This is a genomic window from Kosakonia sp. N21 (assembly GCF_050587465.1).
Classification (GTDB): Bacteria; Pseudomonadota; Gammaproteobacteria; order Enterobacterales; family Enterobacteriaceae.
In genome coordinates, this window is the sequence record NZ_JBOBHR010000012.1 from 1 (window position 1) to 56,918 (window position 56,918).

General features: G+C 55.1%; 55 protein-coding genes and 1 riboswitch (1 of these 56 running past the window's edge). Of the genes, 22 read left to right on the plus strand and 33 right to left on the minus strand.

The window, feature by feature from the left end; genetic code table 11:
- Positions 1-23 precede the first annotated feature (23 nt).
- Together murI and btuB are read right to left on the minus strand one after the other, a co-directional pair.
- Positions 24-875, minus strand: coding sequence for a glutamate racemase (gene murI, locus ACQ3G7_RS21975; RefSeq protein WP_430892126.1), 852 nt, complete (start codon positions 873-875; stop codon positions 24-26).
- Positions 820-2,676: a TonB-dependent vitamin B12 receptor BtuB gene (gene btuB, locus ACQ3G7_RS21980; protein ID WP_430892128.1), complete on the minus strand. Its 1,857-nt coding sequence runs from the start codon at positions 2,674-2,676 to the stop codon at positions 820-822. Before btuB ends, murI begins: the two co-directional genes overlap by 56 nt.
- A gap of 64 nt (positions 2,677-2,740) precedes the next feature.
- Positions 2,741-2,918: riboswitch (cobalamin riboswitch) on the minus strand.
- Positions 2,919-3,035: 117 nt separating this feature from the next.
- Between btuB and trmA the strand changes: the two genes are divergently transcribed.
- Complete coding sequence (gene trmA, locus ACQ3G7_RS21985; RefSeq protein ID WP_430892130.1) at positions 3,036-4,136, plus strand: tRNA (uridine(54)-C5)-methyltransferase TrmA; 1,101 nt, start codon at positions 3,036-3,038, stop codon at positions 4,134-4,136.
- A gap of 39 nt (positions 4,137-4,175) precedes the next feature.
- Here trmA and ACQ3G7_RS21990 read toward each other — a convergent pair whose 3' ends face one another.
- The gene (locus ACQ3G7_RS21990; protein WP_061499262.1) at positions 4,176-4,538 is read right to left on the minus strand and encodes a YijD family membrane protein; all 363 of its coding nucleotides are present in this window, start codon (positions 4,536-4,538) and stop codon (positions 4,176-4,178) included.
- A gap of 10 nt (positions 4,539-4,548) precedes the next feature.
- Positions 4,549-5,187: an HTH-type transcriptional repressor FabR gene (gene fabR, locus ACQ3G7_RS21995; protein ID WP_061499265.1), complete on the minus strand. Its 639-nt coding sequence runs from the start codon at positions 5,185-5,187 to the stop codon at positions 4,549-4,551.
- Positions 5,188-5,383: 196 nt separating this feature from the next.
- Between fabR and sthA the strand changes: the two genes are divergently transcribed.
- Positions 5,384-6,784 (plus strand): Si-specific NAD(P)(+) transhydrogenase, encoded by a 1,401-nt coding sequence (sthA, locus tag ACQ3G7_RS22000; RefSeq protein ID WP_430892133.1) that lies wholly within the window; start codon positions 5,384-5,386, stop codon positions 6,782-6,784.
- On the opposite strand, the gene oxyR is transcribed toward sthA, so the two are convergent.
- The 4 genes from oxyR to argC all read right to left on the minus strand — a co-directional run bounded on the left by oxyR (position 6,767) and on the right by argC (position 11,185).
- A complete protein-coding gene (oxyR, locus tag ACQ3G7_RS22005; protein WP_061499271.1) occupies positions 6,767-7,684 on the minus strand; it encodes a DNA-binding transcriptional regulator OxyR in 918 nt (305 codons plus the stop codon). The two genes, sthA and oxyR, sit on opposite strands and share 18 nt — an antisense overlap.
- Before the next feature lie 255 nt (positions 7,685-7,939).
- On the minus strand, positions 7,940-9,313 hold the full coding sequence (gene argH / locus ACQ3G7_RS22010) for an argininosuccinate lyase (protein ID WP_430892135.1): 1,374 nt from the start codon (positions 9,311-9,313) through the stop codon (positions 7,940-7,942).
- Between the two features lie 77 nt (positions 9,314-9,390).
- The gene (gene argB, locus ACQ3G7_RS22015) at positions 9,391-10,167 is read right to left on the minus strand and encodes an acetylglutamate kinase (RefSeq protein ID WP_263098572.1); all 777 of its coding nucleotides are present in this window, start codon (positions 10,165-10,167) and stop codon (positions 9,391-9,393) included.
- Between the two features lie 13 nt (positions 10,168-10,180).
- The gene (gene argC, locus ACQ3G7_RS22020; RefSeq protein ID WP_430892137.1) at positions 10,181-11,185 is read right to left on the minus strand and encodes an N-acetyl-gamma-glutamyl-phosphate reductase; all 1,005 of its coding nucleotides are present in this window, start codon (positions 11,183-11,185) and stop codon (positions 10,181-10,183) included.
- 169 nt (positions 11,186-11,354) lie between these two features.
- Between argC and argE the strand changes: the two genes are divergently transcribed.
- From argE to gldA, 5 genes are all read left to right on the plus strand, one after another.
- Positions 11,355-12,506, plus strand: coding sequence for an acetylornithine deacetylase (argE, locus tag ACQ3G7_RS22025; protein WP_430892139.1), 1,152 nt, complete (start codon positions 11,355-11,357; stop codon positions 12,504-12,506).
- A gap of 263 nt (positions 12,507-12,769) precedes the next feature.
- The gene (gene ppc / locus ACQ3G7_RS22030; RefSeq protein ID WP_263098575.1) at positions 12,770-15,421 is read left to right on the plus strand and encodes a phosphoenolpyruvate carboxylase; all 2,652 of its coding nucleotides are present in this window, start codon (positions 12,770-12,772) and stop codon (positions 15,419-15,421) included.
- Positions 15,422-15,515: 94 nt separating this feature from the next.
- Entirely contained in the window at positions 15,516-16,364 is an 849-nt protein-coding gene (locus tag ACQ3G7_RS22035) for an AraC family transcriptional regulator (protein ID WP_430892142.1), read from the plus strand.
- A gap of 225 nt (positions 16,365-16,589) precedes the next feature.
- Entirely contained in the window at positions 16,590-17,252 is a 663-nt protein-coding gene (gene fsa / locus ACQ3G7_RS22040) for a fructose-6-phosphate aldolase (RefSeq protein ID WP_430892144.1), read from the plus strand.
- Between the two features lie 11 nt (positions 17,253-17,263).
- Positions 17,264-18,367 (plus strand): bifunctional L-1,2-propanediol dehydrogenase/glycerol dehydrogenase, encoded by a 1,104-nt coding sequence (gene gldA / locus ACQ3G7_RS22045; protein ID WP_430892146.1) that lies wholly within the window; start codon positions 17,264-17,266, stop codon positions 18,365-18,367.
- 92 nt (positions 18,368-18,459) lie between these two features.
- Here the strand turns inward: gldA and metF are convergent, their stop codons facing one another.
- The 3 genes from metF to metB form a co-directional block, all read right to left on the minus strand.
- Positions 18,460-19,350, minus strand: coding sequence for a methylenetetrahydrofolate reductase (gene metF, locus ACQ3G7_RS22050; RefSeq protein WP_430892148.1), 891 nt, complete (start codon positions 19,348-19,350; stop codon positions 18,460-18,462).
- A 210-nt stretch (positions 19,351-19,560) separates the two neighbouring features.
- A complete protein-coding gene (locus ACQ3G7_RS22055; RefSeq protein WP_430892150.1) occupies positions 19,561-21,993 on the minus strand; it encodes a bifunctional aspartate kinase/homoserine dehydrogenase II in 2,433 nt (810 codons plus the stop codon).
- Between the two features lie 2 nt (positions 21,994-21,995).
- Entirely contained in the window at positions 21,996-23,156 is a 1,161-nt protein-coding gene (gene metB / locus ACQ3G7_RS22060; RefSeq protein ID WP_430892152.1) for a cystathionine gamma-synthase, read from the minus strand.
- Positions 23,157-23,424: 268 nt separating this feature from the next.
- On the opposite strand from metB, the gene metJ reads away from it, so the two are divergent.
- Positions 23,425-23,742: a met regulon transcriptional regulator MetJ gene (metJ, locus tag ACQ3G7_RS22065; RefSeq protein ID WP_007369220.1), complete on the plus strand. Its 318-nt coding sequence runs from the start codon at positions 23,425-23,427 to the stop codon at positions 23,740-23,742.
- A gap of 102 nt (positions 23,743-23,844) precedes the next feature.
- Here the strand turns inward: metJ and rpmE are convergent, their stop codons facing one another.
- Positions 23,845-24,057, minus strand: coding sequence for a 50S ribosomal protein L31 (gene rpmE / locus ACQ3G7_RS22070; protein WP_007369223.1), 213 nt, complete (start codon positions 24,055-24,057; stop codon positions 23,845-23,847).
- Between the two features lie 207 nt (positions 24,058-24,264).
- Here rpmE and priA point away from each other — a divergent pair, with 207 nt between their 5' ends.
- The 7 genes from priA (at position 24,265) to rraA (ending at position 32,261) form a co-directional block, all read left to right on the plus strand.
- Complete coding sequence (priA, locus tag ACQ3G7_RS22075; protein ID WP_430892154.1) at positions 24,265-26,457, plus strand: primosomal protein N'; 2,193 nt, start codon at positions 24,265-24,267, stop codon at positions 26,455-26,457.
- A 124-nt stretch (positions 26,458-26,581) separates the two neighbouring features.
- Positions 26,582-27,607 carry a DNA-binding transcriptional regulator CytR gene (gene cytR / locus ACQ3G7_RS22080; RefSeq protein WP_263098583.1) on the plus strand — a complete coding sequence of 342 codons (1,026 nt, stop codon included), beginning with the start codon at positions 26,582-26,584 and terminating at the stop codon, positions 27,605-27,607.
- 96 nt (positions 27,608-27,703) lie between these two features.
- Positions 27,704-28,723, plus strand: a complete 1,020-nt coding sequence (ftsN, locus tag ACQ3G7_RS22085; protein WP_430892156.1) for a cell division protein FtsN — start codon at positions 27,704-27,706, stop codon at positions 28,721-28,723.
- Positions 28,724-28,815: 92 nt separating this feature from the next.
- Positions 28,816-29,346, plus strand: coding sequence for an ATP-dependent protease subunit HslV (gene hslV / locus ACQ3G7_RS22090; RefSeq protein ID WP_061499322.1), 531 nt, complete (start codon positions 28,816-28,818; stop codon positions 29,344-29,346).
- A gap of 9 nt (positions 29,347-29,355) precedes the next feature.
- Entirely contained in the window at positions 29,356-30,687 is a 1,332-nt protein-coding gene (hslU, locus tag ACQ3G7_RS22095) for an ATP-dependent protease ATPase subunit HslU (RefSeq protein ID WP_263098585.1), read from the plus strand.
- Positions 30,688-30,753: 66 nt separating this feature from the next.
- A complete protein-coding gene (gene menA / locus ACQ3G7_RS22100) occupies positions 30,754-31,683 on the plus strand; it encodes a 1,4-dihydroxy-2-naphthoate polyprenyltransferase (RefSeq protein WP_263098586.1) in 930 nt (309 codons plus the stop codon).
- Between the two features lie 92 nt (positions 31,684-31,775).
- On the plus strand, positions 31,776-32,261 hold the full coding sequence (rraA, locus tag ACQ3G7_RS22105; protein WP_061499332.1) for a ribonuclease E activity regulator RraA: 486 nt from the start codon (positions 31,776-31,778) through the stop codon (positions 32,259-32,261).
- Positions 32,262-32,337: 76 nt separating this feature from the next.
- Here rraA and zapB read toward each other — a convergent pair whose 3' ends face one another.
- Complete coding sequence (gene zapB / locus ACQ3G7_RS22110; RefSeq protein ID WP_263098587.1) at positions 32,338-32,583, minus strand: septal ring assembly protein ZapB; 246 nt, start codon at positions 32,581-32,583, stop codon at positions 32,338-32,340.
- Between the two features lie 492 nt (positions 32,584-33,075).
- On the opposite strand from zapB, the gene ACQ3G7_RS22115 reads away from it, so the two are divergent.
- The 4 genes from ACQ3G7_RS22115 (at position 33,076) to fpr (ending at position 37,418) form a co-directional block, all read left to right on the plus strand.
- Positions 33,076-33,924 (plus strand): MIP/aquaporin family protein, encoded by an 849-nt coding sequence (locus ACQ3G7_RS22115; RefSeq protein WP_263098588.1) that lies wholly within the window; start codon positions 33,076-33,078, stop codon positions 33,922-33,924.
- A 21-nt stretch (positions 33,925-33,945) separates the two neighbouring features.
- Positions 33,946-35,454, plus strand: a complete 1,509-nt coding sequence (glpK, locus tag ACQ3G7_RS22120) for a glycerol kinase GlpK (protein ID WP_263098589.1) — start codon at positions 33,946-33,948, stop codon at positions 35,452-35,454.
- A gap of 110 nt (positions 35,455-35,564) precedes the next feature.
- Positions 35,565-36,575, plus strand: coding sequence for a class II fructose-bisphosphatase (gene glpX, locus ACQ3G7_RS22125; RefSeq protein WP_263098590.1), 1,011 nt, complete (start codon positions 35,565-35,567; stop codon positions 36,573-36,575).
- Between the two features lie 96 nt (positions 36,576-36,671).
- A complete protein-coding gene (gene fpr, locus ACQ3G7_RS22130; RefSeq protein ID WP_430892161.1) occupies positions 36,672-37,418 on the plus strand; it encodes a ferredoxin--NADP(+) reductase in 747 nt (248 codons plus the stop codon).
- Here fpr and ACQ3G7_RS22135 read toward each other — a convergent pair whose 3' ends face one another.
- Positions 37,419-37,838, minus strand: a complete 420-nt coding sequence (locus tag ACQ3G7_RS22135; RefSeq protein ID WP_263098592.1) for a DUF805 domain-containing protein — start codon at positions 37,836-37,838, stop codon at positions 37,419-37,421.
- Between the two features lie 176 nt (positions 37,839-38,014).
- Here ACQ3G7_RS22135 and ACQ3G7_RS22140 point away from each other — a divergent pair, with 176 nt between their 5' ends.
- Positions 38,015-38,545 (plus strand): DUF1454 family protein, encoded by a 531-nt coding sequence (locus tag ACQ3G7_RS22140; protein WP_263100997.1) that lies wholly within the window; start codon positions 38,015-38,017, stop codon positions 38,543-38,545.
- 107 nt (positions 38,546-38,652) lie between these two features.
- Positions 38,653-39,420: a triose-phosphate isomerase gene (gene tpiA, locus ACQ3G7_RS22145; RefSeq protein ID WP_263098593.1), complete on the plus strand. Its 768-nt coding sequence runs from the start codon at positions 38,653-38,655 to the stop codon at positions 39,418-39,420.
- A gap of 38 nt (positions 39,421-39,458) precedes the next feature.
- On the opposite strand, the gene ACQ3G7_RS22150 is transcribed toward tpiA, so the two are convergent.
- From ACQ3G7_RS22150 to ACQ3G7_RS22210, 13 genes are all read right to left on the minus strand, one after another.
- Positions 39,459-40,763, minus strand: a complete 1,305-nt coding sequence (locus ACQ3G7_RS22150; protein WP_430892164.1) for an SLC13 family permease — start codon at positions 40,761-40,763, stop codon at positions 39,459-39,461.
- Positions 40,764-40,836: 73 nt separating this feature from the next.
- Complete coding sequence (locus ACQ3G7_RS22155) at positions 40,837-41,595, minus strand: CDP-diacylglycerol diphosphatase (RefSeq protein ID WP_430892166.1); 759 nt, start codon at positions 41,593-41,595, stop codon at positions 40,837-40,839.
- A 125-nt stretch (positions 41,596-41,720) separates the two neighbouring features.
- Complete coding sequence (locus ACQ3G7_RS22160) at positions 41,721-42,710, minus strand: sulfate ABC transporter substrate-binding protein (protein WP_061499373.1); 990 nt, start codon at positions 42,708-42,710, stop codon at positions 41,721-41,723.
- Between the two features lie 149 nt (positions 42,711-42,859).
- Positions 42,860-43,822: a 6-phosphofructokinase gene (gene pfkA, locus ACQ3G7_RS22165; RefSeq protein ID WP_263098596.1), complete on the minus strand. Its 963-nt coding sequence runs from the start codon at positions 43,820-43,822 to the stop codon at positions 42,860-42,862.
- A 202-nt stretch (positions 43,823-44,024) separates the two neighbouring features.
- Entirely contained in the window at positions 44,025-44,909 is an 885-nt protein-coding gene (gene fieF / locus ACQ3G7_RS22170) for a CDF family cation-efflux transporter FieF (RefSeq protein WP_430892169.1), read from the minus strand.
- A 229-nt stretch (positions 44,910-45,138) separates the two neighbouring features.
- Entirely contained in the window at positions 45,139-45,357 is a 219-nt protein-coding gene (locus ACQ3G7_RS22175; RefSeq protein ID WP_088237039.1) for a DNA-binding transcriptional regulator, read from the minus strand.
- 80 nt (positions 45,358-45,437) lie between these two features.
- Complete coding sequence (locus ACQ3G7_RS22180; protein WP_430892171.1) at positions 45,438-46,589, minus strand: phage late control D family protein; 1,152 nt, start codon at positions 46,587-46,589, stop codon at positions 45,438-45,440.
- Positions 46,589-47,065, minus strand: a complete 477-nt coding sequence (locus ACQ3G7_RS22185; RefSeq protein WP_430892173.1) for a phage tail protein — start codon at positions 47,063-47,065, stop codon at positions 46,589-46,591. Before ACQ3G7_RS22185 ends, ACQ3G7_RS22180 begins: the two co-directional genes overlap by 1 nt.
- Positions 47,066-47,078: 13 nt before the next feature.
- The gene (locus ACQ3G7_RS22190) at positions 47,079-49,553 is read right to left on the minus strand and encodes a phage tail tape measure protein (protein ID WP_430892175.1); all 2,475 of its coding nucleotides are present in this window, start codon (positions 49,551-49,553) and stop codon (positions 47,079-47,081) included.
- Positions 49,546-49,665, minus strand: coding sequence for a GpE family phage tail protein (locus ACQ3G7_RS22195; RefSeq protein ID WP_071845836.1), 120 nt, complete (start codon positions 49,663-49,665; stop codon positions 49,546-49,548). Before ACQ3G7_RS22195 ends, ACQ3G7_RS22190 begins: the two co-directional genes overlap by 8 nt.
- 32 nt (positions 49,666-49,697) lie before the next feature.
- Positions 49,698-49,973 (minus strand): phage tail assembly protein, encoded by a 276-nt coding sequence (locus ACQ3G7_RS22200; protein WP_430892177.1) that lies wholly within the window; start codon positions 49,971-49,973, stop codon positions 49,698-49,700.
- Between the two features lie 60 nt (positions 49,974-50,033).
- Positions 50,034-50,552 carry a phage major tail tube protein gene (locus ACQ3G7_RS22205; RefSeq protein WP_430892179.1) on the minus strand — a complete coding sequence of 173 codons (519 nt, stop codon included), beginning with the start codon at positions 50,550-50,552 and terminating at the stop codon, positions 50,034-50,036.
- A gap of 12 nt (positions 50,553-50,564) precedes the next feature.
- Entirely contained in the window at positions 50,565-51,755 is a 1,191-nt protein-coding gene (locus tag ACQ3G7_RS22210) for a phage tail sheath protein (protein WP_430892181.1), read from the minus strand.
- A 303-nt stretch (positions 51,756-52,058) separates the two neighbouring features.
- Between ACQ3G7_RS22210 and ACQ3G7_RS22215 the strand changes: the two genes are divergently transcribed.
- Positions 52,059-52,826, plus strand: coding sequence for a putative phage abortive infection protein (locus tag ACQ3G7_RS22215; RefSeq protein WP_430892183.1), 768 nt, complete (start codon positions 52,059-52,061; stop codon positions 52,824-52,826).
- A gap of 164 nt (positions 52,827-52,990) precedes the next feature.
- On the opposite strand, the gene ACQ3G7_RS22220 is transcribed toward ACQ3G7_RS22215, so the two are convergent.
- The 6 genes in view from ACQ3G7_RS22220 to ACQ3G7_RS22245 are tightly spaced (at most 4 nt apart) and all read right to left on the minus strand, a layout consistent with a single transcriptional unit that may run on beyond the window.
- Complete coding sequence (locus ACQ3G7_RS22220) at positions 52,991-53,179, minus strand: hypothetical protein (RefSeq protein ID WP_430892185.1); 189 nt, start codon at positions 53,177-53,179, stop codon at positions 52,991-52,993.
- On the minus strand, positions 53,176-54,555 hold the full coding sequence (locus ACQ3G7_RS22225; protein ID WP_430892187.1) for a phage tail protein: 1,380 nt from the start codon (positions 54,553-54,555) through the stop codon (positions 53,176-53,178). Before ACQ3G7_RS22225 ends, ACQ3G7_RS22220 begins: the two co-directional genes overlap by 4 nt.
- Complete coding sequence (locus tag ACQ3G7_RS22230; RefSeq protein ID WP_430892189.1) at positions 54,552-55,163, minus strand: phage tail protein I; 612 nt, start codon at positions 55,161-55,163, stop codon at positions 54,552-54,554. Before ACQ3G7_RS22230 ends, ACQ3G7_RS22225 begins: the two co-directional genes overlap by 4 nt.
- On the minus strand, positions 55,156-56,064 hold the full coding sequence (locus tag ACQ3G7_RS22235) for a baseplate assembly protein (protein ID WP_430892191.1): 909 nt from the start codon (positions 56,062-56,064) through the stop codon (positions 55,156-55,158). Before ACQ3G7_RS22235 ends, ACQ3G7_RS22230 begins: the two co-directional genes overlap by 8 nt.
- Before the next feature lie 4 nt (positions 56,065-56,068).
- The gene (locus ACQ3G7_RS22240; protein ID WP_430892193.1) at positions 56,069-56,416 is read right to left on the minus strand and encodes a GPW/gp25 family protein; all 348 of its coding nucleotides are present in this window, start codon (positions 56,414-56,416) and stop codon (positions 56,069-56,071) included.
- On the minus strand, positions 56,413-56,918 hold the 3' portion of the coding sequence (locus ACQ3G7_RS22245) for a phage baseplate assembly protein V (RefSeq protein ID WP_430892195.1). The gene runs 130 nt beyond the window's last position; 506 of the gene's 636 nt are visible here — the last part of the coding sequence; its start codon lies beyond the right edge, outside the window — the gene reads right to left on this strand; the stop codon is at positions 56,413-56,415. The genes ACQ3G7_RS22240 and ACQ3G7_RS22245 overlap by 4 nt, the downstream gene beginning before the upstream one ends.

Here is a 56,918-nt window from a genome sequence, read left to right on the forward strand (position 1 = left end):
TCTCTTTTTTGTTCAAACCCGCCCTAAACCGCCAGTTTTTCGAGCGATTTAAAGCCATAGCGTTGCAGAACGGGCAATAATTGCGCAGTCTCAGGCGTTAATGCCATGCAATAAGCAATATTGTCATCAGACGATTTTGCATCCGGGGCTTCATGATCGAGCAGCCAGGCCGTACGACGCGCAATAGCCGAGCCAGAATCCACCAGACGCGTACCCTCCGGTAATACCTGCAACAGCTCTTCCTGCAATAACGGGAAATGCGTGCACCCCAGCACAACCGTATCTGGCGGTTCGGCCATCCGCAGCCACGGGCGCAAAATACGACGCAGCTCTTCCTGCGGAACAGGTTCGCCGTGCAATTTTGCTTCCGCCAGTTCGACCAGCTCCGCTGAGCCCAGCATTTCAATTTTGCACTCATTAGCGAAACGCGAGATGAGTTCGTGCGTATAAGGACGCTTCACCGTTCCCCGCGTTGCCAACAGCCCTACCACGCCGTTCGCCGTTAAGCGCGCAGCGGGTTTTATGGCCGGAACAACGCCAACAACCGGGAAACTGAATTTTTCGCGCAGCGCAGGCAACGAAACGGTGCTTGCGGTGTTACAGGCGACAACGGCGAGAGCGAGCGGATATTGCGCCTGAACGGCCGTAACAATTTCAACAACGCGCTCAACGATGAACGCTTCGCTTTTTTCCCCATACGGAAAAGCAACGTTGTCAAATGCGTAGATGTAATGCAGATCCGGCAGGAGATGCCGGATCTCATCATAAACGGATAGCCCACCGACGCCGGAGTCAAACACCAGGACGGTAGGACGTGCGTCAGAAGGTGTAGCTGCCAGACAAGGTGTATTCCCGTCCTGCAGTGTGGTAGCCATAAACTGTCTCGTAATCTTTATCGAACAGGTTGGCGATTTTACCACGAACTGTGAGGTTTGAGGTCACTGGATATGAAGCAGAAAGATCAACCAGGCTGTAAGACGGCATACGACGCTGCGTATCGGCAAACTGATTGGTGTTGTTATCGTAGCTCTTACCGAAGTACTGCCACGCAGCATCCATATCCAGGCCGAACATCGTCCAGTCCAGTTGATACTTGAATTGCTGCCGCGAGCGATGGGCAAGCACTTCATTATCACTGTCACGGCGCGGATCAAGATAACCGAGCGTAATACGATGACTGACCACACCGGTGTCAAAGCTACCCGTTAACTCAACCCCTCTGATGGTCGCGGATTGAATATTGTAATAGGTGCCCAAAAAGGTGTCGTAATCGTAGTAGTAATCGATCAGGTTCTTGATTTTGTTCTGATAAGCAGACAGACGCCAGTTAACCGGCCCGGTCAGCCCTTCCAGCCCCACTTCAACCTGGCGGGATTTCTCCGCGCTCAAATCCGGGTTAGAGAGAATAAAGAGACGCTCTTGCCCGTAGAGTTGCCCCAACGTCGGTGCCTGGAAGCCGGTGCCATAAGACACGGTAAAACGGTAATCCGGCACAAACTCCCAGCCTGCCGCAGTCTGCCAGGTACCATTCCAGCCAAACTGATCGTTATCATCACCACGAACGGAGCCTTCCAGCGTCACAGTGTCGAGTTTCTGCTGCGTCGTCAGGTAATAACCGGTGTTATCCCGCTTATATTTGTTGCTGTAGTCGTTATCCGCTGAGGTTAACTTCTGCTGCTGCCAGTCAATACCGGCGCTGACCGTCCCCGCACCCAACGCCAGGCTATTGCCCCACTGCAGGTTGCGCTGCGTCATATCATCCAGCGAGGTACCGTCGTTGTATAACCCTAACGGCCCGGCATAGTTATAGTCTTTATAGCGCTGATAACTGCCGGTCAGTTGTGAAGAGAAAACATCGCCGCTGTAAGTCAGCCCCGTTTCATAGGTATGGTTATAGACTTGGCGCTCATCACCACCATCGGTATAGCCCGCGTCATAGCCCGTCTTGTTGCTATACCCGTAGCCACGCACAAACCCTGAAATCTCCTGATTGAACTGATGATTCAGACCCGCCCAGAAGGTTTTATTACGGAAACCGTCGCGATCGCTATCCACGGAGTAAGTGGATTGCGGGCGAATGTTATAACCGCGCGTATCAGTAAAGGAACCCGCTACGGTTGCCAGCGTATCCTCACCCAGTTTCTGGCGAACTGTCGCATCGTATTTCTGATAATGATTAGAACCGATGCCAGCCTCAACTTTGCCGCCCGGCGTGTCGTTCTGGGTGATGATGTTGATCACGCCGCCAATCGCATCTGCGCCATAAACCGCAGAGCGCGGCCCGCGGATCATCTCGATACGTTCAATGAGAGAAACGGGGATTTGGCTGAAATCAGCGATACCGGTAATGCCGGACTTCGCCAACGGGATACCATCAATCAATACCAGCGTATGGCGCGCTTCCGCACCGCGGATATAGATATAACTGGTTTGCCCCATGCCACCGTTTTCAGCCACATCGACACCCGGCAAACGGCGCATCACATCCGTTAAGGTTCTGGCCCCCCAGCGATCAATATCCTCACGGGTCACGACTTCTGTCGGCGCCAGTACGGTATTGACGGGTTGTTGAAAACGATTTGCTGTCACCACCAAATTGTCTGAGCCGCTATCCTGCGCCCAGCCGGAAAAAGCTGTGACGGAGAGCGCCGTCAGCAGCGAAGCTTTTTTAATCATTGTGAGAGCATCCACAAAGTAAAAGGATGCCGCAGGTTCCATCAATAGCACGCGATGATGTCACCAAATGCGACGTATTCCGGCAGGTCTTCGGGCTTGGAGGTATAACGAGACGGCGACTTCCCACCTATGGCAGTGTCTGCTTGCGCGACCATCTCACCTGATCCTTACCGCTGCGCGTCAGCCCCAGATTTACACTGGGTTCCCTTTTAACTCACAGGACCGGAACATGGATGCTACATTCGGTTACATATGGATGTCCAGACTGCTAAGAGAGTATTTAGAAAACATCCGGGGCTGGACATCCCGTACGCAACACCTACAATCCCCGCGTTATTCTTAATCTCTCAGGAAACATCATGACTCCCGAACACCTGCCGACAGAACAGTACGAAGCCCAGCTGGCCGAGAAAGTCGTGCGTCTGCAATCAATGATGACGCCATTTTCAGCGCCGCTGCCGGAGGTGTTCCGCTCACCCGTCAGTCATTACCGTATGCGCGCCGAGTTCCGTATCTGGCATGACGGCGACGATCTTTACCACATCATCTTCGATCAGCAGACAAAGTCCCGGATCCACGTTGACAGCTTCCCGGCAGCCAGCGAGCTGATCAACCAGCTCATGGCAGTGATGATCGACGCGCTGCGCGGCAACAAAACGCTGCGCCATAAGCTGTTCCAGATTGATTACCTGACCACCCTCAGCAACCAGGCCGTCGTTACGCTGCTGTATCACAAAAAACTGGATGAGGAGTGGCAGGCAGAAGCGACGCGTTTACGCGATGCGCTACGGGCGCAAAACCTGAACGTCCAGCTGATTGGCCGCGCCACCAAGACCAAAATCGAACTGGATCGGGATTATATCGACGAGCGGTTGCCGGTCGGCGGCAGAGAGATGATCTACCGTCAGGTAGAAAACAGCTTTACCCAGCCAAACGCGGCAATGAACATCCAGATGCTGGAATGGGCGCTGGACGTGACCCGCAATTCAACGGGCGATCTGCTGGAACTGTACTGCGGCAACGGTAACTTTTCGCTGGCGCTGGCGCGTAATTTCGATCGCGTACTGGCCACTGAAATCGCGAAACCCTCAGTGGCCGCAGCGCAATACAACATTGCGGCAAACCATATTGATAACGTGCAAATTATCCGCATGTCGGCAGAAGAGTTCACCCAGGCGATGAATGGCGTCCGCGCCTTTAACCGTCTGCAAGGTATTGATCTGAAGAGTTATCAGTGCGAAACGATTTTCGTTGATCCGCCGCGCAGTGGGCTGGATGCAGAAACCGAGAAGATGGTGCAGGCATACCCACACATTCTGTACATTTCCTGCAATCCGGAAACGCTGTGTAAGAACCTGGAAACATTAAGCCAGACGCATGAGATTTCGCGTCTGGCGCTGTTCGATCAGTTCCCGTACACGCACCACATGGAGTGCGGTGTACTGCTCACCCGGAAATAACGCTCCACGTTGTCCCCCTCATCGCCAGAGGGGGCTGCGTCATTCTGACGCTTCGTCGCGTTTACGGTTACGCAGGCGGTAACCTATCCAGAACACCAGAATCACCGACAACACTGCGGGCAGGAAATTGGAGCCAATGGCGGGATATTCCGCACGCACCACGGTGCTGTACAGCAACACGCCGAGGATAAAACAGGCCGCGGCAAGCCCCGGCAGGCCAACAGGCATCGTGCGGTTTTGATAGCGCTGATGCAGGCAATAGACCGTCAGCACCAGTGAAATCAGTGGAAAGACGGAAAACGGCACAATCGAACTGAAGATCGCCGAAAATGCGCCATTAATTGACAAGCCAGCGATCAGCGCCAGCAGCAACGTACCTTTATCTTGACCTGACTGTTTCATCACTCATCCTTCACTCATCGGTTTGATGCGCTATTTTTTCTTGTTCACGGCGATACCAGTAATACGCGCCTTTGGAAATCATCCGCAGTTGCAGCACCAGTCGCTCTTCCAGTTGCCGACGCTGCTCCGCGCCCACATCCAGCGCTTCTGCGCCGGCACTAAAAACAATGGTCACCATCGCCTCTGCCTGTGCTTCGGTGAACGCGCGCGGCATATGGTTTTCGAGTTCAAGATAATCAGCAAGTTCCGCAATAAAATGCTGGATCTCACGCGCCACCGCGGCGCGAAATGCAGAGGATGTACCGGAGCGCTCCCGAAGCAACAATCGGAATGCGTTAGGGTTATTGCCGATAAACTCCATAAAGGTCGATACGGAAGTACGGATCACGCTGCCGCCTTTGGCAATACGCTGGCGCGCCTGGCGCATCAACTGGCGGAGCATCAGCCCGCTTTCGTCCACCATGGTCAGGCCGAGTTCGTCCACGTCGCGGAAATGGCGATAAAAAGAAGTCGGTGCGATGCCCGCCTCACGGGCAACCTCTCGCAGGCTCAGGCTGGCAAAGCTACGTTCAGCGCTCAATTGGCTGAATGCCGCTTCCACCAGCGAACGTCGGGTTTTTTCTTTTTGCTGCGCTCTTACACCCATCACGATGTTTGAATCCTTCCAATGGCCTGCTGGCACTATACCAGAGAATAAATCTAATCCGATTGTACTGGATTGTGACTGATTGTTTACGGGCTGTTTCTTCTATTACCCCTGAAAAAAGCACAACGATAATTGGGTTATCACCGCTTTGATGTTAGTATTATGTTGTTTTTATGTATAAGAACAGGTAAGCCTTACCATGCCACATTCCTACGATTATGATGCAATAGTAATAGGCTCCGGACCCGGCGGCGAAGGCGCAGCTATGGGCCTGGTTAAACAGGGGGCGCGGGTCGCGGTCATTGAGCGCTACCATAATGTTGGCGGCGGCTGCACGCACTGGGGCACCATCCCATCGAAAGCGCTACGCCACGCGGTCAGCCGTATTATCGAATTTAACCAAAATCCGCTCTACAGTGACCATTCCCGCCTTCTCCGCTCCTCTTTCGCCGATATCCTGAACCATGCTGAAAGCGTGATTAACCAGCAAACACGCATGCGTCAGGGTTTTTATGAGCGTAACCGCTGTGAAATCCTGCAAGGTGATGCTCATTTTGTTGACGATCACACACTGGCGCTGGAGTGTCACGACGGTACCGTCGAAACGCTCACCGCCGAAAAATTTGTTATTGCCTGCGGTTCGCGTCCCTACCATCCGGCGGACGTCGACTTTGCCCATCCGCGCGTTTATGACAGCGACTCCATTCTGGATATGCACCATGAACCCCGCCATGTCATCATCTATGGCGCCGGGGTGATCGGCTGCGAATATGCATCGATCTTCCGGGGAATGAACGTCAAAGTCGACTTGATCAATACGCGCGATCGCTTGCTGGCGTTCCTCGACCAGGAGATGTCGGATTCGCTCTCCTATCACTTCTGGAACAGCGGTGTGGTGATTCGCCACAACGAAGAGTACGAGCGCATTGAGCCGCTGGACGATGGCGTGATCATGCATCTGAAATCCGGCAAAAAACTGAAAGCGGACTGCCTTCTCTACGCCAACGGGCGCACCGGCAACACCGACAGTTTGCAACTGGGCAATATCGGTCTTGAAGCAGACGGGCGCGGTCAGTTGAAAGTCAACAGCATGTACCAGACGGCCCTGCCGCACGTGTATGCCGTGGGGGATGTGATTGGTTACCCAAGCCTCGCATCAGCGGCCTATGATCAAGGGCGTATTGCCGCACAAGCGATGATCAAAGGTGAAGCAACCGCGCATCTGATTGAGGATATCCCGACCGGGATTTATACCATTCCGGAAATCAGTTCGGTGGGTAAAACCGAACAGCAGCTTACCGCAATGAAAGTGCCGTACGAAGTGGGTCGCGCGCAGTTTAAACACCTCGCGCGGGCGCAAATCGTCGGGATGAACGTGGGAACGCTGAAGATTTTGTTCCACCGGGAAACCAAAGAGATCCTCGGTATTCACTGCTTTGGCGAGCGCGCGGCCGAAATTATTCATATCGGCCAGGCGATTATGGAGCAGAAAGGTGGCGGTAACACCATCGAGTACTTTGTTAACACCACCTTTAACTACCCAACCATGGCGGAAGCCTATCGGGTAGCGGCGCTAAATGGCTTAAACCGCCTGTTTTAACGCGTTATCAAAGTGGCCATTCATCGAACTACGAATGGCCTCTGCTAACTGCTCATAGCGGCTGCGCAGCGGCGACCCCGGACGATAGACCAGGCCAACGGTACGTTGCGGTTCCGGTTTGATGCACGGCAGGTAAACCACACCATCACGTTTGCGTTCGCGCGGTACCGACAGGGCTGGCAACAGCGTAATCCCGCTGCCCGCCGCCACCATATTACGCAGTGTTTCCAGGCTGGTTGCGCGGAAGTGTGTATCTTCATCCGCACCGGCCTCAAAGCAGAAACCCATCGCCTGATCGCGCAGACAGTGCCCATCTTCCAGCATCAGCAATTTTTCACCGGCCAGATCAGACATTGGCACGCACTCGCGGTTCGCCCACGGATGATCTTCATAAATCGCCAGCATCATCGGCTCATCGAACAGCGGTACTTCGATAAAGGCTTCACTCTCCTTCACCAGCGCCAGGATGGCGCAATCAAGCTTGCCGCTGTCTAACTGCGCCAGCAGTTGATGCGTCTGCGCTTCATGCAGATACATTTCCAGCTTCGGGAAGGTCTGGTGCAACATCGGAATAATATGCGGCAACAGGTAAGGTCCAACGGTTGGGATCAGACCAATATGCAGCGGGCCGGACATCGTCTCCCCCTGCTGGCTTGCCATTTCCTTCAGCACTTTGACCTCGCGCAGTACAGTGCGCGCCTGATCCACCAGCAACAACCCGGCCTGGGTAAACAGCACTTTGCGGCTGGTACGCTCCAGCAGCATTACGCCAAGTTCATCTTCCAGTTTACGGATCTGCCCGCTCAGTGTGGGCTGGCTGACGTGGCAGGAGTCGGCTGCACGGCGAAAATGGCGGTGCTCAGCTAACGCCACCAGGTACTCAAGATCACGAATATTCATTATTCATCCTCCGTCGCCACGATAGTTCATGGCGATAGATAGCATAGCAACGAACGATTATCCCTATCAAGCATTCTGTTTAATAATTGACGCCAGAAACGAAGCGGAACCTCAACTGACCCTTGATAAGACTGCTTACCCTCAAGTTTCTCTGAACAACTAAAGCCAACGTGAACTTTTGCGGACCCCGTGTCCGCTTTTTTTTTGCATAAAAAAGCCCGGCGTATCGCCAGGCTCTCAATTCATCCACCCACTTCAGACAAGCCGCGCTTTCGCGTCGGTAATTGCCTGCGCCACCTGCGTGGGAGAAACGCCACCTTTTGCGGCACGTTTATCAAGGCATGACTGCAACGACAGAATCGGATAGACATCGTCACCGATCACCGCACTGAATTTTTGCAGATCGGCTAACGCCAGCTCTTCCAGCGGTTTGCCCTGACCAATGGCTTCCACCACCGCTTCACCCACAATATGGTGCGCTTCACGGAACGGTACGCCTTTGGCAACCAAATAGTCAGCAAGCTCAGTGGCGTTCGCATAACCCTGCTGTGCGGCTTCCTGGCAACGCGGGCGTTTCACCTGGATGCCATCCAGCACCAGTGCCGCCATATGCAGGCAGTCAAGCCAGGTATCCAGCGCGTCGAACAGCCCTTCTTTGTCTTCCTGCATATCTTTGTTGTACGCCAGCGGCAGGCCTTTCAGCGTCATCATCATACCGGTCAGCGCGCCCTGTACACGGCCGCATTTACCGCGGATCAGCTCCAGCGCATCCGGGTTTTTCTTCTGCGGCATTAATGAAGACCCCGAGGTAACACGGTCTGACAGCTCAACAAAGCCCGCTTCACCGGAGTTAAAGAAGATCAGATCTTCGGCGAAACGAGACAGGTGCACCATGCCGATAGAAGCATCAGAGAGCAGTTCCAGCACATGATCGCGGTCAGAAACGCTGTCCAGGCTGTTGCGCGTCGCAGAAGCAAAACCCAGCCAGCCAGCCAGTTGCTCACGATCGATTTCATACGCCGTGCCCGCCAGCGCGCCGCAGCCCAGCGGGCTCACATCCAGGCGTTTCAGCGTGTCCTGCAAACGGCTTTCATCGCGCGCCAGCATCTCCACGTAAGCTAACGCCCAGTGCGCAAAGGTCACCGGTTGGGCGCGTTGCAGGTGCGTATAGCCCGGCATCACGGCGTCCTGATTATTCTCTGCGGTCACCACCAGCGCGCTCTGTAACTGGCGGTTCGCCACCAGCAGCTCGCTGACCGTGTCTTTGCACCACAGTTTCAAATCGGTTGCGACCTGATCATTACGGCTGCGCCCGGTGTGCAGCTTCTTACCCAGTTGACCCACTTTGTCGATCAGCTTGCCTTCCACCCAGCTGTGGATGTCTTCAGCATCGCTCTCGAGGATCTGCTGCGGATTGGCCTGTACTTCTTCCAGCAACACATGCAGCGCCTCTTCCAGTTGCTGCTGCTCCGCCTGAGTCAGAACACCTACGGTCACCAGCGCTTTAGACCAGGCCACAGAGCCAACGATATCCTGCTCCGCCAGGCGATAGTCAAAGCGCAAAGAGTCGTTGAACTGTTTGAACCGTTGATCTGCTGCCTGAGTAAAACGCCCGCCCCAAAGTGCCATAATATGCTTCCTTAATTATTCGAGAGTTCTGCCGGATGGCGCTGCGCTTATCCGGCCTACAAATGATGTTGCTTTAATTACGCCAGAATACGCGTGCCAATCGGCGTGCCGTTAAACAGCGCCGGTAATTGCTCGGCATGACGCCAGGAGGCGATATCCACCGGGCGACCGAGCGTACGGGCAGCATCCAGCGCCGCGTTGACTTTCACGATCATGCCATCGGTGATGATGCCCTGCGCAATCAGTTGCTCCGCCTTAGCAGCGGTCATTTCGGCGATACGCTGGCCTTTGCCATCCAGAATGCCGCTCACATCAGACAACAGGATCAGGTCTGCGCCCAGCGTTGCCGCCAGCGCTGTCGCTGCCTGGTCCGCATTGACATTCATCAGTTTGCCTTCGTCGGTTACGCCAATGGAGCTGATAACCGGCAGGAAACCGCCATCCAGCAGCGCATTAATCAGTTTCGGCGAACCCGGCTGCGCTAAGCCAACATGGCCCAGCTCTTCGTCAAGCTGCGTCACTTTCACGCTGTCACCGTCGCCAAGGAACAAACCGACGGAGGCAATGTGGTGTTTCTTCGCCCATGCCAACAGCGTTTTATTGGCGGTACCGGCCAGTGCACCGGTAATAATGTCGATCTGATCGGCTGGCGTGACACGCAGACCGTTTTTCTTTTTCACCGGCAGGTTGAGCTGTTTCATCAACTCATCCACCACACAACCGCCGCCGTGCACAATAACCAACGGGCGCTGATGAGATTCGCGATAGTGCACCAGTGCGGTAAACAAACGTTCCAGCGCTTCCTCGCTATCCAGCAATACGCCACCGAGCTTAATAATTAATGGATTCATCATCACGCCTGTTTATTTAAATAAGTGACTGGGTTTCAGCATAGCCGAAACGAATATTCGCGCATTGCATTGCCTGCGCCGCCGCGCCTTTCAGCAGGTTATCTTCCGTGGCAACGACAATCAGATGTTCGCCCTGCACGGCAAAGCCGATATCGCAGAACGGCAGCCCCACCACGTTTTTCAGCGCCGGAACCCCTTTGTCATACAGGCGGACCAGCGGTTTGTCGCCGTAAGCCTGTTTAAACAACTCAGCGACCTGCGCCTGGGTGACCCCCGCCTTCAAACGGCACGTGATGGTTTCCAGGATACCGCGCGGGAAGCTCGCCAGATGTGGGGTAAAAATCACATCCGTACCGAGATGCGTGGCAATCTCCGGCTGGTGACGATGGTTGAAGATGCCATACGGTTGCAGGCTCACTTCGCAGAAACTGTTGGAGAGCGCCGCTTTGCGCCCGGCGCCGCTCACGCCGCTGGTGGCGTTGATCACCGGCCACTGATTCAGATCCAGCACGCCAGCGTCGATCAGCGGTTTCAATGACAGCTGCGCCGCCGTCGGGTAACACCCCGGCACAGCAATCAGTTGCGCACTTTTCAATGGCTCGTGATTCCACTCCGCCAGCCCATACACCGCCTGTGCAAGCAGATCGGCGTGCTGATGCGTGAAACCGTAGAATTTTTCGTAGAACGCAGGATCGTTAACGCGGAACGCGCCGGAGAGATCGAACACCACACAACCCGCCGCCAGGCATGTCGGCGCCAGGTCATGGCTTACTTCATGCGCCGTCGCCAGGAAGACGACATCCACACCTTCCAGAAACTCACCAATATCGGACATCGGCTGTAACGGGAGATCAACAATGCCTTTCAACTGCGGATGTAAATCGGAGATACATTTTCCTGCATCATTACTTTGCGCAGAAACCGTCAAAGCGGTTATGTTCATATGAGGATGGCGATTTACATAGGTCACTAGCTCTGCGCCGGCGTAACCGCTGGCGCCCACAATTAATGTGTTCAACATTGGGGCGGTTTACCTTCTTACGTCATGTGTGTCAGGGAGAGATTCGGCATCCATCCCGCGTCGCTGAGCAAAGTCGCCGGATGGGTTCCCTTACGCTCAACATTAATGTATTTTTATTCACATTTAGTGCATGAATATTGATACTATCACGAACTCAGGTATGTCAACAATGAAAATGAATTTGCCGCCATTTATCGAGATTTACCGCGCCCTGATAGCCACTCCGTCGATCAGCGCAACGGAAGAAGCACTGGATCAGAGCAATGCGTCTTTAATCAATCTGCTGGCAGGATGGTTTGGCGACCTCGGCTTCAACGTTGAAGTGCAACCCGTGCCCGGCACACGCAATAAATTCAATATGCTCGCCAGCGCAGGAACCGGCGCAGGTGGCCTGCTGTTAACCGGCCACACCGATACCGTGCCTTTTGATGATGGACGCTGGACGCGCGATCCCTTCACATTGACCGAACATGACAACAAACTCTACGGTCTGGGCACCGCCGATATGAAAGGCTTTTTTGCCTTCATTCTCGATGCGCTGCGTGACGTCGATGTGACAAAACTGAGCAAGCCGCTGTATGTGCTGGCAACAGCGGATGAAGAAACCAGCATGGCTGGCGCTCGTTATTTCTCAGAAAACACCCAACTGCGCCCGGAGTGCGCCATTATCGGCGAACCGACATCGCTGCAACCGGTCCGCGCGCATAAAGGCCATATCTCTAATGCGATTCGTATCCTGGGGCAGTCCGGTCACTCCAGCGATCCGGCGCGCGGCGTGAATGCGATTGAGCTCATGCACGATGCTATCGGTCATATTCTGCAACTGCGCGACAGCCTGAAAGAGCGTTATCACTATGAGGCGTTCACCGTGCCGTATCCCACCCTGAACCTGGGACATATTCACGGTGGTGATGCGGCAAACCGTATCTGCGCGTGCTGCGAGCTGCATATGGATATCCGTCCGCTGCCGGGCATGACGCTGAATGATTTAAACGGCCTGCTTAACGATGCGTTGGAGCCGGTCAGTTCCCGCTGGCCGGGTCGCCTGACCGTTTCAGAGCTGCACCCGCCTATTCCGGGCTACGAATGTCCGCCGGACCATCAACTGGTGGACGTGGTGGAGAAACTGCTCGGTGTCGAAACTGAGGTCGTTAACTACTGTACCGAAGCCCCGTTTATTCAAACATTGTGCCCGACGCTGGTACTTGGCCCGGGCTCCATTAACCAGGCCCATCAACCGGATGAATATCTTGAAACGCGTTTTATCAAACCGACGCGTGAACTGATCACACAAGTTGTGCATCATTTTTGCTGGCACTGAGTCCGTTTTTCTTGCTAACCCCCTCCCGGTGAGGGGTTTTTTTACGTCTGTCGGGACGTGACAGCTGTCACGTTTTCATAAGCAATACTTATCTGGCGGAAAGCGAATTAAATTTCGTAAATTGTCGGCATTTATTCGTTTGCTGAAGCGATTTCGCAACAATTGACGTGGTGGGTTTTACGTGGCTTTATAAAAGACGGTGTCTTATATCTGCTCAACGGCAGATATAACAAAATAAAATGAGATGGGGTGTCTGGGGTAACATGAACGAACAATATTCCGCTTTGCGTAGTAATGTCAGTATGCTCGGCAAACTGCTGGGAGATACCATCAAGGATGCACTGGGTGAGAACATTCTCGACCGTGTAGAAACAATCCGTAAGCTGTCCAAATCTTCTCGCGCCGGTAACGAAGCCAATCGTCAGGAACTGCTCACCACCTTGCAGAATCTCTCTAATGACGAGCTGCTGCCGGTGGCGCGTGCGTTCAGCCAGTTTCTGAACCTTGCCAACACTGCCGAGCAATACCACAGCATCTCCGCGAAAGGCGAAGCCGCCAATAACCCGGAAGTCATTGCCCGCACTCTCAGAAAACTGAAAGACCAACCGAATCTGAACGAAGCCACGATCATTAAAGCCGTGGAATCCCTGTCGCTGGAACTGGTGCTGACCGCACACCCGACCGAGATCACCCGCCGAACATTGATTCATAAGATGGTGGAAGTGAATGCCTGCTTAAAACAGCTGGATAACACCGATATCGCCGACTATGAACGTCACCAGTTAATGCGCCGTCTGCGCCAGCTTATTGCGCAGTCCTGGCATACCGATGAGATCCGCAGATATCGTCCAAGCCCGGTAGATGAAGCCAAATGGGGCTTCGCGGTGGTGGAAAATAGCCTGTGGGAAGGCGTGCCAAACTACCTGCGCGAGCTGAACGAGCAACTGGAAGAGAACCTCAATTACAAGCTGCCGGTCGACTTTGTGCCCGTACGCTTTACCTCATGGATGGGCGGCGACCGCGACGGCAACCCGAACGTGACTGCCGATATCACCCGCCATGTGCTGCTGCTCAGCCGCTGGAAAGCCACCGATCTGTTCCTCAAAGATGTGCAGTTGCTGATTTCCGAGCTGTCGATGGTGGAGTGTACCGACGAGCTGCGGGAGCTGGCTGGCGCGGAAGGCGCACGCGAACCGTATCGTTATCTGATGAAAAAACTGCGCAGCGACCTGATGGCCACCCAGGCCTGGCTGGAAGCGCGTCTGAAAGGTCAGAAGTTACCGAAACCTGAAGGGCTGCTGACACAAAACGAGCAACTGTGGGAACCGCTTTACGCCTGTTATAAATCTCTGCAAGCCTGCGGCATGGGCATTATCGCCAACGGCGAACTGCTCGATACATTACGTCGCGTGAAGTGTTTTGGCGTCCCGCTGGTGCGAATTGATATTCGTCAGGAAAGTACGCGTCATACCGAAGCGTTGGGCGAATTAACCCGCTATCTCGGTATTGGCGACTATGAGAGCTGGTCCGAAGCCGATAAACAAGCGTTCCTGATCCGCGAACTGAACTCCAAACGCCCGCTGCTACCGCGCCAGTGGGAGCCAAGCGATGAAACCCGTGAAGTGCTGGACACCTGCCGGGTGATCGCGGAAGCGCCGCGCGGATCCATCGCTGCCTATGTGATCTCCATGGCGAAGACACCGTCCGACGTACTGGCGGTACACCTGCTGCTAAAAGAAGCCGGTATTGGTTTCGCCCTGCCTGTCGCGCCGCTGTTTGAAACGCTGGACGATCTGAACAACGCCGACGATGTGATGACCCAATTGCTGAATATTGACTGGTATCGCGGCTTTATTCAGGGCAAACAGATGGTGATGATTGGCTATTCCGACTCGGCGAAAGACGCAGGCGTGATGGCGGCAAGCTGGGCGCAATACCAGGCGCAAGATGCGTTGATCAAAACCTGCGAAAAAGCCGGTATTGAACTGACGCTGTTCCACGGTCGCGGTGGCTCTATCGGTCGCGGCGGCGCGCCTGCGCACGCGGCGCTGCTTTCACAACCGCCAGGCAGCCTGAAAGGTGGCCTGCGCGTGACCGAACAGGGCGAGATGATCCGCTTTAAATACGGTCTGCCGGAAATCACCATCAGCAGCCTGTCGCTGTATACCAGCGCGATTATGGAAGCCAACCTGCTGCCGCCGCCGGAGCCGAAAGCCGAATGGCGCCATATTATGGATGAGCTGTCGGATATCTCCTGCGATATGTACCGCGGCTATGTCCGTGAAAATAAAGATTTCGTTCCGTATTTCCGCTCCGCCACACCAGAGCAGGAACTCGGTAAACTGCCGCTCGGTTCCCGTCCGGCAAAACGCCGCCCGACCGGTGGGGTGGAATCGCTGCGCGCGATCCCGTGGATCTTCGCCTGGACGCAAAACCGCCTGATGCTGCCGGCATGGCTGGGCGCAGGCGCTGCGCTGCAAAAAGTGGTGGAAGACGGCAAGCAAAGTAAACTGGAAGCCATGTGCCGCGACTGGCCGTTCTTCTCAACCCGTCTCGGGATGCTGGAAATGGTCTTCTCCAAAGCCGACCTGTGGCTGGCGGAATATTACGATCAGCGTCTGGTGAAACCAGAGCTGTGGGCGCTGGGCGCAGAGCTGCGTAAACTGCTGGAAGCGGATATCAAAGTCGTACTGGCAATCGCCAACGACTCCCATTTGATGGCCGACCTGCCGTGGATTGCCGAATCTATCCAGCTGCGTAACATCTATACCGACCCGCTGAACGTACTGCAGGCCGAGCTGTTGCATCGCTCGCGTCTTGCGGAAGAAGAAGGCAAAGAGCCGGATCACCGCGTTGAACAAGCGCTGATGGTCACCATTGCCGGTGTTGCAGCAGGTATGCGTAATACAGGCTAATTCCTCGCTGTTATCGCAAAAGGCCACACCTGTTGTGGCCTTTTTTTATGCCGACAGTTAAGGTTGTCCCTTCGCGGGCAACGCAAGGAACACCATGAACCACGATGTCGCTCATCTTCTCTCCCGCCTGATTAATGGCCCTGCGCCGTTGCGGCAAATTTGTTTCGCCGGCGCAACCGGTACCGTGCCTGTGCAGGCAGTTCAGGTGGATTTTCCGCGTCTGGAAATCGTGCTGGAAGGCATACTATCGGATGCGGGCGTCGCGGGAGAAGCCACGCAAATGACGCAGCATGACGTTCTGTATGTTCCTGCCGGCGGCTGGAATCTGCCACTATGGCAGGCCCCGGCCACCACATTAAGCGTGTTGTTCGGCAAGCAACAACTGAGTTTTAGCGTAACGCACTGGAATGGGCTGGCGTTGCAGAACCAGACCAAACAGCATGTTGCGCGCCGCGGGCCGCGTATCGGCTCTTTCCTGCTGCAAACGTTGCATGAAATGCAGATGCAACCGCGCGAACAACAAACCGCACGCTTGATCGTCACCAGTCTGCTCAGTCATTGTCATGATCTGCTGGGTAGCCAAATCCAGACAGCGTCCCGCAGTCAGGCGTTGTTCGAAGCCGTTCGTGACTATATCGACGAACATTATGCTATGCCGCTTACCCGCGAATCCGTGGCGCAGGCATTTTACATTTCTCCCAACTACCTTTCTCATCTCTTCCAGAAGACCGGAGCCATCGGGTTTAACGAATACCTGAATCACACCCGGCTGGAACATGCGAAAACCCTGCTTAAGGGCTACGACCTGAAAGTGAAAGAGGTCGCGCACGCGTGCGGGTTTGTCGACAGCAACTACTTCTGCCGCCTGTTTCGTAAAAATACAGAGCGCTCCCCTTCTGAATATCGTCGTCATTACCATAGCCAGCTCAGCGATAAAAGCTGAACTGGACAAAGCGGCCATGCACTGGATTTTTGTACGATCATAAAGGCCTATCTGTCCCCGACACGACTTTTAGCCCTGTTTTACCAAGCTGCTCGACAACTTGTGATGCAAATCACACTTCAACAGGTCGATCACATTTGTCCAGTATTTGGCAGTTTTGTGATATGGCGGCGCAGGGCAAGGCGCTCGTATGCTGTTAGCAGAAACGAGCGATGAGGAAGCACAATGGAACTCTATCTGGATACCGCTAACGTGGCGGAAGTTGAACGCCTGGCGCGCATTTATCCCCTGGCGGGCGTCACCACCAACCCCAGTATTATCGCCGCAGGCAAAACGCCCGTATGGGACGTTTTACCGCGCCTGCAACAGGCCGTCGGCCCGGACGGAACGCTGTTTGCGCAGGTCATGAGTCGCGACGCCGCAGGCATGGTGGCGGAAGCAAAACGCCTCAACAATGCCGTGCCGGGTATTGTGGTGAAAATCCCGGTCACTGCCGAAGGCCTTGCCGCCATCAAGCAATTAAAAAAAGAAAACATCGTCACGCTGGGAACCGCAGTGTACAGCGCCGCTCAGGGATTGCTGGCCGCCCTTGCGGGCGCGAAATATGTTGCTCCGTATGTCAACCGCGTGGATGCCCAGGGCGGTGACGGCATTCGAATGGTGCAGGAGTTACAAACGCTGCTCAAACTCCATGCGCCGCAGAGCAAGATACTGGCCGCCAGTTTCAAAACACCGCGCCAGGCGCTCGACTGTCTGCTGGCAGGATGCGAAGCAATCACCCTTCCTTTAGATGTAGCGCAACAAATGCTCAATTCGCCGGCGGTAGAGTCAGCAGTGGAGAAGTTTGAACAAGACTGGAAAACGGCTTTTGGCAACCTTAATTTGTAAGGAGGCAGTATATGGATCGTGTCATCCAGGCGCCAGGTAAGTACATCCAGGGTGCAGACGTCATCACCCGTCTCGGCGGCTATCTCAAACCGCTGTCCGACCGCTGGCTGGTCGTTGGCGACAAGTTTGTTCTCGGTTTCGCTCAGGAAGCGCTGCAAAAAAGTCTGGCGGATGCCGGGCTGGCCTGCGAGGTGGTGCCCTTCGGCGGCGAATGTTCACAAAATGAAATCGACAGGCTACGCAGCATAGCGGAGAACGCCCATACTGGCGCGGTACTGGGCATCGGCGGCGGTAAGACGCTGGATACCGCTAAAGCGCTGGCGCATTTTATGCAAATCCCGGTGGCGATTGCGCCCACCATCGCCTCTACCGACGCGCCCTGTAGCGCGCTGTCGGTCATCTACACCGATAACGGTGAATTCGACCGCTATTTGTTACTGCCGAACAATCCCGATCGTGTGATCGTCGATACCAACATTGTCGCGGGCGCACCAGCGCGTCTGCTGGCTGCGGGGATTGGCGACGCCCTCTCCACCTGGTTTGAAGCCCGCGCCTGCTCGCGCAGCGGCGCAAAAACCATGGCGGGAGGCCAGTGTACACAAGCCGCACTGGCGCTGGCGGAACTCTGCTACAACACGCTGATCGAAGAGGGTGAAAAAGCGATGCTGGCCGCCGGGCAACATGTGGTAACGCCCGCACTGGAACGCGTGGTGGAAGCGAACACCTACCTCAGCGGCGTCGGTTTTGAGAGCGGTGGTCTGGCAGCGGCGCACGCTATCCACAACGGTTTAACCGCTATCCCGGACGCTCATCACTTTTATCACGGTGAGAAAGTGGCATTTGGCACCTTAACGCAACTCGTGCTGGAAAACGCACCGATGGAAGAGATCGAAACCGTTGCGGCGCTGTGTCATACCGTGGGTCTGCCCATCACGCTGGCGCAACTGGATATCAAAACCGATATTCCGGCGAAAATGCGTATTGTGGCGCAGGCGGCCTGTGCTGAAGGGGAAACCATTCACAATATGCCGGGCGGCGCAACGCCGGATCAGGTGTATGCCGCACTGCTGGTCGCCGACCAGTACGGTCAGCGTTTTTTAGGTGAGTGGGAATAAACGTCTAAACGTAACAGGCCCGGTAATCGGGCCTGAAGAACGTTTTACAGGTCGGGCGAGGCATAAAGGCGCCGTCCGATCTGATTGGTGGTTTACACCCCCGGGCGAACGCCCAGCGTATGGCAGATGGCGTAGCTCATTTCAGCGCGGTTCAGTGTATAGAAGTGGAAGTCTTTCACCCCTTCACGGCTTAAAATTTTCACCATATCCATCGCGATATTGGCCCCCACCAGCTTGCGGGTTTCCGCGTCATCATCCAGCCCATCGAACATTTGCGACATCCACGCCGGAATACGCACGTTGGTCATGTCAGCAAATTTTTTCGCCTGCTTAAAGTTAGAGACGGGGAGAATGCCCGGCACAATCTCAACGTCGATGCCAGTCGCCGCGCAGCGATCGCGAAAGCGCAGGTAGCTTTCCACATCAAAGAAGAACTGGGTAATGGCGCGGCTGGCGCCTGCATCTACTTTACGCTTCAGGTTGAGCAAGTCGGCCTGGGCGCTTTTCGCCTCCGGATGCACTTCCGGATAGGCAGCGACCGAGATATCAAAGTCCGCCACCTCTTTTAACAGCGTCACCAGATCGGCGGCATACATATCGGGCTTACCACCGCCCGCCGGCAAGTCACCGCGCAGCGCCACGATATGACGGATACCGTTATTCCAGTAATCCTGAGCGATGGCACGCAGCTCTTCACGGGTAGCGTCAATGCAGGTCAGATGTGGCACGGCTTCCAGCCCTGTGCGCTCTTTAATGCCTTTGATAATGCTGTGCGTGCGGTCACGCTCACCGGAGTTAGCGCCGTAGGTCACTGAAACGAACTTGGGCTTCAGGCTGCTCAGGCGATCGATGGAGTGCCATAAGGTTTGTTCCATTTCACTGGTGCGCGGCGGGAAAAATTCAAAGGAAACATTAATCTGGCCGTGTACTTCCGCCAGGCTTTGATTCAGGGCTTCCCGCTGGTTGGCGTGAAAAAAGCTCATACCTTACCTCATCAATCGCGTGTCATTGTCTGTTGTCTTGTGAACTTCTATACGTTTAGACGTCCAGATGTAAAAATGACGGAAAACGGTCAGGGCGTCAACTGGAAAATCACCATTATTCGTGAGGAATGTTCAGTGAAGATGAAAAAAATTCATGACTGAAGATAAAACCCTCCCCTTTATAAGGAGAGGGTAGATGCAAAGGGAGGATTACAGCAACTGCGCCAGACGGTTAATATCCGACTGGATCGCGCCAGCGGTCACATCGCGACCGGCGCCCGGCCCACGGATCACCAGCGGGTTATCACGATACCAGCGGCTTTCAATGGCAAAAACGTTATCACACGGCAGCAGCGACGCCAGTGGATGCTCAGCACGAACGGCTTCCACGCCAACGCGCGCTTTACCGTTGGCATCAAAGCGCGCCACATAGCGCAGCACCAGGCCCATTTCACGGGCAGCCTCAAGGCGCTGTAGCATCTGGTCATTCAGCTCGTCGCCATTTTCAAAGAAGTGATCCACCGAGCCATCTTCACACCCTGCCGGGACCAGCGACTCCACACGAACCTGATCCGGCTCGATGTCATAACCCGCTTCACGGGCCAGGATCACCAGTTTGCGCATCACGTCTTTACCGGAAAGGTCTACGCGCGGATCCGGCTCGGTCAGCCCCTGCTGCCAGGCCTGGTCGACCAAATCGGTAAAAGGTACGGAGCCATCAAACTGCAAAAACAGCCAGGAGAGCGTACCGGAGAAGATGCCGCTGATCGCCAGAATCGCATCGCCGCTCTCACGCAGATCGCGCACGGTGTGGTTAACCGGCAAACCCGCGCCGACGGTGGCGTTATACAGCCAGCGGCGACCGGTTTTTTCGAACGCATCGTGAATTTGGCGGTACTTATCACTGGTGCTCGCACCAGCCAGTTTGTTGGCGCTAATCACGTGGAAACCGTGGCTGGCGAAATCCAGATACTGATCGGCAAGCTGCTCGCTGGCGGTGACATCCAGCACCACTAAATCATCATAAGGGTGGGCGCGCATCCACAGGAACAACGCTTCTTCATCCTGCTCGACCGCTTCATCATTGAAAAACGCCAGCGCACGACTGGCGTCCAGCCCGTCGTAACTCAGCAGGCTGCGGCGGCTATCCACCACCCCGGCCAGCACAAACTCAAACCCGGTGCGCGCCGATAACGCGCTCTGCTCGCGGGAGAACAGCTCCAGCCAGCGGGAACCGATATTGCCTTTTCCGAACAGCATCAGGCCAATACGTTTTTCGGCGCGGAAGAGCGACTGGTGCAACCCCTGGATCAGACTCTCAGTTGGCCCTACGCGCAGCACAGCCACCAGGCTAATCCCTTCATCGGACTGCCAGATAAACTCCACCGGCTGACCTTTCAGTTGCTGCCAGAAACGGTGGCTGTGCAGCGGGTTACGGCAAACGCCAGCGCCCACCATCGCCACCAGCGCCAGCCCCTGGCGCAAGCGCAACTCGCCCGGCAAACCCGCTTCATCCAGCAGTTTGAAGACGCTGTCCACCACTTCGGAGGTGTAGCACAGTTGCAGCAGGTTACGGTCAGCATGCGCCCCAACAGCCAGCGGACGCACCTGGGCACGCTTCAACACCACATCGATATCTTTTTGCGCCAGCTTAAAATCCTGACCGGCGGGCACGAGAAACTCAATCAGGCAAACATCATCATGACTGGTGACGATACGCGCGCCGGTACCGGATGCCAGTACGCGCTCAATACGCGTTGAACCTTGCTCCGGGCTATAACTACAGCGTAATTGCAGATCGATGTTGCTACCGGAAACGGGCTGCAACGTGCGGGCATGCAGTACTGGCGCGGCAAGACGCGCCAGCTCGCTGGCCTCGTCGAGACGCAGCAGCGGCAACAGGCAGGCATCTTTCACTTTGCGCGGATCGGCGCTGTACACCCCCGCCACATCGCTCCAGATGGTCACGCGCGAGGCATCAGCCAGCGCACCGATCTGTGTCGCGGAATAGTCAGAGCCATTACGCCCCAGCAGCACGGTTTCACCCGCGTCGTTGCGGCTGATAAAACCAGTCACCACAATGCGTTTACCCGGCAACTGCGCCAGTTTCTGTTGCAGTAATGGCCAGGACTCGCCTTCATTTACCTGCGGTTGCGCGGCGCGCTCCGCACGCAGGAAATCACGGGCATCCAGCCAGGCCGCGTCCAGACCTTGTTGATTCAGTACGGCAGCCATTAAACGCGCAGACCAGATTTCACCGTGGCCGACCACTTCCGCGTATACCGCATCGGTAATGCCACCATCCAGCAGTGCGGCCAGATGTTCCAGGTCGTGAATAAATTCACTGGTTAACCCGTCGGCAACATCGGCGGGCAGCAAACCGCCAATCAGGTCGCTTTGATAGCGGCGCAGTGATTGTTGAACCTGATGCGCAGAGAGGCGATCGGTCTGGCTTAATTTAAGCCAGTTGATCAACTGGTTGGTGGTGCTGCCTGCGGCCGAGACAACCATCATGTCGCCCGGTTGCGAATATTCCGCCATGATCCCCGCCACGCGCAGGTAACACTTCACATCCGCCAGACTACTCCCACCAAATTTGTGCAGCTGACGAGCTTTCGTCCCTGCCTGCGCAATCACACTCATGTTTACCCCTCAGCGGCGACCCGGAAGCCATTTTCCAGATCGGCAATTAGATCTTCACTATCTTCAATACCGGTTGAGATGCGCAGCAGCGTCTCAGAGATCCCGGCGGCGGCACGCGCTTCCGGCGCCATGCCCGCGTGGGTCATCGTGGCGGCATGAGAGATTAAACTTTCCACTCCGCCTAATGATTCCGCCAGCGTAAACAGCGATAACCCACTTAAAAAGCGACGCAGCGTTTGCTCATCGCCATCCAGTTCAAAACTTAGCATCGCGCCAAAGCCTTTTTGTTGACGCGCCGCAATCTCATGCCCTTGGTTATCCGGCAAAGAGGGATGGTACAGCTTTTTCACCAGCGGCTGTTTTTTCAGGAAATCAACAATCGCCTGAGCGTTGCGCTGGGCCACTTCCATACGCGGTGACAGGGTGCGCAAACCGCGCAGTAACAGATAGCTATCGAAGGCGCTGCCAGTGACGCCAATGTTATTCGCCCACCATGCCAGTTCAGTGACAGTCTCTTCATCTTTCGCGATCACCACGCCCGCCACCACATCGGAATGCCCGTTGAGGTATTTGGTGCAGGAGTGCAGCACCAGATCGGCACCCAGCGCCAGCGGATTTTGCAACGCCGGGCTCAGGAAGGTGTTATCCACAACGCTAACCGCACCGGCCTCACGCGCAAGCTGACAGATTTTCGCAATATCCACGACGCGCAACAATGGGTTGCTTGGGCTTTCTACCAGTACCAGCTTCGGTTTTTCCGCCAGCGCATTTTTTAGCGCCTGCTCATCACCCTGATCGACAAACCGCACACGGTAACAACCGCGCTTCGCCAGGCTATCAAACAAGCGATAGCTCCCACCATAACAGTCATGCGGCGCAACCAGTAGATCGCCCGGTTTGAGAAACACGGTGGTCACAAGGTGAATAGCCGACATCCCGGTATTGGTCAGCACCGCGCCTGCGCCGCCTTCCAGTTCCGCCAGCGCACGCTGCACAACATCACGCGTTGGGTTACCACGGCGCGAGTAGTCATGCGCGCGCGGCTCATTAAAACCGGTGAAATTATACGTACTGGAGAGGTGGATCGGCGGGACAACGCAACCGTACTGCTCGTCATCGTTTAATCCGCTACGCACTGCGATGGTGGCCTGTTTACGCGTCATGATGAAGGCTTCCTGGCTTAATGGATGAAAAGTCTGGCAACAGAGTAAACACTGCGCCGATAGACGTCAATACATCTGGACATCTAAACTTCTTTGCGTATAGATTGAGCAAAGGCATAATAGCCGTTAAAATTATATGCTTTAGTACGGCACTGTTACGCGATACACCGTGTCACGCTGATGACTCTACGGTAAACTACGCGGGATTATGACTCAGGTGTAGTCACCTGAGACTGAGACTAATGACTGAGAGGATTAAAGGTATCTCATGGCTGAATGGAGCGGCGAATATATCAGCCCATACGCTGAGCACGGCAAGAAGAGTGAACAAGTAAAGAAAATTACGGTTTCCATTCCTCTTAAGGTGTTAAAAATCCTCACCGATGAACGTACCCGTCGTCAGGTGAACAACCTGCGTCACGCCACCAACAGCGAACTGCTGTGTGAAGCATTTTTGCATGCGTTTACCGGTCAACCTTTGCCGAACGATGAAGATCTGCGTAAAGAGCGCAGCGATGAAATCCCGGAAGAGGCGAAAGTGATTATGCGTGAACTGGGTATCGACCCGGATACCTGGGAATACTGATAAAGACGAAAAAGGCGGAAGATGATGTTATCCGCCTTTCTTGCTCATCGGGAAACATCAGAGACAAAAAAAGCGCCTTTCGGCGCTTTTTTTTCTGGCAACTTATTTGCTGCCCGGGATGCTGAAGCGTTTGTTGAAACGCTCAACACGACCACCGGTATCAACTACGCGTTGTTTACCAGTAAAGAACGGGTGGCATTTGCCGCACACGTCCAGGTTCAGGTCGTGACCCACGGTAGAATGGGTTTTGATCACATTACCGCAAGAACAGGTTGCAGTAATAGCTACATAATTCGGGTGAATACCTTTTTTCATGGGAAACCTCAGTTTAAGGCCGCGTCGCTCTTCCAGCCCTAACGCCAGACACCACGCGAGTTAATATGTAAGTGTATCTTCGGCGCGGCAAAAGCGCACCAAAGGCGGCGAATCATACAGAAATTAACCACCACATGCAAACTGATCAGCTCGCCAGTCTTAACAATGTGTATACTAACCCGCCAGTTTTCAAGCCAGGAAGATGAGATGCCCGTCGCCCACGTTGCGCTGTCTGTACCTTTGCCCCGCACCTTTGACTACCTGCTGCCGGATGACATGTCCGTTAGCGCAGGATGCCGCGTGCGTGTGCCTTTTGGTACGCAGCACCGCGTTGGCATTGTGGTGGCCATCAGCGACAAAAGCGAATTGCCGCTCGCAGAGTTAAAACGCGTCGAAGAGGTGCTCGACAGCGAACCCGCATTTTCTCCGCCGGTATGGCGACTGCTGCTGTGGGCGGCGGATTATTATCATCATCCGATTGGCGATGTGCTGTTTAATGCCCTCCCCGTTCTGCTGCGGCAAACAAAGCCAGCCAGCGCGGAGTTTCAGGGATACTGGTTCGCCACCGAACAGGGACAGGCGACGGACATCAACCGCGTAAAGTCGGCAAAGCAGCAGCAGGCGTTATCGGCGCTGCGTAAAGGAAAAATCTGGCAGCATCAACTGGCAGCGTTGGATCTTAAAAGCGTCACTTTACAGGCATTGCGCGCGAAAGGTCTGGCGGAGATGAACAGCGAAGCGCCCACCTTTAGCGACTGGCGCAACAGCTTCTCAGTGAGCGGCGACAGACTGCGGTTAAACACCGAACAGGCCACCGCGGTGGGGGCCATCCATAGCGCGGCGGATCGTTTCTCCGCCTGGCTGCTGGCAGGCGTCACCGGATCCGGCAAAACAGAAGTCTATTTAAGTGTGCTGGAAAACGTACTGTCGCAGGGTAAACAGGCGCTGGTGATGGTGCCGGAAATCGGTCTGACGCCGCAAACCATCGCCCGTTTTCGTGAACGTTTTAACGCGCCCGTTGACGTTCTGCATTCCGGGCTGAACGACAGCGAAAGGTTGGTGACATGGCAGAAAGCGAAAAGCGGCGAAGCCGCCATCGTGATCGGTACGCGTTCGTCGCTGTTTACGCCGTTTAAAAACCTCGGCGTGATCGTTATCGACGAAGAGCACGACAGCTCTTATAAACAGCAAGAAGGCTGGCGCTACCACGCTCGTGACCTGGCCGTTTACCGTGCCCACAGCGAGCAAATCCCGATCATTCTCGGCTCCGCGACCCCGGCGCTGGAAACCCTGTATAACGTCCGGATGCGTAAATACCATCTGTTGCGACTTACCCGCCGCGCCGGTAACGCGCGCCCGGCGACACAGCATGTGCTGGATATGAAAGGCCAGCAGTTACAGGCCGGGCTGGCGCCTGCGCTTATCAACCGCATGCGCCAGCATCTGCAGGCGGGCAACCAGGTGATCCTGTTTCTTAATCGCCGCGGTTTTTCCCCGGCGCTGCTGTGCCATGATTGCGGCTGGATAGCGGAATGCCCCCGCTGCGATCACTATTACACCTTCCACCAGGCGCAGCAGCATTTACGCTGCCACCACTGCGATAGCCAGCGGCCTGTGCCGCGCCAGTGTCCTTCCTGCGGCTCCACGCACTTGCTGCCCGTGGGGTTAGGCACAGAGCAACTGGAACAAGCGCTGGCGCCACTGTTTCCGGGTGTGCCGGTATCGCGTATCGACCGCGATACCACCAGCCGTAAAGGGGCACTGGAGCAGCATCTTGCCGAAGTTCACCGTGGCGGCGCGCGTATTCTTATTGGCACTCAGATGCTGGCGAAGGGTCACCACTTTCCGGATGTCACGCTGGTCGCACTGCTGGATGTGGATGGCGCATTGTTTTCGGCGGATTTCCGCGCAGCCGAACGCTTCGCCCAGCTTTATACCCAGGTATCCGGTCGCGCAGGCCGTGCCGGGAAACAGGGTGAGGTAGTGTTACAAACACACCATCCTGAACATCCGCTCTTGCTGACATTGCTGCATAAAGGCTATGACACCTTTGCTGAACAGGCGCTGGCGGAGCGGCAAACCCTGCAATTACCGCCGTGGACCAGCCATGTGCTGATCCGCGCCGAAGATCAGAACAACCAGCACGCGCCACTGTTTTTACAGCAGTTGAGAAACCTGCTGCAGGCCAGCCCGCTGGCGGATGACCCGTTATGGATCCTTGGACCGGTTCCCGCGCTGGCGGCTAAACGCGCCGGGCGATACCGCTGGCAAATCCTGTTGCAGCACCCTTCCCGCGTTCGTTTACAGCATATTGTTAACGGTGCGCTGGCGCTCGTGAATACCCTACCGGAAGCGCGCCGGGTGAAATGGGTGCTGGATGTCGACCCTATCGAAGGCTAATGCTGCGAGGCAGCGCGTAAAATTCAACTTTCATCACACTTTTCATGAAAATTCTGTAACCGATGGGCTTAACTATCTGATAAAAATGTGACTACGCCTGCGCCGTGCATGCGAGGAGAACAAGGTGAAACCCAAAAATCAGGTTGCGGCTGCGACCATGAAAGACGTTGCCATGAAAGCAAAGGTATCTACGGCAACCGTATCCCGTGCGTTAATGAACCCGGATAAAGTGTCGCAAGCAACCCGCAACCGGGTTGAGCAAGCGGCGATGGAAGTGGGCTATTTGCCCCAGTCGATGGGACGCAATGTTAAACGCAATGAATCCCGGACCATCCTGGTGATTGTGCCGGATATCTGCGATCCCTTTTTCAGCGAAATTATTCGCGGTATTGAAGTTGCCGCGGCTGAACACGGTTATCTGGTGTTGATTGGCGATTGCGCCCATCAGAATCAGCAGGAAAAGACCTTTATCGACCTGATTATCACCAAGCAAATCGATGGCATGCTGCTGCTGGGTTCGCGTCTGCCCTTTGATGCCAGCATTGAGGAGCAACGCAATTTACCGCCAATGGTAATGGCGAATGAGTTTGCTCCCGAACTGGAACTGCCGACGGTTCACATTGATAACCTGACCGCCGCATTTAACGCCGTCAATTATCTGCAGGAACAGGGACATCATCTGATTGGCTGTATCGCCGGGCCGGAAGAGATGCCGCTGTGCCACTATCGGTTGCAGGGATACGTGCAAGCGCTGCGTCGCTCAGGCGTGGTCGTCGATCCCCATTATATTGCACGCGGCGATTTCACCTTCGAAGCGGGCGCTCATGCGCTGGAGCAGTTAATGACGCTGCCGAAACCGCCAACGGCAGTCTTCTGCCATAGCGATGTCATGGCGCTCGGCGCGCTCTCGCAAGCCAAACGCCGCGGGCTGAGAGTGCCGCAGGATTTATCCATCATCGGCTTTGATAACATTTCACTGTCGGAGTTCTGCGATCCGCCGCTGACCACCGTTGCACAGCCGCGCTACGACATTGGCCGCGAATCGATGCTATTGCTGCTCGAGCAACTGCAAGGCCATAACGTCAGCAGCGGATCGCGTCTGTTGGATTGCGAACTGATTCTGCGCGGGTCAACCCAGGCACTGAAGTAAAGCCGGGGCTTTCAGACTCCCGCTTCTGGTCAAAAGCCCGTCGCTTAAGTAACATGGCGGGCTGATAAACGAAATAAAGACAGCGAAACAACGATAGTGGCACAACGAGATTATGTACGCCGCGGTAGCCAGTCGGCTCCTTCGCGGCGCAAAAAGAGTAGCTCAAGGAACAAGCAACGCAGCAAGTCTGCGGTCTCTCCAGCCATGGTCGCTATTGCGGCCGCCGTGCTGGTTGCCTTTATCGGTGGTCTGTACTTCATTACGCACCACAAAAAAGAAGAATCCGAATCGCTGCAAAACCAAAAAGTCGCCGGTAACGGTTTACCCCCAAAACCGGAAGAGCGCTGGCGCTATATCAAGGAACTGGAAAGCCGCCAGCCTGGCGTAGTTGCCCCCACGGAGCCTTCAGCCGGTGGTGAAGTGAAAAACCCGGATCAGCTCACTGATGAACAACGCCAGTTGTTAGCGCAAATGCAGGCGGATATGCGCCAGCAACCAACGCAGCTCAACGAAGTGCCATGGAACGAGCAAACTGCGGAGCAGCGCCAGCAAACGTTGCAACGCCAGCGTCAGGCACAGCAGCAGGTGCAGATGCAACAGCAGCAACAATGGGCGCAAACACAGCCAGTACAGCAGCCGCGTACGCAGCCACGCGTAACCGAACAACCGGTTCAGCAACCTGCGCGTACAGCGCAAACCACAGCGCCAGCCACAACGGCGCCGCGTCAGACGCAGCAGCAGAAACCGGCTACGACGTCACAGCCGTATCAGGATCTGTTGCAAACCCCGCCGCACAACACGGCGGCGCAGCCCAAAACGCAGCAGGCCGCGCCTGTCACGCATGAGGTGGAAGCGCCGAAACAGCAGCAAACGGCAGAGAAAAAAGATGATCGTCGCTGGCTGGTGCAATGCGGATCGTTTAAAGGCCAGGATCAAGCCGAAACCGTTCGCGCGCAACTGGCGTTTGAAGGGTTTGACTCGCGCATTACCGCTAACAACGGCTGGAATCGCGTTGTGATAGGCCCGGTGAAAGGCAAAGAGAATGCCGACTCCACCATTAGCCGCCTGAAAATGGCCGGCCATACAAACTGCATCCGTCTCGCTGCCGGGGGTTGAAACCCCCAAAATCTCCCCCATCTATAATTGCAATCTGCCCCGCACACTGTTGCGGGGTCTGTATTCTGCATTTGTAACCAAGGGGTCTGCTCGTGACAACAATAGTAAGCGTACGCCGTAACGGCCATGTCGTTATCGCTGGTGATGGCCAGGCCACACTGGGCAACACGGTAATGAAAGGCAACGTGAAAAAAGTCCGTCGCCTGTATCACGACAAAGTGATCGCTGGCTTTGCCGGTGGCACCGCCGACGCCTTCACGCTGTTTGAACTGTTCGAACGTAAACTGGAAATGCACCAGGGACATCTGGTGAAAGCGGCTGTCGAACTGGCAAAGGACTGGCGTACCGATCGCATGCTGCGCAAGCTGGAAGCGTTGCTGGCCGTGGCTGATGAAACGGCGTCGCTTATCATCACCGGCAACGGTGACGTGGTGCAGCCAGAAAATGATCTGATCGCCATTGGTTCCGGTGGGCCTTATGCCCAGGCTGCGGCACGTGCGCTGCTGGAAAATACCGAACTGAGCGCGCGTGAAATTGCTGAGAAGGCATTGGATATTGCAGGCGATATCTGCATCTATACCAACCACTTCCATACCATCGAAGAATTATCCTCTGAAGCGTAAGGATCTCCCATGTCTGAAATGACCCCACGCGAAATCGTCAGCGAACTGAACAAGCACATTATTGGCCAGGACGCTGCCAAGCGTTCAGTGGCGATTGCTCTGCGTAACCGCTGGCGTCGTATGCAGCTCGATGAAGAGCTGCGCCATGAAGTGACACCGAAAAACATTCTGATGATCGGCCCGACCGGTGTCGGTAAAACCGAAATCGCCCGTCGTCTGGCAAAACTCGCTAATGCGCCGTTTATCAAAGTCGAAGCGACCAAGTTCACCGAAGTGGGCTATGTCGGCAAAGAAGTGGATTCGATCATCCGCGATCTGACCGATGCCGCCGTTAAAATGGTGCGTATTCAGTCGATCGAGAAAAACCGCTACCGCGCAGAAGAAATGGCAGAAGAGCGCATTCTCGATGTGCTGATCCCGCCAGCAAAAAACAACTGGGGCCAGCCAGAGCAGCCCGCAGAACCTTCTGCGGCGCGTCAGTCTTTCCGCAAAAAACTGCGTGAAGGCCAGCTCGACGACAAAGAGATTGAGATCGACCTCGCCGCTGCGCCGATGGGTGTCGAAATCATGGCGCCTCCGGGCATGGAAGAGATGACCAATCAGCTTCAGTCGATGTTCCAGAATCTGGGCGGTCAGAAGCAGAAACCGCGCAAGCTGAAAATCAAAGATGCGATGAAGCTGCTGATTGAAGAAGAAGCCGCGAAGCTGGTCAACCCGGAAGAGTTGAAACAAGAGGCTATCGACGCCGTTGAACAACACGGGATCGTGTTTATCGACGAAATCGACAAAATCTGCAAGCGCGGTAATACCTCAGGACCGGATGTCTCTCGCGAAGGCGTACAGCGCGACCTGCTGCCGCTGGTGGAAGGCTGCACCGTATCGACGAAACACGGCATGGTCAAAACCGACCATATTCTGTTTATCGCTTCCGGCGCATTCCAGATTGCCAGCCCGTCGGATCTCATCCCGGAACTGCAAGGCCGTTTGCCGATCCGTGTTGAACTGCAGGCGCTGACCGCAGAAGATTTCGAACGCATCCTCACCGAGCCGAACGCATCGGTTACCGTACAGTACAAAGCGCTGATGGCGACCGAAGGCGTGAACATCGACTTCACTGACGACGGTATCAAACGCATCGCGCAGGCGGCCTGGCAGGTGAACGAAACCACGGAAAACATCGGCGCTCGCCGTTTGCATACCGTGCTGGAACGCCTGATGGAAGATATCTCCTATGACGCCAGCGATCTGGGCGGCGAGACGATCATCATTGATGCCGACTATGTGAGTAAACATCTTGATGCTTTAGTGGCAGATGAAGATCTGAGCCGTTTTATCTTATAATCATCGCCACAACGTTTTCATCACATTCGATGGGGGCTTATGCCCCCATTTTTGTTGGCCTAATTTATGAACGAAACGCAAACTCTGAGCCGTACTCAAGCCTGGCTGGAAAGCCTGCGACCGAAAACATTACCGCTGGCGTTTGCCGCCATTGTCGTCGGTACGGTGCTGGCCTGGTGGCAGGGCTTTTTTGATCCGCTGGTTGCCGTGCTCGCGCTGATCACCGCCGGACTGCTGCAAATTCTCTCTAATCTCGCCAACGATTATGGCGACGCGGTCAAAGGCAGCGATAAGCCAGACCGTATCGGACCATTGCGCGGCATGCAAAAAGGGGCGATTTCCCTCGAGCAAATGAAGCGCGCGCTGATAATTATCATCATCCTGAGCTGCATCGCCGGGCTGCTGCTGGTCACCGCCGCCACCCAGACAATGGCCGACTTTATCGGTTTTCTGGTGCTGGGTGGGCTCTCAATTATCGCCGCCATCACCTACACCATCGGCAAACGCCCTTACGGCTATATTGGCCTTGGCGATGTGTCAGTGCTGATTTTCTTTGGCTGGCTGAGCGTCATTGGTAGCTGGTATCTGCAAACGCATATGCTGGTTCCCGCCGTGATCCTGCCGGCAACAGCCTGCGGCCTGCTGGCCACAGCGGTATTGAATATCAACAACCTGCGCGATATCGATAGCGACCGTGAAAACGGTAAAAATACGCTGGTAGTGCGTTTAGGGCCGATCAATGCTCGCCGTTATCACGCGGGTTTACTGGTGGGCGCGCTGTTATGCCTGGCATTGTTTAATCTGCTGTCACTGCACAGCGCCTGGGGGTGGCTGTTTATTCTTGCCGCACCGCTGCTGATAAAACAGGCGCGTTTTGTGCTGCGTGAGCTCGACCCACGCGCGATGCCGCCGATGCTGGAACGCACGGTAAAAGGCGCACTGTTAACTAACCTGTTGTTTGTAGTTGGAATTATCCTCAGTCAGACGCATTTTTAACTGATTAATGTCAATTAACAATTGATGATTTTGCCAACAGTGCGCGATGCGCGATATACTGACAACTCTCGTCGCAACTGAACGTTAAGCCTATGAAATACGATACCTCTGAGCTTTGTGATATCTACCAGGAAGAGATCAACGTCGTGGAACCGCTGTTCTCCAATTTTGGTGGACGGTCGTCTTTTGGCGGACAAATCATCACGGTGAAATGTTTCGAGGATAACGGGTTGCTTTACGATCTGCTCGAACAGAATGGTCGTGGTCGCATCCTGCTGGTTGACGGCGGCGGCTCCGTACGTCGCGCGTTAATTGACGCCGATCTCGCCCGCACAGCGGTGCAAAACGAGTGGGAAGGCATTGTGGTCTACGGCGCGGTGCGCCAGGTGGACGACCTAGAAGAACTGGATATCGGCATTCAGGCGATTGCTGCAATCCCGGTTGGCGCCGCAGGCGAAGGCATTGGCGAAAGCGATGTCCGCGTCAATTTCGGCGGGGTAACCTTCTTCTCCGGTGACCATCTCTACGCCGACAACACCGGCATTATCCTGTCGGAAGACCCACTGGATATCGAGTAAAAGAAAGGGCGCCTGAGGGCGCCCTTCTTATTTCTCCGTGTCTGGCGGCGCTTCGCTTACCCGACCCGGATCGTAATCAGACTTCTTCCATGCGGCCCAGCAGCGCCTGCAGACGTTCCTGCCAGCCGTGCTGTTGCTCTCTTAATTGATTGTTTTCGCGCTCCAGCTCTTCACGACCCTGCTGCGCGGACTGAATTTCCTGCGTCAGGCTGTTGTTCTTGTCTTTCAACTCTTCGATTTCCATCTGCAACAGCGTGATGGTATCAATCGCCTGCTGCACCTTTGCTTCCAGTTTCTCAAACACTTCTAATGACATTGTCATACCTCTCCTGAGTTGCAAGGCGTTGATGGATATACACTTCATCTTTCAAGTTGCAGGGAGTTGGCTCTCCTGCCGCTCGAATTATTCGTGTCTTACAAAATCCTCGTCCCGAATACCGGTGACGCCTTATGAATATGAGCATATTTGCTTGTTACCGATTGTATGAAGCCCACCAGCCCCTGTCCAGCGCAGAGCCGCGCTGTTTGCGCTTTGCAACACTTTTCAGCCTGCTCCTGGTGCAAGAAAGGTATCTACCTCTAAATTGTTAATACCCAGGTTACAAAAATGATTCAGCTCACATTTCCTCATGGTGCAAAAACGCGCATCATCGCGCGAAAACGCTCATTTTATTGACGCAGTACACACATTTTGATTTCGATATTTCTCGTTTTTGCTCGTTAACGATAAATTAACACTGTGTCTACACGACACCATGGTGGTCTTCGGCCTCCGTGCTAACAATAACCACTAAACTTTTTGCAGGATCCGATTATGAGTCAAACATCAACCTTAAAAGGCCAGTGCATCGCCGAGTTTCTCGGCACCGGGTTGTTGATTTTCTTCGGTGTGGGCTGTGTCGCAGCGCTAAAAGTGGCGGGAGCTACCTTTGGCCAGTGGGAAATCAGTATCATTTGGGGTCTGGGCGTGGCAATGGCCATTTACCTGACCGCAGGGGTTTCCGGCGCGCATCTAAACCCGGCAGTTACCATTGCATTGTGGCTCTTCGCGAGTTTTGACGGACGTAAAGTTGTTCCGTTTATTATTTCTCAGTTTGCCGGCGCGTTTTGCGCGGCTGCACTTGTTTACGGGCTTTACTACAATCTTTTCCTCGACTTTGAACAAACGCACAATATGGTGCGCGGCAGTGTTGAAAGTCTTGATCTGGCTGGTATTTTCTCTACTTACCCCAACCCGCACATCAATTTTGTGCAGGCCTTCGCCGTTGAGATGGTGATCACCGCCGTCCTGATGGGCGTAATTCTGGCGTTAGGCGATGATGGCAACGGCATTCCGCGTGGCCCGCTGGCACCGTTGCTGATCGGTCTGTTGATTGCCGTTATCGGCGCGTCGATGGGCCCGCTGACCGGCTTCGCCATGAACCCGGCGCGTGACATCGGACCGAAAGCATTCGCCTGGCTGGCAGGCTGGGGCAATGTCGCCTTTACCGGCGGCAAAGATATTCCCTACTTCCTCGTCCCGCTGTTCGGGCCGATTGTAGGCGCGGCGCTCGGCGCATTTGGTTACCGTAAACTGATTGGTCGCCATCTGCCGTCAAATACCAGTGTGGCGGCGGAAGAAAAAGGCACCGCCTCTACGACTCAACAAAAAGCTTCGCTGTAATGTGACTACGGGAACATAACCATGACTGACAAAAAATATATCGTTGCGCTCGACCAGGGCACTACCAGCTCCCGCGCCGTTGTGATGGATCATGACGCCAACATCATCAGCGTTTCACAGCGCGAATTTGAACAAATTTACCCGAAGCCAGGCTGGGTTGAGCACGATCCGATGGAAATCTGGGCATCGCAAAGCTCTACGCTGGTGGAAGTGCTAGCCAAAGCCGATATCAATTCCGATGAAATTGCCGCTATCGGCATTACTAACCAGCGTGAAACCACGATTGTCTGGGAACGCGAAACCGGCAAGCCGATTTACAACGCCATCGTCTGGCAGTGCCGCCGTACGGCGGATATTTGCGAGAAACTGAAGCGCGACGGCATGGAAGAGTACGTGCGCAACGCCACCGGTCTGGTGGTTGACCCGTACTTCTCCGGCACCAAAGTGAAGTGGATCCTCGACCACGTGGAAGGCTCCCGTGAACGCGCAAAACGCGGTGAACTGCTGTTCGGTACCGTGGATACCTGGCTTATCTGGAAAATGACCCAGGGCCGCGTACATGTTACGGATTACACCAACGCCTCGCGCACCATGCTGTTCAACATCCACGAGCTGGACTGGGATGACAAAATGCTGGAAGCGCTGGATATCCCGCGCGCCATGCTGCCGGAAGTGCGTAAATCGTCCGAAGTGTATGGTCAGACCAACATCGGTGGTAAAGGCGGTACACGTATTCCTATCGCCGGTATTGCCGGTGACCAGCAGGCGGCGCTGTTCGGCCAACTGTGCGTGAAAGAAGGGATGGCGAAAAACACCTACGGCACCGGCTGCTTTATGCTGATGAACACCGGTGAGAAAGCGGTGAAATCGGAACACGGCCTGCTGACCACCATCGGTTGCGGCCCGAAAGGCGAAGTGAACTATGCGCTGGAAGGCGCTGTGTTTATGGCGGGTGCGTCCATTCAGTGGCTGCGTGACGAGATGAAGCTGATTAGCGATGCCTTCGACTCCGAATATTTCGCCACCAAAGTGAAAGACACCAACGGCGTGTACGTCGTTCCGGCCTTTACCGGTCTGGGCGCGCCGTACTGGGACCCGTATGCACGTGGCGCGATCTTCGGTCTGACCCGCGGCGTCAACTCAAACCACATCATCCGTGCGACGCTGGAATCTATTGCTTATCAGACTCGCGATGTACTGGAAGCAATGCAGGCTGACTCCGGCATTCGTTTGCACGCGCTGCGTGTGGATGGCGGCGCAGTGGCGAACAACTTCCTGATGCAGTTCCAGTCCGATATCCTCGGCACCCGCGTGGAACGCCCGGAAGTGCGTGAAGTCACCGCACTTGGCGCGGCATACCTCGCTGGTCTGGCGGTCGGTTTCTGGCAGAATCTGGATGAGCTGCAGGAAAAAGCGGTGATCGAGCGCGAATTCCGCCCGGGCATCGAAACCACCGAGCGTAACGTCCGTTACAATGGCTGGAAAAAAGCCGTTAAACGTGCGCTGGCGTGGGAAGATCACGACGAATAACCCGCAGTAACAGATGCCCTCTCTCCAACGGGGAGAGGGCTATGCCCAATCAACCCTCCCTCGCTCGCTGTGATAAACTTCGCTCAATTTCTTTCACTGTAGAGTTTGTTATGAGACGAGAACTTGCCATCGAATTCTCCCGGGTTACCGAAGCCGCCGCGTTGGCGGGCTATAAGTGGCTGGGACGCGGCGATAAAAACACCGCGGACGGCGCAGCGGTGCACGCTATGCGCATTATGCTCAATCAGGTCAATATCGACGGAACCATTGTGATTGGCGAAGGGGAAATCGACGAAGCCCCGATGCTGTTTATCGGTGAGAAAGTAGGAACCGGCAAGGGTGATGCGGTGGATATCGCCGTCGATCCCATTGAAGGCACGCGCATGACCGCCATGGGTCAGGCAAACGCGCTGGCGGTACTGGCAGTGGGCGATAAAGGCTGCTTCCTGAACGCACCGGATATGTACATGGAAAAGCTGATTGTCGGTCCGGGCGCAAAAGGCGCTATCGACCTGAATCTGCCACTGGCGGATAACCTGCGTAATGTCGCTGCCGCGCTGAACAAACCGCTGAGCGAACTGACGGTCACCATTCTGGCCAAACCCCGCCACGATGCCACTATCGCCGAGATGCAAACGCTGGGCGTACGTGTTTTTGCTATCCCGGATGGCGACGTCGCAGCGTCGATTCTCACCTGTATGCCGGATAGCGAAGTGGACGTGCTGTATGGCATTGGCGGCGCACCGGAAGGGGTGGTGTCCGCTGCGGTGATCCGTGCGCTCGATGGCGACATGCAAGGGCGCTTGCTGGCGCGCCACCAGGTTAAAGGCGACAGCGAAGAGAACCGCCGCATTGGTGAACATGAATTAAAACGCTGCCGTGGTATGGGCATTGAAGCCGGTAACGTCCTGCGTCTGGATGATATGGCGCGCAGCGACAACGTGATTTTTTCCGCCACCGGCATCACCAAAGGCGATCTGCTGGATGGTATTACCCGCAAAGGGAATATCGCCACCACTGAAACGCTGCTGATCCGCGGCAAGTCGCGCACGATTCGCCGTATTCAATCCATTCATTATCTGGATCGCAAAGACCCTGAAGTACAGCGTCATATACTGTAAGGGTATTTGTTCAATTGAGCTTTCCGGCCCGGATGGGCTGGAAATCTTCGCTTGTTGACACGAAGATAAGGCAACGCAACAGAACAGGAGATAACCATGGCGGACTGGGTAACAGGCAAAGTCACAAAGGTGCAGTTCTGGACCGACGCATTATTTAGTCTCACCGTTCATGCCCCCGTTCTTCCCTTCACCGCCGGGCAATTCGCCAAACTTGGACTGGAAATTGACGGCGAGCGCGTACAGCGCGCTTACTCGTACGTTAATGCGCCAGGCAACCCCGATCTTGAGTTCTATCTTGTTATTGTTCCGGACGGCAAACTCAGCCCGCGTCTTGCGGCCTTACAGCCCGGAGATGAAGTGCTGGTGGTGAGCGAAGCCGCGGGGTTCTTTGTGCTGGACGAAGTGCCGGACTGCGAAACCCTGTGGATGCTGGCAACCGGCACGGCGATTGGGCCATATCTGTCGATTCTGCAAGAAGGCAAAGACCTCGATCGCTTTAAAAACCTGGTGCTGGTGCACGCGGTACGCTATGCGGCGGATTTAAGCTATTTGCCGTTGATGCTGGAGCTGCAAAAACGCTACGAAGGGAAATTACGCATTCAGACCGTGGTAAGCCGGGAGACGATTTCGGGTTCCCTGACCGGGCGGGTGCCGGCACTCATTGAAAGCGGCGCGCTGGAAGAGGCGGTCGGGCTGCCGATGAACACAGAGAGCAGTCACGTGATGCTGTGCGGCAACCCGCAAATGGTGCGCGATACCACGCAACTGCTGAAAGAGACCCGGCAGATGACGAAGCATCTTCGCCGCCGACCGGGACATATCACCGCTGAACATTACTGGTGATCAGCGGTATTTCACGTCCAGCGTCTGCTTGCCGTATTTGTTTTCCCCCTGGGTGCCGATAAACGCGCCCAGGTCAATCAGCATCATCACGATAATCACCACCGGGATCAGGCGACCCACCGCCCATTCCAGCGTCCCACTGAGGACTGCCCAGTTCCCGGAAAGCAGCATCCACGCCAGCACCATTAATAGTCCCCACGCGCCGTGGCGTCCTCTATCGTGCAGGCGTTTCACCATCACACAAGTCGTCGGCCAGATCAGGCACACCAGGATAAAGGCCGCCATCTGGAAATCGAGCATTCCCCCGTTCGCCAGTGCAAATAAAACGGTCATGCTGAGAAGCCAGAGTACAATCCAGATCCAAAAGTCACGGCGCCCTATACGCCCTTTAAATGAAAACAACCACTGCTGTATACCCATGTATGGTTCCTTATTATCGTAATGCTGCGTAGTTTACCCTGGAGGCGGGAGTTTTTGACAAGCCAGTCGGTTATCGTTTTAATCGTGAGCAAACTGTACAGAGGGCGATGTTCATGAAAGCATGGCGTTACCAGGTTTGGCTGCTATTCTCAACGCTGATCTTTTGTTCGCCCGTTATGGCGGAAGACGCGCCAGCCGCGGCGACAGCACCCTATTTACTGCCGGGCGCACCTACCTTTGATCAATCGATCAGCCAGTTCCGTGAGCGGTTTAATACCGATAATCCCACGCTGGCGCTGAGCGAGTTTCGCGCCGTGGACGGCAGCGATCAGAACCTGACGCGAGCAGCGACAAAAATTAACGAGAGCCTCTACGCGTCTACAGCGCTGGAACGCGGCACGTTGAAAATCAAATCCATGCAGATAACCTGGCTACCGGTACAAGGCCCGGAACAGAAGGCGGCGAAAGCCAAAGCGCAGGAGTATATGGCGGCGTTTATTCGCGCATTCACGCCCACGCTAACGGCGGCGCAAAGTATGCAAAAGCTGCAAAAATTGCTGACTAACGGCAAAAGCAAGCCTTACTACGCCGAAACGGAAGGCCCGGTTCGCTATGTGGTGGCAGATAACGGCGAAAAGGGGCTGACCTTCGCTGTTGAACCGATTAAGCTGGCGCTATCTGAGGCCCTCGAAGACAACAATAAATGACAAAAAGCAAAGCCTTTCAGGGGATGAATCTCTATACTGTTTCACAGACCATGCTGCCCTGAGGGGCGGCCATATTCCTTAATTCGCCAAGCGCGTGGAGAGTAAAAATGCGACATCCTTTAGTGATGGGTAACTGGAAACTGAACGGCAGCCGCCACATGGTAAACGAACTGGTTGCTAACCTGCGTACCGAGCTGGCTGGCGTAACAGGCTGCGCCGTTTCAATTGCGCCGCCGGAAATGTACCTGGATCTGGCTAAACATGCTGCTGATGGTAGCCACATCGTACTGGGCGCGCAGAACGTTGACGTTAACCTGTCTGGCGCATTCACGGGTGAAACCTCTGCCGAAATGCTGAAAGATATTGGCGCGAAATACATCATCATCGGTCACTCTGAGCGTCGTACTTACCACGCGGAATCTGATGAATTCATCGCCAAAAAATTCGCGGTGCTGAAAGCAGCCGGTCTGACCCCGGTTCTGTGCATCGGTGAAACCGAAGCAGAAAACGAAGCCGGTAAAACGGAAGAAGTGTGCGCACGCCAGATCGACGCAGTACTGAAAACGCAGGGCGCGAGCGCGTTCGAAGGCGCAGTCATTGCTTACGAACCGGTTTGGGCTATCGGTACCGGCAAATCCGCAACTCCGGCGCAGGCGCAGGCTGTTCACAAATTTATCCGTGACCACATTGCCAAAGCAGACGCGAAAGTGGCTGAGCAAGTGATCATTCAGTACGGCGGTTCCGTAAACGCAGGCAACGCAGCAGAGCTGTTCACCCAGCCGGACATTGACGGCGCACTGGTTGGCGGCGCTTCTCTGAAAGCTGACGCATTTGCCGTGATCGTGAAAGCCGCAGAAGCAGCAAAACAGGCATAATCCTGTTTACCCTCTCCCGCCCGGGAGAGGGTATTGTTTTACAGTTTCCCCAGCACGCTAAACCACGCGTAATCCAGTGGTAACAATACCAGATACGTCACCAGCGCCAGCGCAAAACACAGCAGCATCCCCGCACGCACAGGCACTTTGCCCAACGCCATCGCCACCACAATCGGCGACGCCTGATACGGCAACAGCGGCGTGGAATACCCCAATACCTGGATCATGATCACCGACAGCAGCGGGAAGCCGGTGGCCTCGGAAAAACTCTGCGCCAGGGTGGTAAATAACGCCGGCACGCCATTAGCCGTCATAATAAAATTGAGCGCCGTCGTAATGCCGGTCAGCGCGAGGAAGTTGGTAAACGGGTTTGCGGGATCAAGCGGCATCACATGCAGTAATGCTTCCCCTACCGCGCTACCGATCCCGGTTTGCGTCACCGTGATTGCCAGGCCGAGAATACCCGCAACATAGATACAGGTGCGGATATTCACCCCGCTGGAAAACTCATCGCCGTTAATAAAGCCAACGCGCGGCAGTAAAGTCACGCAGGCTGCTGCAAGCCCTGTCCACGCCGGGCCAATACCGTGCCAGCTCTCCGTCACCCACATCGTCAATACCACCGCCAGCAGCCAGGCCAGCCGCTTCTCTTCCCGGCTCATCGGCTCAGACGCGGTGTGCTCACGCGGTGCCTGCGGCTGGCCCGGAAAGAGCCAGCAAATCAGGCCAATCAGGATCATTCCTTTCAGAATGCCGAGCACCGGCGTGTGCAACAGCAGATAGGGTAAATAATTCAGGTGAATACCGTAGGAGCCTTCCGCTGCGCCGCTCATCACCAGGTTCGGTACGTTAGCAGGCAGGATGGTAGCGGAAAGCTGGAACGTGCCAAACCCGACCGCCAGTGCCAGCCCGTACCAGGCACGAGTACCTTCGAGGATGCCCGCCCGTGCCGCCATGGCCGCGACAATCGGCATCAGCAGTGCAATACGCCCCATATTTGATGGCATGACAAACGCCAGCGCATAGCTCAGCAGAACAACGCTGGCGACCATGTGCAGCCATGATGTGGTCAGTTTCGACGAGAGCGCCCTTGCCGCGCGATCCGCCAGACCGGTTTTCCTGATAGCGATGCCTAACACAAACCCGCTAAAAACCAGCCAGAACGCCGACGAGGCAAAACCACCGAAAATCACGTCCGGCGGGGCGATTTTCGCCACCATTGCCGCCGCAAAGAACAGCAGCGCGGTAATAAACTCAGGTAACAGCGAGGTGGCCCACAACACAATGGTGATGCCGACAATCGCAGAGGGAAGGAACAGAGGGTGTGTTAGCCAGAATGACATGCCTGTCTCCTGTAGATTTTTTCAGCAAGTCTACGGCGACAGGCAGGAGGAGTAAACGCGAATTATGGTGGGGTTATTTCAGGATATCGCATTGATGATCCTGTATTTCCTCGGCTGAAGCGCGGTTAAGCGCCAGCCAGTTTCGTTCCGTTGCCAGCAACACAAAGGAATCATCGGCCTGTTGCACCATCGCCAGCGCAAAGCGCCCCATATGCGCTTTGGCTTCCGGCACCTCTTCCGCCAGCATCAAAAACGGGCTGCGCTGTACCAGTTCTGCTTCCGTTACGCGCCGTGCCAGATAGGCGTGACCGAGCAGGCCGCCGGGGAATTCAAGCCACTGGCTGCTGATACGAGTCGCATTGTCATTAAGCTGTGCGCGCACATCCGGGCGCAGGCAGGAGATATGAATATGGAAATGGTTCTGCGTGCGTCCGGTACGCGAGTTGATGGTCAGAGAGATGGCGTTGTCCGGCACCTGGCTACCGCGCATTTTGCTCATCACATCACGGGACTGCCAGGCCTGCCAGAAGAAGTTCGGCGTGTTGGGATCGAGCAATAACGGACTTTCCGTGCCGTTAATGCGGTAAGTCGGCATCAGCAGAAACTGCAACGGCCCGTTGCGGTCTTTCATCAGCACATAGCCGCTTTTCAGGTTCACCTGCGCACACGGTTCCGGTGAATTGTGCTCACGGGCATTCGGCAGACACTGTTCAGTGACTATCTGGCGTAACACATCCGGGTTGCCGTTGCTTGTGAACCAGTACCCTGCTCCCGCGCCAGCCAGTAATGCCACCACCAGCAGAGCAATCGCGATGCGACGAGCTGTTTTCATATTTCCGCTTCCTTTGCTGAAAGAACCGGAATGATAGCGCAAAACGCCGGGGAAGTCGGAAATCCTGGATTTTACGCAGGCTAAAAACGACATCACCCTCCTAAGAGGGCGATGTGTAGGGGAGATTAACGTTTACTGATTTGATCGAAGGTGCCGCCGTTGGAGAAGTGCTCTTTCTGCGCTTTGGTCCAGCCGCCAAACTCATCATCAATGGTGAAGAGCTTCAGTTTCGGGAAGGCATTGGCGTACTTCGCCGCCACTTGCGGATCGCGCGGACGGTAGAAGTTCTTCGCGGCGATCTCCTGGCCTTCCGGCGAGTAGAGATACTTCAGGTAGGCTTCCGCGACTTTTTCGGTGCCTTTTTTCTCGGTCACTTTATCTACGACGGAGACGGTCGGCTCGGCGAGGATCGATTCGCTCGGCGTGACAATTTCAAACTTGTCTTTACCCAGTTCATTGGTCGCCAGCAGCGCTTCGTTTTCCCACGCAATCAGCACATCGCCGATACCGCGTTCAACAAAGGTGTTGGTTGCGCCGCGTGCGCCGGAGTCCAGCACTTCCACGTTTTTAAACAGCGCCTTTACGAACTCCTGCGCTTTAGCCTGATCGCCGCCGTTCTGGTGCAGGGCGTAACCCCAGGCCGCCAGATAGTTCCAGCGCGCGCCACCAGAGCTTTTCGGGTTCGGCGTGATAACGGAAACGCCCGGTTTAATCAGATCGTTCCAGTCATGAATCTGTTTCGGGTTGCCTTTACGCACCAGGAAAACGATGGTTGAAGTGTAAGGCGCGGAGTTATCCGGCAGGCGCTTGATCCAGTTTTTATCAATGCGGCCACGTTCCGCAATAGCGTCTACGTCATAGGCCAGCGCCAGTGTGACCACATCGGCTTCGATACCGTTGATGACCGAGGTCGCTTGCTTGCCCGAGCCGCCATGAGACTGGCGAATCACCACATTGTCGCCCGTCTCTTGTTTCCAGTGCGCGCTAAACGCTTTGTTGTACTGTTCGTACAGCTCGCGCGTTGGATCGTAAGACACGTTTAATAACTGGATATCCTTCGCCAGAACGCTGGCTGAAGCCAGCAGTAAAGTTATTCCCACGCCCCATTTATTCATCGCCCACTCTCTTAAGGTTATGCATTTTGATGAGGCCAGAGTGCCAGAAAGAGATTCAATGAATAAAGAATAAAAAAAGATTGGCTATAACTTTGGGGAATATTAACAGGTAAAAAAAACGCCCCCGGTCATCGAGGGCGTTTTCACACTTAGTAGAGTTTCTTCGCGCAATCCAGCCAGTCGCCTTTGAACGGGCGCTTCATGTTTTCGATGGCGTCGATAATGTCGTGGTGGACCATTTTTTCGTTCTGGATGCCCACGCAGCGACCGCCGTAGCCCTGCAGCAGCAGTTCGATGGCGTAAGAGCCCATACGGGAAGCCAGAATACGGTCGTAAGGTACCGGAGAACCGCCGCGCTGGATGTGACCAAGCACGGTGGCGCGCGTTTCACGCTCCGTTTCGCTTTCGATGTACTTCGCCAGTTCGTCGATGTCGCAGATGTGTTCAGTGATAGCCACGATCGCGTGTTTCTTACCTTTCGCGATACCGGCTTTAATTTCTGACACCAGGTCTTCACGGTTGAATTCCACTTCCGGCAGAACGATAAACTCACAACCACCCGCAATCGCCGCAGCCAGCGTCAGGTCGCCGCAGTAACGGCCCATCACTTCAACGATGGAGATACGCTGGTGAGAAGAAGAGGTGTCGCGCAGACGGTCAATCGCTTCAACCACGGTTTGCAGCGCAGTGAAATAACCGATGGTGTAGTCAGTGCCCGCAACGTCGTTATCGATGGTGCCCGGCAACCCGATGCACGGGAAGCCCATTTCGGTCAGGCGCTTCGCCCCCATATAGGAACCGTCGCCGCCGATAACCACCAGCGCGTCGATACCGCGTTTTTTCATGTTCTCAATAGCCACGGCGCGGATATGCTCTTCACGGAACTCCGGAAAGCGAGCGGAGCCCAGGAATGTACCGCCGCGGTTGATCATGTCCGACACGCTGTAACGGTCGAGCTGGATCATGCGGTCTTCGTACAGGCCGAGGTAACCATCATAGATACCTGCAACTTCCAGACCTTCTGTCAATGCTGCACGGACGACACCGCGGATAGCGGCATTCATGCCTGGCGCATCACCGCCACTTGTCAACACACCGATTTTTTTAATCATGACTACCTCTGAACTAAGGAATGCAAAATAAAATTCTGTGGCCCGAAGCGACTCCCCGACGGGAGCGAACAACTATGATGCAAATAGTATATCAATCCTTGCTTGCTGAATTGATTCAGGTCAGCCCAAATGGTGGTAATTTATACACAAAAAGCTGGCCTGGCTCACTTTTTTACATCGAAATACGAAAGCGTAAAATTGCTTATCGTCCTTGAGGTACTACCGAGCAGGGATCCTGATGAATAATCACATCCGATCCCGGAAAACGTTGCAGAATCGCCTGCTCTACCTGTTCAGCAATGAGATGCGCCTGAACCAGCGGCAGGTTATCTTCCATTTCTAAATGAATTTGAATAAAGCGGGTCGGCCCTGACTGCCGCGTGCGAAGATCGTGAGCACCGCTGACGCCAGGCCATGCGGTAACGATCCCGAAAATTTCCTGACGTTCTTCATCCGGTAATGCGCGATCCAGCAATGCCTGAACCGCTTCATACGCCATACGTAACGCGCTATACAAAATATAGCCACCAATGCCCAACGCAAATAATGCGTCCGCCCGGTGCCAGCCATACCACGACAGACCCAGCGCGATGAGAATTGCGCTGTTCATCATAACATCAGACTGATAATGAAGCATATCCGCCCGCACGGCCTGGCTCCGGGTTTTATGCACAACCCAGCGCTGAAAAGTGACCAGTATCACAGTACTGATCAGCGCAATCACCGTGACCGCAACACCAATGCCGGGGGCATTGAGCGGACTGGGGCTTGCGAGATGCTGAATACCGGTTAACAGCAGGAATAACGCCGAACCGGAAATAAACATACTTTGCGCCAGCGCCGCCAGCGACTCCGCTTTCCCGTGGCCGAAAGTGTGCTCTTCATCCGCAGGCTGTAACGAGTACCGCACCACCAGCAAATTGGTCAACGACGCGGCAATATCCACCATCGAATCCACCAGCGCCGCCAGGATACTGACAGAACCAGTGAGCCACCAGGCAAAGAGTTTAATGATAAGAAGTGACGATGCCGTGACTGTCGCTGCTATCGCCGCACGGGTTATCAGTCGCCCATAGGATTGATTCATAAACGCTCCTGTTTGTCCTGCGGGAATTATAACGGAAGGCAAACAGCAGTAATGGCTAAATTAAGCGGTGGAATGGCAGGCAAAAAAAACCCCCTCATCATGAGGGGGAAGACAGGGATGGTGTTTTAACACCAAACCTATCTACATGAAACAAAAGGATTTGTTTCTTGCAATGTCCACACATTGACCACATCGACACATAACAAGCCCCGCAACTGCGGGGCTTTTCTCACATCCACAAAATTTGCTGCCCTGACGAGGTAGGATGCGGTCTAACCGGTTTTACTTCTCCGGGCTTAACAATATAACGCTGCACAGACTCCAGCGTCACAAAGGTCGCGCTGCAATTTACGTTCTGGCACTGATGGTAACGTTCCTTGGTGGTCTCTGTCATGTAACGACTGGTGCGCGCATGTGCGGCGTGCTGGCATAACGGGCAATGAAACATAGTGAGCACCTCAACGGTTTGACTGATGCTTCAATTTTAACAAATAAAACCTTATAAAACAAAAAGATATAAATAAAACTCTATATATCCTCACCTGCTTCGTACTCAACGTCTGATAGCCTTACCTCAAGCTCTAAGCCCGTCGTGAAGCCATTATTATTGAGGCTGTGGGTCACCTTACTGATTATCCATGCCTGCTCATCTATGACGCTCTTAAAGCCCGAGACTTTCACCGGCGTTTCGGGGTACAGCTCGGCGCGCCCGACCGCAAGGTTTATTGAGAACTCGGCAACACCGCGCTGTAGTTTGTCCCATTTGGCCGTCGCAGCCCGTACCGCCTGGGCTTTTGTGGCGTACACGGTTGTCAGCGCAAAAACGTTATCCGCCTCACCGGCCATGTATTCACCTTCCCGCGCCTCGGGTACTTTGGCCTCCTTCTTTTTTGCCTTTGCTTTGGGATGCTGCAACGCGCGCAGGTGCTGCTCTTTCGGCTTGCGCTTTACCTTCACCTTTTTAGGCTTCGGCTCTTTGGTATGGAGCCATTGCGCCGTCACGCCGGTGTAAGCGCCCCGGTCAGCAATCGCGAACTGGTGCCGGTCGCCATCGCTGCGGGTGATCGTCACCTGGGGAATCGGCTTACCACTGGCGTTAACGGCATTACCCGGCCTGAGAAAAAGTAACTTACCGGCTTTGATGGATACCTCGCCGCCGTTGCGGTCAGCAAGCCGTGTCAGAAATTTGGCGTCTGACTCCTGCGCCTGGTCGATATGCGGCATCGGGATTTTTGCCAGTTCCGGCGCAACTGCGGCGGTTAATTTGTTCCGTGCCGCAATGGCCTCAACGATTGCTCCCAGTGTTTTATCGTGCCAGGACTCTTCCCGGCGCGAATTCAGCGACCCGCGAAAATCAGCCGAGCGGGCGCGGATGGTCACCGTATCCGGCGCGCCCCGGTGCTCAACCTCATCCACGGTGAAACTGCCCTTATTCACCAGCGCCGAATCTTTCCACCCAAGCCAGAGCGTCAGCACGGCACCCCGTACCGGGAGGGCGACAAGCCCGTCGGCGTCGTTGAGCTCGATATCAAGCTGATCGGCTTCAAATCCCCGGTTGTCTGTCATGGTGAGGCTTATCAGTCTGGCGCTGATATTGCCGGTAATATCCTTGCTTTCGAGTTTGAGCATAAAGTCGGGAACAAGTGAGCTTCCCGCCTTGCTATAGAGTATTTCGGACATCAGAACCCCAGCGTTGATGTTAATTTTGTTGCCGCGTCTTTCGCGTTGCCGACGAGGGTTTCGGCCTGTTTACTCAGATCGCCATACACCGCCGCGAGTGATTCATCGACCCGCGTTAACGTCAGCGTAAAGCTGATTTTTCTCGGGGAGCCGTCAGAAAAAAACTCGGTGCCGGTATCGCTGATACTGTTGATAACAAACATGCCGTAAATCATCCCGGAGCCGGAAAGTAACGGCCATGCCCTGCCATCCTCGGCCATCAGCCGGAGCGCGGTTAAGGACAGATGGCCGCCCGTCAGTTCGGGATAAAGCTCACCGCCGAGCGTTATTTTCTCCTCGCCCACGCCGAGAAACTGAAAGGCGTCACGTTTACCCACGCGGGCATTTGACGGCCAGCGATACTCCGCGTCGCGCTGCATGTTCTGAAACGGCAGTGTCTGGCGCATAAAAACGAACAACCCCAAAGCCAGCATCATTTTTCTGTTCCCCTTATCCGTCAGTTCTCATGTCAGCGCGTTCACGGGCGCGTTTTTCCCTGTCGGCACGCTCCACGGCATCCCGTAACTGATTCCCGAGCTCACCACCGGGTGCGCCACCGTTTTGCAGGGTGATGTTGTAATTGCTCTGACGGTTATCAACATAAGATTTGCCGGCACCGGGCGCGGTCACCGGCTGATAGGACGGATAGCCGCCATACGAAGAGGTGAGAGGGATATACGACCCCGGCTGCGTGGCATTGCCTGGCTGTTCCGACCGGGATTTTGCCTGGCTGGCCTTTTCGCCTTTCTCGTCAAGACCGTCAGACTCTTTGTTAATCACGCCGAGTTTTTCCAGCACCCATTCAATGCCGGATCGCAGTTTGTTGAAGGCTTTAAGCGGCAACATCAGCGCATCAGCCAGCGCCTGACCAAACGCGATACCGGCATCCTTGCAGGAATTAAGCTGCTCCTGTGAAGATTTGACCGGCTCAAGCAGGTTTTTGAACCAGTCCCACGCCGCCTTTAATTTTTCGCCCAGCCAGTCAAACATCGGTTTAAGCGGTGAGAACATTTCACCGACAGGCGCAAAGGCCGCCGTGAGTCCCTCAATCACACCGCTGAAAAAGGCGCTGATGGGCTCCCAGTATTTGCGGATAAGCAGGGCACCGGCGACGATGGCGACGCCGATCGCGATAATCGGCCACGTCAGCGCACCGAGTACCGTCATGATCGCACCGCCCACGACACTGAAGACCGTCCCGAGCACACCGGCAATCGCAATAATCGCGTTGATGCCAGAAATAACGGGGAACGCAACCAGGCCGATTGCGCCGATGACGGCAACCACGGCAGTTGCCACCCCGGCCAGCACGCCGAGGGTTTGCGCCAGTCCCTGATTTTTCTGGATCCAGCCGTCAAGTTGCAGCACGTAGCCGGTCGCAGTCTGCACCAGTTTTCGAAGGGAAGACTCCTGCTGGTCAAACAGGTCTGTCCCTACCGCCTCGTAAGCCGACTGGAACTCTTTGAAGTCGCCGCCGAGGTTGTCCTGCATGACTTTGACAAGCTCCTCGGTCTTGCCGTCAGACGATTTAAACGCAGCGGTGAGCGCATCAAGCTTCCCGCCCGAGGCGGCAGACATCAGCACCGCCGCCGCCGAGCTGGCTTCCTCACCGAAAATCGTTTTCATGTATTCGGCGCGCTGGCCGGTGCCGAGTTTGTTTTTCGCAAAGCTGGCCTGAATCTCTTTGAGGATGGAAAATATCGGTCGGGTGTTTCCCTTCTTATCCGCGGTGCTGATACCCAGCTCTTTAATCGCTTTGTACGCTTCGCCGGTTGGCGCTTGCAGACGGGTGATCACCGCCCGGCTCCCCGTACCGGCCATTGACCCGGTGATTTTCGCGTCATGCAATGCCCCCACCATCGCGGCGGCCTGCTCGATACTGACCCCGGCATTTTTGGCGACTGGCGCGGCGTAGGTCAGCGCATCGTTAAGCCCGTCAAAGTCCGTCGCGGTTTTATTCATCGTCATCGACAGAACATCACCTATGTGCGAAACCTGATCGTTGCTCAGTTCAAATGCTGATTTCATCCCCATCAGCAACCCGGCGTTTTCCTCCATCGTTCGCTTGTTTGACAGCGACATGTTGAGTGTGGTCGGGGTCGCGGCCTGAATATCTGCGGCGCTCCCGCCCGCTTTGGCGATGATGATTTGTGCCCCGGCAGCATCATCAGCCGAGGCTGCTGTGTTGTCGCCGAGCTGGCGCGCCTGTTTGCGCAGCGCCGTCATTTCTGCGGAGTCTTTCGCTACGCCGAGCACGGCCTGTAATTCAGAATTCTTTTGCGCAAACTCATAACCCGGCTTTAACAACGCTGCACCTGCCAGCGTGGCGGCTGTCGCCATTCCCACGCCAGCGGCACCCACCGCCGCCGCGTTCCCGGCCAGTTCCTTTCCGGTCTGGTAACGCTGTCTTACCCGGCTCAGTTTTTCCTGTTGCGCGCTGACTTTTCCCAGCGCCGCACGTTGCCGGTCAAGCTGGGATGTCGTCTCGCTGATGGTGTTTTTCAGGCGGCGCTCATCAGCCGCCAGCGTGCGGGTATTAATTCCGGCCTGACTCAGCGCCTGTCGCTGGCGTTGCACCGCTTCGCGCAGACTGTTGTGTTTGAGCTGGAGCGCGGCGGCGCTTTTACGGGCGGCCTCCATTGCGGCCGCCTGTGCGCGTGTTGGCTGCTCAGTGTTTTTAAACTGCACCGCCAGCGCGGCGGCCTCCTGTCTGGCTTTTTCCAGTGCCTGACGGGTAACCGCAAGCTGTGCGCTGGTCTTGCGAAAACCCTCAATTCTGGATGCCTGGCTGTTGAGCTCACGCAACGAGGTCTGAGTCGCCCGGATACCTCCGGCCAGCTCACGGCTGGCCTTGTCGATGGATTTTAACGGGCGCGTCGCCTGGTCAACCGCTTTGAGCAATACCTGTAATTTCACATCACTCATTCGTGTTTCCGCTTCGCTGGAGCGCTTTTTCGCGCCATGTGATGAGCTCTGTCAGGCTCATGGGAAAGAGCTCTGATGGCGGCCAGTGGAAAATCACTGCGATATCCGCCATCAGGTCATCAACCGAGAGATTTTTCGGAAAGGTTACTGTGCCGAACTCGGTGACAAAAAACCGACCACCTGACCGGCCAGCGCAACCAGATCGGGCAGCTCCAGCGCTGCGACTTCCTGCTCGGTCAGGGAGGGGGCTGTCATGCGCGGCAGTACCTTAATCAGCGCATCCACCTCGGAATTGGCGACCGCCGCCAGACTGACACCGCGAAGCGTACCGGCGTTCGGCTTCATCAGCGTAATGGTGTTTACCACCTGATCGCCGCGTTTAATCGGATTTTCCAGGGTCACTACGTTTTCTTTGCTCATGATTTTCTCGTTTAATTTCGTTATCAGATAACCCGGCAGGCGGCGCTCACCGGGGAAAAATTACAGGCCAATATTGCGGCGGTGCTGTTCCAGCCTGTCGGTGCCGTTCACTTTTTCAATCATGTTGATGGTGTCGATTTCGACCAGCTCTTTACCGTCCATCGTCAGCTTGAAATAGGTACACACGACCGAAATTTTGGCTTCGGTGTCTTCGCCCATTTTGCTTTCGCCGGTGTCGATTTCTTTCTGGCGACCACGCATGACCACCTCGACGGCGACCGTTTCGCCGGTGTCGTCGCGCTGGTAGGAACCGGCAAAACGCACCGGCACCGCGTCGACGCCGGTCGCACCGTACAGCTCCCAGATAACCGAATCGGGGAAGCCGCCGAGCGACCATTCCATCGACAGGGCATCATCATCAAGGCCAAGGTCAACCGGCGCACTGCCGCTCATCCCCGCCCCGCGATAGTTCTCCAGCTTGCGGGTCAGCTTCGGTAACGTGATGGATTTTGCGATCCCCTGATAGCTGTAGCCATTCAGGAAGACGTTCATATATTTCAGTTTGCGCGGCATTGCCATGTGTCAGGCTCCTTAGTTGCTGTTAACCGCTGTCACCAGGTTGGCGAGGTACTTGTCGGTGATGCGCTGGCGTAAGGTCAGGTTTTCCAGCGGGGGAACCGGCGTATAGTCGTAGTCGATATAGAGTTTCCCGGCCTTGAGGGTTTCCTTGTCGTTGGCTTCCTCGTCAAACCAGCAGGTCGCATCGACGATATAGCCGTTGGTTTTCAGCTCGCGGAATTTGGCGTTAATGCCGTCAACGATGTCGCGAATCAGCGTCGCGGTGATCGGCTTGTCGACCGCCCACATATGCGCCTCCGCCATCGTGTCAGCGATAACCTGTGCGGTGCGGGTGTAGTTCTCAAACAGGAATAACGGATCGTCGGAGCAGGTGCGGTTTCCCCAGAATCGAAAGCCATCTTTGCGAATCAGCGTCGTGACCCCGGCTTCGTTCAGCAAGTCGGCATCGGTGCCGGGCTCCTGCAAATCCCAGAATACCGACGCACTGATGCCGGTGACGCCGTTAACGCCGACGTTGGACAGCGTTTTATGCCAGCCGACAGTCTGGTCGATGTAGGCGCGCAGACCCAGCGCGCGCGCCGTGGCGTAAGCGGTTCTGGTGGCGTTCGTCGTGGTGTCCCAGGTGAGGAAATCAGGCCAGATAACCATCAGTTCGCGCTGGCTGAAGTTGTCGCGGTATCGGATGGCCTCGGAAATCGTTTTACAGCCCCACGCGCTGACATACCCGAAGGCGCGCAGTTTCTGGCAGACCGGCGCAAGCGCGGTCGCCACTTCGAGCGTGTCGTAACCCGGCACACCGAGAATGCGCGGTTTGACGCCGGTGACGGCCTCGGCAGTCAGCAGGGCTTTCAGCCCGGTATATTTGCCGCTGGCGTCCGTGGTGCCGATGATATTGGAAACCGTCTGCGCGAATGCAGCCTCCTCATCCTCGCCGGTGCCCTCTTCGACACGCACGACAACGGTGACCGGTTTAGCCTGGTCGGCGATGGCCTGGAGCGCGGCGCGCAGAGTGCCTTTTTTACCGGCTTTCGCAATGGCACTTTGTACGCTGGTAATCAGTACCGGCTCATTGAGGGGAAACGTCGCCGCGTCGGCATCGCTGGCAGTACAGACCATACCGACAATCGCCGTCGAGACCGTGGAAATAACGCGCGTGCCGTCATTAATCTCGACGACCTGCACGCCATGATGATAATCACTCATCCGTTTAACTCCGTGGTGTTGGGGTGAGTGATATTTTTAGGGCAGGCTGACAATTATGCGACTTAAGCTGGTTCTACAATGGTTGTAACAACTACCTGTTTGGGTTGTTACCATAACCCCTGAATATTAATATCTCATAACGCTGGCATGTTTAATGCGAATGGGTTATACATTATCTCGATAACACTATTTCACACTAGCCATAAACGCCAAGCGCCTTTAATAATTAAGTTAATAATTTATTCTCATAACATTATTTCCAAATGACAATACACGCCAATTAAATCTTACATGGAGAAAAATATGAAAAAATCTGTAATAGCAAGATGGATAGCCCTTGCAATATTAATATGCTGCATTTATGCAGTGGCACTATTTTGTTTGGCAAGCAATTTCAACAAAGAAACAATGGAGAAAGCTGGTGTATTTGGCGATAGCTTCGGCGCTTTAACATCATTTTTTTCCGCACTTGCATTTATTGGGGTTGTACTTACATTGTATTATCAAACACAAGAATTTAACCGTCAAAAAAAAGATGAAGAAGAAAACAGAAAAGAATTAATCAAGCAAGGTTTTGAGAACTCATTCTTTCAGATGCTGCACTTGCACAACCAAATAGTTGACAACATTTCCTTTCACTTAGAAAAAGATGATAAAACAGTATATGGTCGAGTCGCAATAAAAGAAATGCAACTCGAATTAAATGAAATGTTCAAAGCAGAAGAAAAAAGACAACATATGACAACACATCATATCCCTGAGGTATTTAACCAGTTTTATTATAAAAAGGGGTATCAACTAGCACATTACTTCAGGTTTCTTTATAACATATTTAGATTCCTGTCGGAATCAGATATTGAAAACAAAGAGCTATATACGCGTCTAGCACGAGCACAAATATCGAATCAGGAACTATATATTCTGTATTATAACGCTTATACAAATAGAGGTGAGAACTTTAAAAAATACATTGCAGAATTTGAACTTATGGACAACCTTCCGACTATAGAACTCTTTCGAGAACTCGACAAAAACCTTATTCCCAACGCAGGATTCAAAACTAAATTTTAGCAAACCCACCCTCTTAATAATCAACACACCATAAAAACAAAAAAAACACCGCCATCACTCTTGATGGCGAAAACCCATTTAATAACTGAAAAGAACAAGATGACTTGAGTTAAATATAATGATAAAAAGCCGCGATTCTCATCAAGGCTGTTTTATTCACTGCATCATGACGGCATGGACAGCGCAGCCACGGGAATTAATGAATGAACCGAAGCAATATATTGCTGATAAATATCACTCTCCGTCGCCACTTCGCCCTGATTAGGGTAGCGGGCGGCGTCCTGAGAACAGGAAAAAACAGCAATAATTTCGGCCTTTTTACTGTCCCGGTACTGAACAAAAACCTTACTCATAACTTGTACTCCGAAATGGTCAGCGCCCCGGTCAGCGAGCCGCCGGTCGTATTCACCCCCCAGTAAATGGTCTGGGCGGTCATGATTGAAAGATCGCAATAGGGTGCGGTAACCATCGTTATTGCCCCAAAGCCTTTATTGCCAATCGTTGCCGGAATACCTGCACCGCTCAACGCCCCGGATACGGTCTGGCCGGTGTTTGATGTCGACGCAGAAACAGACCCGCTGCAAGACACCGCATTTTTTGGAACAATCCCGGAAATATTCAGCGCGGATAACGACGACGGGGGCGCGGTTGTGCTGACAGCGGTTTGTTGCGGTATGGATACCGAACGCCCGATCTGAATAAACGGGGATATCAGCGCCTGGCTGTTCGTCGGGAGAACAGAAATTAAGGCACTCGCCGTGTAACCCTTTGGCATATCGCCGCCCGGATAGATCTCACTGGCTTTAACTCCGGTGGCATTAAACCCCAGCAGGGCTTTTGCGCCAGTGGTGGGGTTGTATATCACATACAAAGCCACAAACCCGGAAACCGGTAATGTACCCGCATCCATGCCACCCGCGCCGGTGACGGCTCCATTAAAAACCAGATTCAGGCCATTCAGCCTGTATTGTTGCCCTCCCGGTGCGGTTTCAGTGATTAACTCATCTGCCGACCAGGTGACTGAGGCACTGGCGGCGGTCAGATTCATCGCCGCGTTTCTCGACTGCCCGACAATGCCGGCAGTCGCAGACTGTACAAACTCAGTCGTCGCAATTTTTCTGGAATTATCCCCCGGCGCAGGCGTCGGCGTTGTCGGCGTTCCGGTCAATGCCGGGCTGGCTAGGGGGGCATACTGCGGATGCGGGTTACCGGCGGCGTTGTGCTGTTTCAGCAGATCGTCAGCATAGGCTTTTACTTCAGTCGTATTGCTCTCAACATACTGACGCGTCGCCAGCACGACCGACGGGTCGATTTTCAGCGTAACGGCGGCGGTTGAGGAGACAATGAGCACCATGCGTATTGTCTGCGTGCGCCCGCTCCCCTCCTGCAACTGCGGCTTGTAGGTTTCCGGGCAGTTTGCCACCGCGATTAACACGCCGTTATCGTCATAAATCCCGATTTCACGGATCCAGAATCCGCCCTCGTTTTCGGGGATGATTTGCTCGGCAATAATCTGACTGGCGTTGTTCGGGTCAACGCTCAGCATATTCAGCGGCGCAATGCGCTTCTGATTGACCAGCTTTGTTTGTGCCGCGTCCGGTGTGGGCAACGTGCCGTTGCCGTCCCCGACGGCCATTTGTGTAAGGTTGAGTTTCGTGCCGAGCGCGGCGGCGTTCGCCAGCAGTGCCGCGCCCTGATTGGTCAGAATTGCAAAAAATTTCGCGGTCATGCGTTAACTCTCAGGTTATCAATAAACAGAATGGCCGAGGCCGGGAAGTAATCACCGCCAACAGCGATTTGCTCCGGCGTGTAGGGGTAAACCGTCAGTGAATTGCCGTCATAGCTTCCGGCCTCAACATGGACATTGCCGGACGTGCTCAGGCTGATAGCGAGGCCGGTTAAGTGGCGACTGGCCGGTTTTGCATCATCAATAAGCCGCTCCAGCTCCTGATACATTTCATCGGTGATCCCCCCGTCCAGCACACCGACAACAAGCCGGAAGGTTCCCGGCTCCTCGTTGAGCTGCCACCACTCCTTAATTTCAATCAGAAAGCCGAGCGGCTCGACCACGCGACGCAATGCGCTGATGGTGCCTTTGTGCTGATGGACGTAAAACGAGGCGGCAATAACGTTGCGTTTGGTGGCTTCCGGCCAGGCTGAATCCCACCGGTCTACTGACAGCGCCCAGGCAAGATAAGGCAGCAGGTTAACCGGGCAGGTTTTCGGATCCCACAGGGTACGCAGCGGCACCGGCACGCGGATGATTTCCGCCGCTGCGGCTGCGGCGGCGACTTCCAGCGCCGAGGAGCCGACGGGCAACAGGCGGTCATCACTCATCGGCTCCCCCTGCGGTGAGGGTATAGGCCGTGCAATAGGAGGCCTGATGTTTACCGATCACGATGTCAGCCTGTGGCGCAGTGAGCTCTACACGCTGCACCCCTTCAACATGCAGGGCGGCATAAATGGCCGACTGGCGGACATCGCGCCCGAGCCGGTGCTGCGCGGTGATATACGCCTCCAGTTTTTTCTTTGCGGCGGTGATGATGGGCTCCGCTTCGGGGCCAGGGTAAAAATACAGCGTGGCGGCAACCTGATACGGCACAATCTCAGCCGCCTGAACCGTGACGCGATCGCCCACCGGGCGCACGTCTTCGGCGTTAAGGGCTGTCTCCACCACGGCCAGCAGGTCAGCACCGGCGGAGCCGTCACCCTCGCGGGCTAACACGGTGATGGTCACACAGGCCGGAGTGGGGCTGACCACAGAGATATCGGCGACACGCCCGTCTGCGCTGCGCCCGTGGTACTCGTAAGCGCCGACCGGCCCCGCCACGCTTAACCCTTCAAACGCCTGTTGCGCGCGTGAACGTAAATCCGCGTCGGATTCCAGCACCGCCGCCACAGAAGGAACGGCGGTATCATCCGCCGGGGTGATGGTCAGGCGCGCGGTGTTGCTGTTGGCGGCCATCACGTCAAGGTCATTACCGGCAGCGCTCGCCAGCATGACGGCGCGGGCAGCTTCGTTAACCCGCTGGCGCCAGATCACTTCGCGGTAAGCGTTTTCCTCAAGGAATTTTGTCAGCGGCTCGGATTCAAGCGAGAGCGTACGGGCAACGGCGTCCTGTTGCTCTTCCGGGAAGAGGGAAACCAGCGTCGCTTTACGCTCGGCGAGGATACTTTCGTAATCCAGCGCCTCAACCACATCCGGGGCGGGGAGCTGGCTCAAATCAACAATCGGCATGGTATCAACTCACGGGAAAGGTTAACGAAAGGGTTTCGCCGGTGCTGGCTATCTCGCCGGTCAGGCTGACCACCATGCGGCCATCAAACTGACGCTCCGTTGTCACCGTGCTTAGCGTGATACGCGGCTCCCATTTCAGCGCCGCAAAATAACAGGCGACTTTTATTTGCAGCTCCAGCGCCGGGGTCTGCGGCTGGTCAATCATGGAGGACAGCAGCGAGCCATATTCCCGGCGCATCACGCGCGATCCGACCGGCGTGCGCAGAATGTCGGCCAGGCTCTGGCTGATGTGCTCCGCATCGGTGAGTGTGCGGCCATCGCTGCGGCTCATGCCAAGATAACGGGCGGTCATAATGGCGCTCCTGTCGTGCCGCCGCTGTCGCCGGGGTGTTGGTGGGTGTGGAGGACTTTGCCATTAGACGACAGTGCGCCGCCGCTGTGCTCGATATTGCCGCGCATCGTGCCGCCGCTCTGTACCTCCAGCGAGCCGGTGATCAGTTTGTTGGTGCAGACCACTTCCGGGGTATCGAGCGTGATACGGGAGGAGGCTTTGACCATGACCACCGGCACCGTGACGGTGACGGATTCCGATGCCGTCACGTCAGCGGTTTTAATCCCGCTGACCGTCAGCGCACTGGTTTGCGGCTCATATTCAAAAACCGCGCCGTCCGGGAAGGAAATATGCCAGGCATCCGCCGAGGCAGACGGGGCGGGGTTCTCATCGGAAAAAATACCCGGCAGCACAAAGGCGGTATCAAGCTCACCACCCACGGCCAGAATTAACACCTGTTCACCGACGGACGGAGCCCACCACGAACGTGAGCGCCCGGCGCGCTGGGTCAGCCAGTTAAGCC

Excerpts from the sequence above, each read along its gene's own strand:
- tpiA (WP_263098593.1), top strand. The coding sequence starts at position 38,653 with ATGCGACATCCTTTAGTGATGGGTAACTGGAAACTGAACGGCAGCCGC.
- priA (WP_430892154.1), top strand. The coding sequence starts at position 24,265 with ATGCCCGTCGCCCACGTTGCGCTGTCTGTACCTTTGCCCCGCACCTTT.
- glpK (WP_263098589.1), top strand. The coding sequence starts at position 33,946 with ATGACTGACAAAAAATATATCGTTGCGCTCGACCAGGGCACTACCAGC.
- ACQ3G7_RS22115 (WP_263098588.1), top strand. The coding sequence starts at position 33,076 with ATGAGTCAAACATCAACCTTAAAAGGCCAGTGCATCGCCGAGTTTCTC.
- ACQ3G7_RS22235 (WP_430892191.1), bottom strand. The coding sequence starts at position 56,064 with ATGCCGATTGTTGATTTGAGCCAGCTCCCCGCCCCGGATGTGGTTGAG.
- ACQ3G7_RS22195 (WP_071845836.1), bottom strand. The coding sequence starts at position 49,665 with ATGGCGGATATCGCAGTGATTTTCCACTGGCCGCCATCAGAGCTCTTT.
- ACQ3G7_RS22055 (WP_430892150.1), bottom strand. The coding sequence starts at position 21,993 with ATGAGTGTGATTGCGCAGGCAGGGACGAAAGCTCGTCAGCTGCACAAA.
- fpr (WP_430892161.1), top strand. The coding sequence starts at position 36,672 with ATGGCGGACTGGGTAACAGGCAAAGTCACAAAGGTGCAGTTCTGGACC.
- ACQ3G7_RS22200 (WP_430892177.1), bottom strand. The coding sequence starts at position 49,973 with ATGAGCAAAGAAAACGTAGTGACCCTGGAAAATCCGATTAAACGCGGC.
- sthA (WP_430892133.1), top strand. The coding sequence starts at position 5,384 with ATGCCACATTCCTACGATTATGATGCAATAGTAATAGGCTCCGGACCC.
- zapB (WP_263098587.1), bottom strand. The coding sequence starts at position 32,583 with ATGACAATGTCATTAGAAGTGTTTGAGAAACTGGAAGCAAAGGTGCAG.
- oxyR (WP_061499271.1), bottom strand. The coding sequence starts at position 7,684 with ATGAATATTCGTGATCTTGAGTACCTGGTGGCGTTAGCTGAGCACCGC.
- argE (WP_430892139.1), top strand. The coding sequence starts at position 11,355 with ATGAAAATGAATTTGCCGCCATTTATCGAGATTTACCGCGCCCTGATA.
- ACQ3G7_RS22215 (WP_430892183.1), top strand. The coding sequence starts at position 52,059 with ATGAAAAAATCTGTAATAGCAAGATGGATAGCCCTTGCAATATTAATA.
- ACQ3G7_RS22230 (WP_430892189.1), bottom strand. The coding sequence starts at position 55,163 with ATGAGTGATGACCGCCTGTTGCCCGTCGGCTCCTCGGCGCTGGAAGTC.
- ACQ3G7_RS21990 (WP_061499262.1), bottom strand. The coding sequence starts at position 4,538 with ATGAAACAGTCAGGTCAAGATAAAGGTACGTTGCTGCTGGCGCTGATC.
- rpmE (WP_007369223.1), bottom strand. The coding sequence starts at position 24,057 with ATGAAAAAAGGTATTCACCCGAATTATGTAGCTATTACTGCAACCTGT.
- ACQ3G7_RS22185 (WP_430892173.1), bottom strand. The coding sequence starts at position 47,065 with ATGATGCTGGCTTTGGGGTTGTTCGTTTTTATGCGCCAGACACTGCCG.
- pfkA (WP_263098596.1), bottom strand. The coding sequence starts at position 43,822 with ATGATTAAAAAAATCGGTGTGTTGACAAGTGGCGGTGATGCGCCAGGC.
- argH (WP_430892135.1), bottom strand. The coding sequence starts at position 9,313 with ATGGCACTTTGGGGCGGGCGTTTTACTCAGGCAGCAGATCAACGGTTC.
- ACQ3G7_RS22135 (WP_263098592.1), bottom strand. The coding sequence starts at position 37,838 with ATGGGTATACAGCAGTGGTTGTTTTCATTTAAAGGGCGTATAGGGCGC.
- metB (WP_430892152.1), bottom strand. The coding sequence starts at position 23,156 with ATGACGCGTAAACAGGCCACCATCGCAGTGCGTAGCGGATTAAACGAT.
- trmA (WP_430892130.1), top strand. The coding sequence starts at position 3,036 with ATGACTCCCGAACACCTGCCGACAGAACAGTACGAAGCCCAGCTGGCC.
- ACQ3G7_RS22240 (WP_430892193.1), bottom strand. The coding sequence starts at position 56,416 with ATGACCGCCCGTTATCTTGGCATGAGCCGCAGCGATGGCCGCACACTC.
- ACQ3G7_RS22140 (WP_263100997.1), top strand. The coding sequence starts at position 38,015 with ATGGCGGAAGACGCGCCAGCCGCGGCGACAGCACCCTATTTACTGCCG.
- rraA (WP_061499332.1), top strand. The coding sequence starts at position 31,776 with ATGAAATACGATACCTCTGAGCTTTGTGATATCTACCAGGAAGAGATC.
- btuB (WP_430892128.1), bottom strand. The coding sequence starts at position 2,676 with ATGATTAAAAAAGCTTCGCTGCTGACGGCGCTCTCCGTCACAGCTTTT.
- fsa (WP_430892144.1), top strand. The coding sequence starts at position 16,590 with ATGGAACTCTATCTGGATACCGCTAACGTGGCGGAAGTTGAACGCCTG.
- gldA (WP_430892146.1), top strand. The coding sequence starts at position 17,264 with ATGGATCGTGTCATCCAGGCGCCAGGTAAGTACATCCAGGGTGCAGAC.
- hslU (WP_263098585.1), top strand. The coding sequence starts at position 29,356 with ATGTCTGAAATGACCCCACGCGAAATCGTCAGCGAACTGAACAAGCAC.
- metF (WP_430892148.1), bottom strand. The coding sequence starts at position 19,350 with ATGAGCTTTTTTCACGCCAACCAGCGGGAAGCCCTGAATCAAAGCCTG.
- ACQ3G7_RS22220 (WP_430892185.1), bottom strand. The coding sequence starts at position 53,179 with ATGAGTAAGGTTTTTGTTCAGTACCGGGACAGTAAAAAGGCCGAAATT.
- ACQ3G7_RS22180 (WP_430892171.1), bottom strand. The coding sequence starts at position 46,589 with ATGTCCGAAATACTCTATAGCAAGGCGGGAAGCTCACTTGTTCCCGAC.
- ACQ3G7_RS22205 (WP_430892179.1), bottom strand. The coding sequence starts at position 50,552 with ATGGCAATGCCGCGCAAACTGAAATATATGAACGTCTTCCTGAATGGC.
- fieF (WP_430892169.1), bottom strand. The coding sequence starts at position 44,909 with ATGAATCAATCCTATGGGCGACTGATAACCCGTGCGGCGATAGCAGCG.
- murI (WP_430892126.1), bottom strand. The coding sequence starts at position 875 with ATGGCTACCACACTGCAGGACGGGAATACACCTTGTCTGGCAGCTACA.
- argC (WP_430892137.1), bottom strand. The coding sequence starts at position 11,185 with ATGTTGAACACATTAATTGTGGGCGCCAGCGGTTACGCCGGCGCAGAG.
- ACQ3G7_RS22155 (WP_430892166.1), bottom strand. The coding sequence starts at position 41,595 with ATGAAAACAGCTCGTCGCATCGCGATTGCTCTGCTGGTGGTGGCATTA.
- ACQ3G7_RS22160 (WP_061499373.1), bottom strand. The coding sequence starts at position 42,710 with ATGAATAAATGGGGCGTGGGAATAACTTTACTGCTGGCTTCAGCCAGC.
- glpX (WP_263098590.1), top strand. The coding sequence starts at position 35,565 with ATGAGACGAGAACTTGCCATCGAATTCTCCCGGGTTACCGAAGCCGCC.
- ACQ3G7_RS22150 (WP_430892164.1), bottom strand. The coding sequence starts at position 40,763 with ATGTCATTCTGGCTAACACACCCTCTGTTCCTTCCCTCTGCGATTGTC.
- ACQ3G7_RS22225 (WP_430892187.1), bottom strand. The coding sequence starts at position 54,555 with ATGACCGCGAAATTTTTTGCAATTCTGACCAATCAGGGCGCGGCACTG.
- ACQ3G7_RS22210 (WP_430892181.1), bottom strand. The coding sequence starts at position 51,755 with ATGAGTGATTATCATCATGGCGTGCAGGTCGTCGAGATTAATGACGGC.
- ACQ3G7_RS22035 (WP_430892142.1), top strand. The coding sequence starts at position 15,516 with ATGAACCACGATGTCGCTCATCTTCTCTCCCGCCTGATTAATGGCCCT.
- menA (WP_263098586.1), top strand. The coding sequence starts at position 30,754 with ATGAACGAAACGCAAACTCTGAGCCGTACTCAAGCCTGGCTGGAAAGC.
- argB (WP_263098572.1), bottom strand. The coding sequence starts at position 10,167 with ATGATGAATCCATTAATTATTAAGCTCGGTGGCGTATTGCTGGATAGC.
- ACQ3G7_RS22190 (WP_430892175.1), bottom strand. The coding sequence starts at position 49,553 with ATGAGTGATGTGAAATTACAGGTATTGCTCAAAGCGGTTGACCAGGCG.
- ppc (WP_263098575.1), top strand. The coding sequence starts at position 12,770 with ATGAACGAACAATATTCCGCTTTGCGTAGTAATGTCAGTATGCTCGGC.
- metJ (WP_007369220.1), top strand. The coding sequence starts at position 23,425 with ATGGCTGAATGGAGCGGCGAATATATCAGCCCATACGCTGAGCACGGC.
- ACQ3G7_RS22175 (WP_088237039.1), bottom strand. The coding sequence starts at position 45,357 with ATGTTTCATTGCCCGTTATGCCAGCACGCCGCACATGCGCGCACCAGT.